The sequence below is a fragment of the Kitasatospora sp. NPDC015120 genome, from assembly GCF_043080305.1.
GTDB lineage: Bacteria > Actinomycetota > Actinomycetes > Streptomycetales > Streptomycetaceae > Kitasatospora.
The window spans coordinates 368,111-424,189 of the sequence record NZ_JBIBVJ010000004.1 but is presented as its reverse complement, the minus strand read 5'-3'; the positions used below and the strand labels follow the sequence as shown (position 1 = coordinate 424,189).

General features: G+C 75.9%; 49 protein-coding genes (2 of these 49 only partly in view). 23 read left to right on the top strand and 26 right to left on the bottom strand.

Annotated features, from left to right (window positions below):
- The 6 genes from ACF1AK_RS13590 to ACF1AK_RS13565 form a co-directional block, all read left to right on the top strand.
- A protein-coding gene (locus ACF1AK_RS13590) for an SRPBCC family protein (RefSeq protein ID WP_391498957.1) crosses the window boundary here: on the top strand, positions 1-407 show its 3' portion. 58 nt of this gene lie to the left of the window's left edge; the window shows 407 of its 465 coding nt (coding positions 59-465); the start codon falls outside the window, past its left edge; it ends in the stop codon at positions 405-407.
- 276 nt (positions 408-683) lie between these two features.
- Positions 684-2,039 carry an ergothioneine biosynthesis glutamate--cysteine ligase EgtA gene (gene egtA / locus ACF1AK_RS13585; RefSeq protein WP_391498956.1) on the top strand — a complete coding sequence of 452 codons (1,356 nt, stop codon included), beginning with the start codon at positions 684-686 and terminating at the stop codon, positions 2,037-2,039.
- The gene (gene egtB / locus ACF1AK_RS13580) at positions 2,036-3,460 is read left to right on the top strand and encodes an ergothioneine biosynthesis protein EgtB (protein WP_391498955.1); all 1,425 of its coding nucleotides are present in this window, start codon (positions 2,036-2,038) and stop codon (positions 3,458-3,460) included. Before egtA ends, egtB begins: the two co-directional genes overlap by 4 nt.
- A complete protein-coding gene (gene egtC, locus ACF1AK_RS13575) occupies positions 3,460-4,197 on the top strand; it encodes an ergothioneine biosynthesis protein EgtC (protein ID WP_391498954.1) in 738 nt (245 codons plus the stop codon). Before egtB ends, egtC begins: the two co-directional genes overlap by 1 nt.
- 65 nt (positions 4,198-4,262) lie before the next feature.
- Positions 4,263-5,282, top strand: a complete 1,020-nt coding sequence (gene egtD / locus ACF1AK_RS13570) for an L-histidine N(alpha)-methyltransferase (RefSeq protein WP_391498953.1) — start codon at positions 4,263-4,265, stop codon at positions 5,280-5,282.
- Positions 5,283-5,387: 105 nt separating this feature from the next.
- Complete coding sequence (locus ACF1AK_RS13565; RefSeq protein ID WP_391498952.1) at positions 5,388-6,653, top strand: nitric oxide synthase oxygenase; 1,266 nt, start codon at positions 5,388-5,390, stop codon at positions 6,651-6,653.
- Here the strand turns inward: ACF1AK_RS13565 and ACF1AK_RS13560 are convergent.
- A complete protein-coding gene (locus ACF1AK_RS13560) occupies positions 6,596-7,291 on the bottom strand; it encodes a TetR/AcrR family transcriptional regulator C-terminal domain-containing protein (protein ID WP_391498951.1) in 696 nt (231 codons plus the stop codon). The genes ACF1AK_RS13565 and ACF1AK_RS13560 overlap by 58 nt on opposite strands.
- A gap of 128 nt (positions 7,292-7,419) precedes the next feature.
- On the opposite strand from ACF1AK_RS13560, the gene ACF1AK_RS13555 reads away from it, so the two are divergent.
- The 4 genes from ACF1AK_RS13555 to ACF1AK_RS13540 all read left to right on the top strand — a co-directional run bounded on the left by ACF1AK_RS13555 (position 7,420) and on the right by ACF1AK_RS13540 (position 12,184).
- Complete coding sequence (locus ACF1AK_RS13555; protein ID WP_391498950.1) at positions 7,420-8,568, top strand: acyl-CoA dehydrogenase family protein; 1,149 nt, start codon at positions 7,420-7,422, stop codon at positions 8,566-8,568.
- A gap of 36 nt (positions 8,569-8,604) precedes the next feature.
- Positions 8,605-9,792, top strand: coding sequence for a thiolase family protein (locus ACF1AK_RS13550; RefSeq protein ID WP_391498949.1), 1,188 nt, complete (start codon positions 8,605-8,607; stop codon positions 9,790-9,792).
- 52 nt (positions 9,793-9,844) lie between these two features.
- The gene (gene fabG / locus ACF1AK_RS13545) at positions 9,845-10,603 is read left to right on the top strand and encodes a 3-oxoacyl-ACP reductase FabG (RefSeq protein ID WP_391498948.1); all 759 of its coding nucleotides are present in this window, start codon (positions 9,845-9,847) and stop codon (positions 10,601-10,603) included.
- Positions 10,604-10,807: 204 nt separating this feature from the next.
- Positions 10,808-12,184: a S8 family serine peptidase gene (locus tag ACF1AK_RS13540; RefSeq protein WP_391498947.1), complete on the top strand. Its 1,377-nt coding sequence runs from the start codon at positions 10,808-10,810 to the stop codon at positions 12,182-12,184.
- A gap of 51 nt (positions 12,185-12,235) precedes the next feature.
- Here ACF1AK_RS13540 and ACF1AK_RS13535 read toward each other — a convergent pair whose 3' ends face one another.
- Both ACF1AK_RS13535 and ACF1AK_RS13530 read right to left on the bottom strand, forming a co-directional pair.
- On the bottom strand, positions 12,236-12,418 hold the full coding sequence (locus ACF1AK_RS13535) for a DUF397 domain-containing protein (RefSeq protein ID WP_391498946.1): 183 nt from the start codon (positions 12,416-12,418) through the stop codon (positions 12,236-12,238).
- The gene (locus ACF1AK_RS13530; RefSeq protein ID WP_391498945.1) at positions 12,415-13,299 is read right to left on the bottom strand and encodes a Scr1 family TA system antitoxin-like transcriptional regulator; all 885 of its coding nucleotides are present in this window, start codon (positions 13,297-13,299) and stop codon (positions 12,415-12,417) included. Before ACF1AK_RS13530 ends, ACF1AK_RS13535 begins: the two co-directional genes overlap by 4 nt.
- 454 nt (positions 13,300-13,753) lie before the next feature.
- Between ACF1AK_RS13530 and ACF1AK_RS13525 the strand changes: the two genes are divergently transcribed.
- The 3 genes from ACF1AK_RS13525 (at position 13,754) to ACF1AK_RS13515 (ending at position 15,551) form a co-directional block, all read left to right on the top strand.
- Complete coding sequence (locus ACF1AK_RS13525; protein WP_391498944.1) at positions 13,754-14,143, top strand: hypothetical protein; 390 nt, start codon at positions 13,754-13,756, stop codon at positions 14,141-14,143.
- Positions 14,144-14,280: 137 nt separating this feature from the next.
- Positions 14,281-14,613 carry a glyoxalase superfamily protein gene (locus tag ACF1AK_RS13520; protein WP_391498943.1) on the top strand — a complete coding sequence of 111 codons (333 nt, stop codon included), beginning with the start codon at positions 14,281-14,283 and terminating at the stop codon, positions 14,611-14,613.
- Between the two features lie 476 nt (positions 14,614-15,089).
- Positions 15,090-15,551 carry a hypothetical protein gene (locus ACF1AK_RS13515; RefSeq protein ID WP_391498942.1) on the top strand — a complete coding sequence of 154 codons (462 nt, stop codon included), beginning with the start codon at positions 15,090-15,092 and terminating at the stop codon, positions 15,549-15,551.
- A gap of 196 nt (positions 15,552-15,747) precedes the next feature.
- Here ACF1AK_RS13515 and ACF1AK_RS13510 read toward each other — a convergent pair whose 3' ends face one another.
- From ACF1AK_RS13510 to ACF1AK_RS13445, 14 genes are all read right to left on the bottom strand, one after another.
- Positions 15,748-17,610 (bottom strand): hypothetical protein, encoded by a 1,863-nt coding sequence (locus tag ACF1AK_RS13510; protein ID WP_391498941.1) that lies wholly within the window; start codon positions 17,608-17,610, stop codon positions 15,748-15,750.
- 1,504 nt (positions 17,611-19,114) lie between these two features.
- Positions 19,115-23,053, bottom strand: a complete 3,939-nt coding sequence (locus tag ACF1AK_RS13505; RefSeq protein WP_391498940.1) for a LysM peptidoglycan-binding domain-containing protein — start codon at positions 23,051-23,053, stop codon at positions 19,115-19,117.
- On the bottom strand, positions 23,053-23,529 hold the full coding sequence (locus ACF1AK_RS13500; RefSeq protein ID WP_391498939.1) for a hypothetical protein: 477 nt from the start codon (positions 23,527-23,529) through the stop codon (positions 23,053-23,055). The genes ACF1AK_RS13505 and ACF1AK_RS13500 overlap by 1 nt, the downstream gene beginning before the upstream one ends.
- 158 nt (positions 23,530-23,687) lie before the next feature.
- The gene (locus tag ACF1AK_RS13495) at positions 23,688-24,176 is read right to left on the bottom strand and encodes a TadE/TadG family type IV pilus assembly protein (protein ID WP_391498938.1); all 489 of its coding nucleotides are present in this window, start codon (positions 24,174-24,176) and stop codon (positions 23,688-23,690) included.
- Between the two features lie 71 nt (positions 24,177-24,247).
- A complete protein-coding gene (locus ACF1AK_RS13490) occupies positions 24,248-24,625 on the bottom strand; it encodes a TadE/TadG family type IV pilus assembly protein (RefSeq protein ID WP_391498937.1) in 378 nt (125 codons plus the stop codon).
- 38 nt (positions 24,626-24,663) lie between these two features.
- The gene (locus ACF1AK_RS13485; RefSeq protein WP_391498936.1) at positions 24,664-24,945 is read right to left on the bottom strand and encodes a hypothetical protein; all 282 of its coding nucleotides are present in this window, start codon (positions 24,943-24,945) and stop codon (positions 24,664-24,666) included.
- A gap of 60 nt (positions 24,946-25,005) precedes the next feature.
- Positions 25,006-25,884: a hypothetical protein gene (locus tag ACF1AK_RS13480; protein ID WP_391498935.1), complete on the bottom strand. Its 879-nt coding sequence runs from the start codon at positions 25,882-25,884 to the stop codon at positions 25,006-25,008.
- Positions 25,881-26,909, bottom strand: a complete 1,029-nt coding sequence (locus ACF1AK_RS13475) for a type II secretion system F family protein (protein WP_391498934.1) — start codon at positions 26,907-26,909, stop codon at positions 25,881-25,883. The genes ACF1AK_RS13480 and ACF1AK_RS13475 overlap by 4 nt, the downstream gene beginning before the upstream one ends.
- On the bottom strand, positions 26,906-28,543 hold the full coding sequence (locus ACF1AK_RS13470; RefSeq protein ID WP_391498933.1) for a CpaF family protein: 1,638 nt from the start codon (positions 28,541-28,543) through the stop codon (positions 26,906-26,908). Before ACF1AK_RS13470 ends, ACF1AK_RS13475 begins: the two co-directional genes overlap by 4 nt.
- A complete protein-coding gene (locus ACF1AK_RS13465) occupies positions 28,533-29,897 on the bottom strand; it encodes a hypothetical protein (protein ID WP_391498932.1) in 1,365 nt (454 codons plus the stop codon). Before ACF1AK_RS13465 ends, ACF1AK_RS13470 begins: the two co-directional genes overlap by 11 nt.
- A 1-nt stretch (position 29,898) precedes the next feature.
- Positions 29,899-30,831, bottom strand: a complete 933-nt coding sequence (locus ACF1AK_RS13460) for an SAF domain-containing protein (protein ID WP_391498931.1) — start codon at positions 30,829-30,831, stop codon at positions 29,899-29,901.
- Between the two features lie 49 nt (positions 30,832-30,880).
- On the bottom strand, positions 30,881-31,819 hold the full coding sequence (locus tag ACF1AK_RS13455; RefSeq protein ID WP_391498930.1) for a hypothetical protein: 939 nt from the start codon (positions 31,817-31,819) through the stop codon (positions 30,881-30,883).
- Positions 31,813-32,382, bottom strand: coding sequence for a hypothetical protein (locus ACF1AK_RS13450; protein WP_391498929.1), 570 nt, complete (start codon positions 32,380-32,382; stop codon positions 31,813-31,815). The genes ACF1AK_RS13455 and ACF1AK_RS13450 overlap by 7 nt, the downstream gene beginning before the upstream one ends.
- A 192-nt stretch (positions 32,383-32,574) precedes the next feature.
- Positions 32,575-33,477, bottom strand: a complete 903-nt coding sequence (locus ACF1AK_RS13445) for a hypothetical protein (protein WP_391498928.1) — start codon at positions 33,475-33,477, stop codon at positions 32,575-32,577.
- A 366-nt stretch (positions 33,478-33,843) separates the two neighbouring features.
- Here ACF1AK_RS13445 and ACF1AK_RS13440 point away from each other — a divergent pair, with 366 nt between their 5' ends.
- From ACF1AK_RS13440 to ACF1AK_RS13430, 3 genes are all read left to right on the top strand, one after another.
- Entirely contained in the window at positions 33,844-34,275 is a 432-nt protein-coding gene (locus tag ACF1AK_RS13440; protein WP_391498927.1) for a pyridoxamine 5'-phosphate oxidase family protein, read from the top strand.
- A gap of 214 nt (positions 34,276-34,489) precedes the next feature.
- On the top strand, positions 34,490-34,942 hold the full coding sequence (locus ACF1AK_RS13435) for a MaoC family dehydratase (protein WP_391498926.1): 453 nt from the start codon (positions 34,490-34,492) through the stop codon (positions 34,940-34,942).
- 299 nt (positions 34,943-35,241) lie between these two features.
- The gene (locus ACF1AK_RS13430; protein WP_391499061.1) at positions 35,242-36,456 is read left to right on the top strand and encodes an MBL fold metallo-hydrolase; all 1,215 of its coding nucleotides are present in this window, start codon (positions 35,242-35,244) and stop codon (positions 36,454-36,456) included.
- Between the two features lie 5 nt (positions 36,457-36,461).
- Here ACF1AK_RS13430 and ACF1AK_RS13425 read toward each other — a convergent pair whose 3' ends face one another.
- The 4 genes from ACF1AK_RS13425 to ACF1AK_RS13410 all read right to left on the bottom strand — a co-directional run bounded on the left by ACF1AK_RS13425 (position 36,462) and on the right by ACF1AK_RS13410 (position 41,698).
- Positions 36,462-36,818 (bottom strand): hypothetical protein, encoded by a 357-nt coding sequence (locus ACF1AK_RS13425; protein WP_380297056.1) that lies wholly within the window; start codon positions 36,816-36,818, stop codon positions 36,462-36,464.
- Positions 36,819-36,874: 56 nt separating this feature from the next.
- Entirely contained in the window at positions 36,875-37,399 is a 525-nt protein-coding gene (locus tag ACF1AK_RS13420; RefSeq protein WP_391498925.1) for a TetR/AcrR family transcriptional regulator, read from the bottom strand.
- A gap of 145 nt (positions 37,400-37,544) precedes the next feature.
- Entirely contained in the window at positions 37,545-40,292 is a 2,748-nt protein-coding gene (locus tag ACF1AK_RS13415) for a DUF6493 family protein (RefSeq protein WP_391498924.1), read from the bottom strand.
- Positions 40,289-41,698 carry a winged helix-turn-helix transcriptional regulator gene (locus ACF1AK_RS13410; RefSeq protein ID WP_391498923.1) on the bottom strand — a complete coding sequence of 470 codons (1,410 nt, stop codon included), beginning with the start codon at positions 41,696-41,698 and terminating at the stop codon, positions 40,289-40,291. The genes ACF1AK_RS13415 and ACF1AK_RS13410 overlap by 4 nt, the downstream gene beginning before the upstream one ends.
- 147 nt (positions 41,699-41,845) lie before the next feature.
- Between ACF1AK_RS13410 and ACF1AK_RS13405 the strand changes: the two genes are divergently transcribed.
- Both ACF1AK_RS13405 and ACF1AK_RS13400 read left to right on the top strand, forming a co-directional pair.
- Positions 41,846-42,754 (top strand): acyl-CoA thioesterase, encoded by a 909-nt coding sequence (locus ACF1AK_RS13405; RefSeq protein WP_391498922.1) that lies wholly within the window; start codon positions 41,846-41,848, stop codon positions 42,752-42,754.
- A 149-nt stretch (positions 42,755-42,903) separates the two neighbouring features.
- A complete protein-coding gene (locus ACF1AK_RS13400; RefSeq protein ID WP_391498921.1) occupies positions 42,904-43,557 on the top strand; it encodes a TetR/AcrR family transcriptional regulator in 654 nt (217 codons plus the stop codon).
- Positions 43,558-43,585: 28 nt separating this feature from the next.
- On the opposite strand, the gene ACF1AK_RS13395 is transcribed toward ACF1AK_RS13400, so the two are convergent.
- Positions 43,586-44,935: a sulfite oxidase gene (locus ACF1AK_RS13395; RefSeq protein WP_391498920.1), complete on the bottom strand. Its 1,350-nt coding sequence runs from the start codon at positions 44,933-44,935 to the stop codon at positions 43,586-43,588.
- A gap of 365 nt (positions 44,936-45,300) precedes the next feature.
- Between ACF1AK_RS13395 and ACF1AK_RS13390 the strand changes: the two genes are divergently transcribed.
- From ACF1AK_RS13390 to ACF1AK_RS13375, 4 genes are all read left to right on the top strand, one after another.
- Positions 45,301-46,146 carry an alpha/beta fold hydrolase gene (locus ACF1AK_RS13390; RefSeq protein ID WP_391498919.1) on the top strand — a complete coding sequence of 282 codons (846 nt, stop codon included), beginning with the start codon at positions 45,301-45,303 and terminating at the stop codon, positions 46,144-46,146.
- An 80-nt stretch (positions 46,147-46,226) separates the two neighbouring features.
- Positions 46,227-46,601, top strand: coding sequence for a MerR family transcriptional regulator (locus ACF1AK_RS13385; RefSeq protein WP_391498918.1), 375 nt, complete (start codon positions 46,227-46,229; stop codon positions 46,599-46,601).
- A gap of 140 nt (positions 46,602-46,741) precedes the next feature.
- Complete coding sequence (locus ACF1AK_RS13380) at positions 46,742-48,385, top strand: BCCT family transporter (RefSeq protein WP_391498917.1); 1,644 nt, start codon at positions 46,742-46,744, stop codon at positions 48,383-48,385.
- Between the two features lie 149 nt (positions 48,386-48,534).
- Positions 48,535-48,720 carry a hypothetical protein gene (locus ACF1AK_RS13375; protein WP_391498916.1) on the top strand — a complete coding sequence of 62 codons (186 nt, stop codon included), beginning with the start codon at positions 48,535-48,537 and terminating at the stop codon, positions 48,718-48,720.
- A gap of 1,348 nt (positions 48,721-50,068) precedes the next feature.
- Here the strand turns inward: ACF1AK_RS13375 and ACF1AK_RS13370 are convergent.
- Positions 50,069-51,823 carry a DUF2398 family protein gene (locus ACF1AK_RS13370; RefSeq protein WP_391498915.1) on the bottom strand — a complete coding sequence of 585 codons (1,755 nt, stop codon included), beginning with the start codon at positions 51,821-51,823 and terminating at the stop codon, positions 50,069-50,071.
- A gap of 268 nt (positions 51,824-52,091) precedes the next feature.
- Between ACF1AK_RS13370 and ACF1AK_RS13365 the strand changes: the two genes are divergently transcribed.
- Positions 52,092-52,850, top strand: a complete 759-nt coding sequence (locus ACF1AK_RS13365) for a lysoplasmalogenase (RefSeq protein ID WP_391498914.1) — start codon at positions 52,092-52,094, stop codon at positions 52,848-52,850.
- Positions 52,851-52,959: 109 nt separating this feature from the next.
- Here the strand turns inward: ACF1AK_RS13365 and ACF1AK_RS13360 are convergent, their stop codons facing one another.
- The 3 genes from ACF1AK_RS13360 to ggt form a co-directional block, all read right to left on the bottom strand.
- Complete coding sequence (locus ACF1AK_RS13360; RefSeq protein ID WP_391498913.1) at positions 52,960-53,616, bottom strand: hypothetical protein; 657 nt, start codon at positions 53,614-53,616, stop codon at positions 52,960-52,962.
- Between the two features lie 179 nt (positions 53,617-53,795).
- Complete coding sequence (locus ACF1AK_RS13355) at positions 53,796-54,599, bottom strand: exodeoxyribonuclease III (protein WP_391498912.1); 804 nt, start codon at positions 54,597-54,599, stop codon at positions 53,796-53,798.
- Positions 54,600-54,778: 179 nt separating this feature from the next.
- Positions 54,779-56,079, bottom strand: the 3' portion of a protein-coding gene (gene ggt / locus ACF1AK_RS13350; RefSeq protein WP_391498911.1) for a gamma-glutamyltransferase. Its footprint extends 490 nt past the window's final position; only the last 1,301 of its 1,791 coding nucleotides appear in the window; the start codon falls outside the window, past its right edge — the gene reads right to left on this strand; it ends in the stop codon at positions 54,779-54,781.

Here is a 56,079-nt window from a genome sequence, read left to right as displayed (position 1 = left end):
AGGTGTTCGAGGCGCTCGCCGACGTGGCCGGCTACCCGCACTGGTGGCCGGAGGTCCGCGACGCCCGGCAGACCGGTCCCGACCGCGGCGAGGTGCTGGTCCGGGCGCTGCTCCCCTACCGGCTGGTCATCGGGCTCACCGCCGTCCGGCGCGATCCCGGCGCCGGGGTGCTGGAGGCCGCCATGCACGGGGACCTCACCGGCTGGTCGCGCTGGACGGTCACCGCGGACGGGGAGGGCGGGGCGCTGGCCCTGTTCGAGGAGGACACCCGCCCGGCCAGGCCGCTGCTGCGCCGCCTCGCACTGCCCGCCCGCCCGCTGTTCCGGGCCAACCACGCGGTGATGATGCGGCGCGGCCGGCGCGGCCTCGCGGCGCACCTGTCCGGGCGGGCGGCCGGGCGGGCCTGACCGGAGCCGGTGCGGTGGACGGAGGCCGGCGCCGCGTGCGGTGCGCGGAGCTCTGTGTGCGGTGCGCAGTGCGGTGCGCCCACCGTCCGGGCGGCCGGATCCATGCGCTCCGGCGGCCGGATTGCGACCCCGGCCGGCCCCGTTCACCCGTCCGCACCGTTCCCGCCTGCGACGGCCGGGCTTCACCGGATGTTTGTGCGGCGGCTCCGCATGGTCCGGGGCAGACTGGGCAAGGTAGTCCGGGCCGCACCCGTGTCCCGAGGATGGTGAAGTCCGGTGATACCCCTTCGACCGACCGACCCGACCGACCGGAAGGGCGCACAGCCGCACGCCGACGCGGTGAGCCCGCTCACCGAATCGGCCGCCCGCAGCCACATGGCGGGCGTCTGCTTCAAGATCGGCCCGCCCCGGCTGGTCGGCGTCGAGGTCGAGTCGTTCGTTCACGACGAACGATGTCCCGACCAGCCCGTCCCACCGGAACGGCTGAACGCCGCGCTGGACGCACTACCGCTCGGCGGCCCCGACGGGACTTCGCTCCCCTCCGGCTCCCGCCTCACCCTCGAACCCGGCGGCCAGGTCGAGCTCAGCTCCCCGCCCGCCGACAGCCTCACCGCCTGCGTCGCCGACACCCGGCGCGACCTCGGAGCCCTGCGGGCCGCCTTCGCCGCCCAGGGCCTGCGCCTGACCGGCACCGGCACCGACCCGCTGGCCCGCCCCCGCACGATGGTGCTGGACCATCCGCGCTACCTCGCGATGGAGCGCCACTTCGACGCGGCCGGCCCCTGGGGCCGGATCATGATGACCGGCACCGCCTCCCTCCAGGTCTGCCTGGACGCCGGGGCGGAGGACGGCCCGCACGCGCTGGAGCGCCGCTGGCTGCTCGCCCACCGGCTCGGCCCGGTGCTGGTCGCCGCCTTCGCCAACTCGCCGCTGCTGGACGGACGCCCCACCGGGCACCGCTCCACCCGGCAGACCGTCTGGTCCCGGATGGACCCCAGCCGCACGCTCGCCCCGGCGCCCGGCCGCGGCGACCCGCGCGAGGCCTGGGCCGACTACGTGCTGGACGCCGAGGTGCTCTGCGTACGCCGCCACGACGGCCTGCCCTGGACCGCGCCCGCCGGGCTGACCTTCGGCGACTGGCTGCGCGGCGGCGGCGAGCGCCCGCCCACCCTGGCCGACCTCGACTACCACCGCACCACCCTGTTCCCGCCGGTGCGCCCGCACGGCCACCTGGAACTGCGGATGATCGACGCCCAGCCGGGTGACGGCTGGGTCGTGCCGACCGCCCTGGTCACCGCGCTGCTGGACGACCCGCTCGCCGGCGACGCCGCACTCGCCGCGCTGGAACCGCTGCAGCCGCCCCGGGACGACCCCCGCCCGCCGCGCAGCGACCTCTGGCGCCGGGCCGCCGCCCTGGCCACCGCCGACCCCGGACTGCGCCGCGCCGCCCTCGCCTGCTTCGCCGCCGCCGACGCCGCGCTGGGCCGGCTGCCCGGCGCCGAACGGCTGCGCGCCACCGTCGCCGCCTACGCCGAGCGCTACCCCGCGCGCGGCCGCTGCCCGGCCGACGACCAGCTGGACGCCCTGCGCGCCGGCACCCGACGCACTCCCCCGGAGGAGGCCGCACCATGATCGACGACGCCCGCCAGGCCGGGGGCACTCCCCCGTCGAACCGCTCCTTGCCGGACGCCCCGGCCCCCGCCGCCCCGACGCCGGAGGCCTTGCGCGAGACGATCGCCGTCGAGCTGCTGGCCGCCCGCGCCCGCACCGCCGCGCTCACCGACTGCGTCGAGGAGCACGACCTCACCGCCCAGCACTCCCCGCTGATGTCCCCGCTGGTCTGGGACCTCGCGCACATCGGCAACCAGGAGGAGCTCTGGCTGCTGCGCAACGTCGGCGGCCGCGACCCGATGCATCCGGAGATCGACCCGCTCTACGACGCCTTCGAGCACCCCCGCGCCGAGCGGCCGAGCCTGCCGCTGCTGCCGCCCGCCGAGGCGCGCGCGTACGCGGGCGAGGTCCGCGGCCGGGTGCTCGACCTGCTCGCCGGCAGCCCGCTGGAGGGCCCGCCGCTGCTGGCCGCCGGGTTCGCCTTCGGCATGATCGCCCAGCACGAGCAGCAGCACGACGAGACCATGCTGATCACCCATCAGCTCCGCAAGGGCGAACCGGCGCTGGCCGCTCCCCCGCCGCCGCCCGCGCCGGCGGACGCCGCCACGCTGCCCGCCGAGGTGCTGATCCCGGCCGGCCCGTTCACCATGGGCACCGACACCGAGCCGTGGGCGCTGGACAACGAGCGCCCCGCCCACCGCGTCGACCTGCCCGCCTACCGGCTGGACACCACCCCGGTCACCAACGCCGCCTACCTGCGGTTCATCGCGGACGGCGGCTACGACGAGCCGCACTGGTGGACGCCCGAGGGCTGGGCGCACCGCAGGAACGCCGGGCTGACCGCGCCGCTGTTCTGGCAGCACGTGGACGGCCAGTGGCTGCGCCGCCGCTTCGGCGTGCTGGAGCCGGTGCCGCTCGACGAGCCGGTGCTGCACGTCAGCTGGTACGAGGCCGACGCCTACGCCCGCTGGGCCGGGCGGCGGCTGCCCACCGAGGCCGAGTGGGAGAAGGCCGCCCGGTACGACCCGGCCACCGGCCGCTCCCGGCGCTACCCGTGGGGCGACGGCGCGCCCGGGCCCGAGCACGCCAACCTGGGTCAGCGGCATCTGCGCCCGGCCCCGGCCGGCAGCTACCCCGAGGGCCGGTCCCCGCACGGGGTGCGGCAGTTGATGGGCGATGTGTGGGAGTGGACGGCCAGCGACTTCCGCCCCTACCCGGGCTTCCGGGCCTGGCCGTACCGGGAGTACTCGGAGGTGTTCTTCGGGCCGGAGCACAAGGTGCTGCGCGGCGGCTGCTTCGCGGTGGCGCCGGTCGCCTGCCGGGGCACCTTCCGCAACTGGGACTACCCGGTGCGCCGGCAGATCTTCGCTGGGTTCCGCACCGCCGCCGACGTCGATCCCGGCGCCGGCGGGCGGCCCCCCGCCGGCGCGGAGGCGGGCTGATGTGCCGCCACCTCGCCTACCTGGGCGGACCGGTCGCGCCCCGGGCCCTGCTGGTGGAGCCGGCCTCCGGGCTCTACCGGCAGTCCTGGGCGCCGCGCCTGCAGCAGTACGGCACGGTCAACGCGGACGGCTTCGGCCTCGGCTGGTACGCGGACGGCGACGAGGTGCCGGCCCGCTACCGCCGGGCCGGCCCGGTCTGGGCGGACGCCTCGTTCGCCGATCTCGCCCGGGTCCTGCGCACCCGGGCGCTGCTGGCGGCGGTCCGCTCGGCCACCGAGGGCTGCGCGGCGGGCGAGGAGGCGGCCGCGCCGTTCGCCGCCGGGCGCTGGCTGTTCAGCCACAACGGGGCGCTGGCCGGCTGGCCGGAGCGGACCGGCGCGCTCGCCGCGCTGCTGCCGCCGCAGGAGCTGCTGACCCTGGAGTCGCGCACCGACTCGGCCCTGCTCTGGGCGCTCGCGCTGCACCGGCTGCGCGCGGGCGCCGGGCTCGGCGAGGCGCTGGCCGACACCGTCGCGGAGACGGTCGCGCACACCACCGGGCGGATCAACCTGCTGCTCACCGACGGCCGGGAGATCGCCGCCACCACCTGGGGCGACACCCTGCACCACCGGACGGTGCCCGGACTCGGCGTGCTGGTCGCCTCCGAGCCCTCCGACGACCATCCCGACTGGACGGTCGTACCGGACCGGTCGCTGCTGCTGGCCGGCCCGGACGGGGTGACCGTCAAGCCGCTCTGAACGCGGCCCCGCGGCCCACCGCGGGCTCATGTCTCTTCATTTCCTGAACAGAGGACCCACCTGTCATGAGCACCTTCGATCTCACCCGGCTGCTGCCCGCCGACCACTTCAGCACCGCGCTGCGGCACGACGTCGAGACCGGGCTGACCGCCGAACCCAAGACGCTGCCGCCCAAGTGGTTCTACGACGCGCGGGGCAGCGAGCTGTTCGAGGAGATCACCCGGCTGCCGGAGTACTACCCGACCCGGGCCGAGCGGGCGATCCTCACCGCCCGGGCCGGCGAGATCGCCGCCGTCACCCGGGCCCGCACCCTGGTGGAGCTGGGCTCCGGTTCCTCCGAGAAGACCCGGCTGCTGCTGGACGCGCTGCGTGACCTCGGCACGCTGGAGGCGTACGTGCCGGTCGACGTCAGCGAGAGCGCGCTGACGGCGGCCGGCGAGGCGCTCGTCGCCGAGTACCCGGGCCTCGCGGTGCACGGCGTGCTGGCCGACTTCACCGCCGGGCCCGAGCTGCCGCCGACCGGGGGCCCGCGCCTGGTCGCCTTCCTCGGCGGCACCCTCGGCAACCTGCTGCCGGCCGAGCGGGCCGCGTTCCTGGGCGGCCTGCGCGCCGCGCTCGACCCGGGCGACTTCCTGCTGCTCGGCACCGACCTGGTGAAGGACCCGGCGGTGCTGGTCGCCGCCTACGACGACGCGGCCGGGGTGACCGCGGAGTTCAACCGGAACGTGCTCAACGTGCTCAACCGCGAGCTGGGCGCCGACTTCGACCCGGACGCCTTCGCGCACGTCGCGCTCTGGGACGCCGAGCGGGAGTGGATCGAGATGCGGCTGCGCTCGCTGGCCTCGCAGACCGTGAAGATCCCGGCGCTGGACCTGCCGGTGCACTTCGCCGAGGGCGAGGAGCTGCGCACCGAGGTGTCGGCGAAGTTCCGCCGGGAGCGGATCGCCGAGGAGCTGTCGGCGGCCGGCCTGCGGCCGGCGGCCTGGTGGACGGACGAGGAGGGCCGGTTCGGGCTCTCGCTGGCCCAGCCGGTCGCCCAGTCGCCCGCCCGGCCGGTCAACCGATCCGGCGGGGGCGCTTCCTAGGCCCGTCGGCCCCGCACCCTAGCGCCAAAGCGCCGGGGGCGGGGCCGAATCGTTCACTCCCTGCGGCGGCGCGCACCCCTCCGGTATCCCTTTGCGGCAGGAGGGATGTCCTTGATCTTCGACCGGCTTCGCACCCGTAGCTCGCGCCGATCCGCCGCCACCGGGCCCGGCGGCGCCTGCCCCTACTCGCACGCCCACGTCCACGGCCACCTGGTGCCCGAGGAGTCACCGGAGCCTGCTCCTGATCAGCCCGGCACCGGGCCGCACACGCTCAACGGCCCCCGGCCCTTCACCGATCCCCGGCAGGCCGCCGATTTCATCCGGCAGTTCCACGCCGAGCACCCCGCCGCCGGTGATCCGCAGCCCCGGATACGCACCGTCCTCGACGAGATCGACCGCACCGGCACCTACCAGCACACCCCCGCCGAACTCGCCCACGGCGCCAAGCTCGCCTGGCGCAACGCCGCCCGCTGCATCGGCCGGCTGTACTGGCGCAGCCTGGTGGTGCGCGACCTGCGCCACCTCTCCTCGGCCGACGACATCGCCGCCGAGTGCTTCGCCCACCTGCGCACCGCCACCAACGGCGGCCGGATCCGCCCGGTGATCTCGGTGTTCGCCCCCGACCGGCCCGGCCGTCCGGCCGCCCGGGTCCTCAACCAGCAACTGATCCGCTATGCCGGTCACCCCGGCCCGGACGGCCGGTGGACCGGCGACCCGGCCGGCGGGCAGCTCGCCGCCCGGGCCCGCGACCTCGGCTGGAAGGCCGGCGGGGAACCGTTCGAGGTGCTGCCACTGCTCGTCCAGGAACGGCCCGGCGAGCCGCCCGCCTGGTACGAGCTGCCCGAGGACACCACGCTGGAGGTCCGGCTCTCCCACCCCGCGCACCCGTGGTTCGCCGAGCTCGGCCTGCGCTGGTACGCGGTCCCGGCGATCAGTGACCTGACCCTGGAGATCGGCGGCGTGCGCTACCCCACCGCGCCGTTCAATGGCTGGTACATGGGCACCGAGATCGGCGCCCGCAACCTGGCCGACGCCGACCGCTACGACATGCTGGCCACCGTCGCCGGCCGGCTCGGCCTGGACACCTCCAGCGAGCGCACCCTCTGGCGGGACCGGGCGCTGGTGGAGCTGAACGTCGCGGTGCTGCACTCCTTCGAGCAGGCCGGGGTGACCATGGCCGACCACCACACCGAGTCCGAGCGGTTCCTGCGGCACATCGCGCAGGAGAAGCGGGCCGGCCGGCCGACGCCCGCCGACTGGAGCTGGATCGTGCCGCCGGTCTCGGGCGGGCTGACCCCCGTCTACCACCGGTACTACGACCCGGTGGACCCCGCGCTGCGCCCGGCGTTCGTGGCCCGCGAGCCCTGGTGAGCCTGCTGCCGCAACCGCTCGAAGCGCAGTTCCAGGCCGTCGAGGAGCGCGTCGAGGCCGGTCTCGAAGGCGCCCTCGTCGACGGCCGTCCGGTGCTCGGCGAGCCGGTGGGCCTCGCCGAGGTGCGGGTAGTCGGCCGCGTCGTAGACCCCGGCGTCCTCCGGGAAACCGGCCGCGAACGAGGCCAGCGCCGAGCCGGTGACGAAGTAGCGCATCAGCGCGCCGATCCTGGTCGCCTGCCCGCGCGGCCAGCCGGCCTCGACCAGGTGGCCGAAGACGGCGTCGGCCAGCCGCAGCGCGTTCGGCCGGCGGCCGGGGCCCTGGGCGAGCACCGGGACGATGTTGGGATGGGCGGCGAGCGCGGCCCGGTAGGAGCGGGCCCAGTCGCGCAGCGCCTGCGGCCAGGGCGCGCCGGCGGCGAACATCGACAGGTCGACCTCGCCCATCACGCCGTCCACCACCGCGTCCAGCAACGCGTCCTTGGTGGCGAAGTGGTTGTAGAGGGACGGCCCGCTCACCGAGAGCTCGGCGGCCAGCCGGCGGGTGGAGAGCGCGGTCAGCCCCTCCTCGTCGACCAGTCGCAGCGCGGCGGCGACGATGCGCTCGCGGTTGAGCAGGGGGGTGCGCGGGCGGGCCATCGGGCGCGGCTCCTCCGGTCGGGTGGGGATCTGGAGCGATTCTGGCAGGTGCCCCTTCCCAGCGCGGCCGGCCGGAGCTACAGTCCCCTCGTAAAACTTGCAGCGCTAGTTTACCTGGGGGCGCCCCGATGGACCTGGCACTCTCCGCGGAACAGGCCGCCGTCCGCGAGCTCGCGGCCGCCTTCACCGACCGCGAGATCGTGCCGCACGCCGCCGCGTGGGACCGCGCCGAGTCGGTCGACCGCGCGATCGTCCGCAAGCTGGGCGAGGTCGGCTTCCTCGGCCTGACCGTCCCCGAGGAGTACGGCGGCAGCGGCGGCGACCACCTCGCGTACTGCCTGGTCCTGGAGGAGCTGGGCCGGGGCGACTCCGCCGTGCGCGGCATCGTCTCGGTCTCGCTCGGCCTGGTCGCCAAGTCCGTCAACGCCTTCGGCACCGAGGAGCAGAAGCGGCACTGGCTGCCCCGGCTCACCTCCGGCGAGGCGCTCGGCTGCTTCGCCCTCACCGAACCCGGCACCGGCTCCGACGCCGCCAACCTCACCACCCGCGCCGTGCGCGACGGCGACGGCTGGCTGCTCAGCGGCGGCAAGACCTTCATCACCAACGGCACCTGGGCCGATGTCGCCCTCGTCTTCGCCCGCACCGGCGGACCGGGCCACCGGGGCATCACCGCCTTCCTGGTGCCCACCGGCCTGCCCGGCTTCACCCGCACCGAGATCCACGGCAAGCTCGGCCTGCGCGGCCAGGCCACCGCCGAGCTCGCCCTCGACGACGTCCGGGTGCCCGACGACGCCCGGCTCGGCGAGGTCGGCAAGGGCTTCACCGTCGCCATGGCCGCCCTCGCCAAGGGGCGGATGTCCGTCGCCGCCGGCTGCGTCGGCATCGCCCGGGCCTGCCTGGACGCCGCCGTCCGGTACGCCGGCGAGCGCGAGCAGTTCGGCGCGCCGATCGCCTCGCACCAGCTGGTGCAGCAGCTGCTCGCCGGGATCGCCGTGGACGTCGAGGCTGCCCGGCTGCTCACCTGGAAGGTCGCCGACCACATCGAACGCGGCCTGCCGTTCGCCACCGAGTCCTCCGTCGCCAAGCTGTTCGCGAGCGAGGCGGCGGTGCGGGCCGCCAACAACGCCCTCCAGGTGTTCGGCGGGTACGGCTTCATCGACGAGTACCCCGTCGGCAAGTACCTGCGCGACGCCCGGGTGATGACCCTCTACGAGGGCACCAGCCAGATCCACCAGCTGCTGATCGGGCGCGCGCTCACCGGCGTCAGCGCCTTCTGACCCACCGTCCCCCTTCACCACGAGGAGCCCGACGTCGTGCGTCCTGTCTACTTCGCCGCCGCCCGCCGCACACCCATCGGCCGGCTGCGCGGAGCGCTCGCCACGGTCCGCCCCGACGACCTCTCGGCCACCGTGCTGCGCGCCCTGCTCGCCGGACTGCCCACCCTCGACCCGGCCCGGATCGACGACGTCTACTGGGGCGCCGCCAACCAGGCCGGCGAGGACAACCGCAACGCCGCCCGGATGGCCGTCCTGCTCGCCGGACTGCCCGACAGCGTCCCCGGCGCCACCGTCAACCGGCTCTGCGCCTCCGGCCTGGAGGCGGTCACCATGGCCGCCCGGGCGATCGGCTCGGGCGAGGCGGACGTCGTGCTGGCCGGCGGCTGCGAGTCGATGACCCGCGCCCCCTTCGTCCTCCCCCGCCCCGACGAGGCGCTGCCGCACCGGATCGAGACCCACGACACCCGGCTCGGCTGGCGGCTCACCCACCCCCGGATGGCCGAACTGCACGGCGTGCTCTCCATGGGCGAGACCGCCGAGGAGGTGGCCGGCCGCTACGGCATCACCCGCGAGCAGCAGGACGCCTTCGCGCTGCGCAGCCACCGGCGGGCCGCCGCCGCCCGCAAGGACGGCCACTTCGACGCCGAGCTGGTCCCGGTCGAGCGGGCCGACGGGGTGACCGTCACCGCGGACGAGTCGATCCGCGAGGACACCAGCCTGGAGAAGCTGGGCCGCCTCAAGCCCGCCTTCCGCCCCGGCGGCACGGTGACGGCGGGCAACGCCTCGCCGATGAACGACGGCGCGGCCGGGCTCGTCCTGGTCAGCGAGGAGGCGCTGCACGCGTTCGGCCTGGAGCCGCTCGGCCGGTACGTGGCCGGCGCCTCGGCGGGCGTCCACCCGGACGTGATGGGCATCGGACCGGTGCCGGCCACCCGCAAGGCGCTCGCCCGGGCCGGCTGGTCGCTGGACCGGGTCGAGGAGGCCGAGCTGAACGAGGCCTTCGCCGCCCAGGTGCTGGCCTCCGTCGACCAGCTGGGGATCGACCCGGAGCTGGTCAATCCGACCGGCGGCGCGATCGCGCTCGGCCACCCGCTCGGCGGGTCCGGCGCCCGGATCCTCACCACCCTGCTGCACCGGATGCGCCGCACCGGCGGGCGCCGGGGCCTGGCCACCATGTGCGTGGGCGTCGGCCAGGGCACGGCGGTGCTGGTGGAGTCCGTCTGACGGGCCGCTCCGGCCCCGTCCGTTTTCCCACTCATGTGTCGAAGGAGCAGCAGTGACCCGATTCGCGGGCAAGGTCGCCGTCGTGACCGGCGGGGCGCAGGGCATCGGCGCGGCGACCGCGCGCCGGCTGGCCGAGGAGGGCGCGGCGGTGGCCGTCGTCGACCTCTCGGCCGAGCGGGCCGCCGGGACGGCCGGGGAGATCACCGCCAAGGGCGGCACGGCCCGGGCGTACGGCTGCGACGTGGCCGACTACGACGCCGTGGAGGAGGTGTTCGCCCGGATCGCCGAGGACCTCGGCGGTCTCCACATCCTGGTCAACAACGCCGGGATCACCCGGGACAACCTGTTCTTCAAGATGCCCAGGGCCGACTGGGACGCGGTGCTGACGGTCAATCTGACCAGCGCCTACAACTGCAGCCACGTGGCGCAGAAGTACATGGTGGCGCAGAGGTGGGGCAAGATCGTCTCGCTCAGCTCGCGCTCGGCGCTCGGCAACCGCGGCCAGGCGAACTACGCCGCCGCCAAGGCCGGGATCCAGGGCCTGACGGCGACCCTCGCCATCGAGCTCGGCCCGTTCAACATCAATGTGAACGCGGTCGCCCCCGGCTACATCGCCACCGCGATGACCGCCGCGACGGCCGCCCGGGTCGGCGCCACGGCCGAGGACCACCAGGTCGAGGTGGCCGCCCGCACGCCGCTGCGGCGGGTCGGGCAGCCGGAGGAGATCGCCTCGGTGGTCGCCTTCCTGGCGAGCGAGGACGCCTCGTACGTCAGCGGCCAGACGCTGTACGTCAACGGCGGAGCGCGCTGACACGTCGGGGATCCCTGACGGTCGGTCAGCAGACCGTCCCAGGTGGTGGGTTACCTTCACCTGGGACGGTCTTGACCTTTTTCGGTGGCCGGAGACGACCATGCCGACAGCATGAAATGACTATGGCATGATCATGCGGCGCTCGATGGGATGGCCGGACCGACCCGTCCGATCCCGGCCGGGCCCAGCGTCCCTAGGAGTCCCATGGGCAGCCCTCGCACCCTCCGCCGCGCCCTGGCCCTGCTCGCCGTCGCGGCCACCGCGCTCGCGGCCGGCACCGTCTCCACCGTCTCCACGGGTTCCGGCGGCGCCGGCACCACCGCCGCGCCGAGTGCCGCCGGCGTGCACGTCCGCCCCGCCTCGGCCGGCCGGGTGAGCGCCGTCGGCCGCACGGCGCCCCTGTCCACCTCGCAGTGCCTGGCCGAACTCGGCCTGCACTGCTACTCCCCGCTCCAGTACCGCGAGGCCTACAACCTCAACGCCCTCTACCGGGAGGGCGTCACCGGCAAGGGCCGCACCATCGTCATCGTCGACTCCTTCGGCTCCCCCACCATCCAGCACGACCTGGAGGTCTTCGACCGGCAGTGGGGCCTGCCGGACACCCGGGTCGAGGTGGTCAAGTGGGGTGACGTCCCGCCGTTCGACCCCGCCAACCCCGATCACACCGGCTGGGCCGGCGAGGCCACCCTCGACGTCGAGTACGCCCATGCCGTGGCACCGGACGCCCACATCATCCTGGTCGAGACCGGGGTCGCCGAGACCGAGGGCACCACCGGCCTGCCCGAGATGATGGACGCCGAGCGGGCCCTCATCCGCTCCGGCCGGGCCGACGTCATCTCGCAGAGCTTCGGCGCCACCGAGAACACCTTCCCCGGCTTCGACCAGGGCGACTTCCGCGCGCTGACCGACCTGCGCTACGCCTTCAAGGAGGCCGCCGCGCACGACGTCACCGTGCTCGCCTCCTCCGGCGACGCCGGCGCGACCGACTACCAGGAGAACGGCACCGACCTCTACCCGTACCGGGTCAGCTCCTGGCCGTCCTCCGACCCGCTGGTCACCTCCATCGGCGGTACCCAGCTCACCCTGGACGACGCCGGGAAGCGCACCGCGCCGGACAAGGTCTGGCACGACGCCTACGGCGCGGGCGGCGGCGGGGTCTCCGGCGTGTTCGAGCGACCGCTCTACCAGACGGGCGTCGCCCAGGTCACCGGCAACCACCGCGGCACCCCGGACATCAGCATGAGCGCGGCCGTCGACGGCGGCGCGTGGACGTACGAGTCCTACGACCCGGCCCGGGTGGGATGGCACCTCACCGGCGGCACCAGCGAGGCGGCGCCGGTCTTCTCCGGCGTGGTCGCCCTCGCCGACCAGCTCGCCGGCCGCCGCCTCGGCCAGCTCAACCGGCGCCTCTACGGCCTCGACCTGCTGCCCGGGCAGTGGAGCGGCCTGGTCGACGTGACCACCGGCGACAACTCGTGGGGCGGCGTCACGGGGTACCAGGCCACCCGGGGCTACGACCTCGCGAGCGGCCTCGGCACCATCGACGCCCACCGCTTCGTCCACGCCCTCGCCGGACGGTAGAGCAGAAGGCGGCCGCCCCCTGCGAGGGGGCGGCCGCCTTCCGTAATGCCGTCAGATCGCCTGTGCGAACTCCACGAAGGACCGCCAGGCGGCCGGGGAGAAGGCGAGGTGGGGGCCGGAGTTGTCCTTGGAATCACGCACCAACACCGACTCCGCCGCCTCGGCAACCTCGATGCAGTTGCCGCCCTCACCGCCACTGTGGCTGCTCTTGAACCACACCAGATCGCCGCTCATCGCTCTCCCAGCATCTTCTCGATCAAGGACAGGGAATCCTGCGGAGAGTGCGCCTGCGCCCTGAGGGTGCCGTACCGCACGTTCAGGAGGCGGACCTCCTCCGCATCCACGATGAGCCTACCGTTCATCTGGACTTCCATGTAGCCGGTCTGCGGGCGCCCCTTCGGGGTGATCAGGGTGAACGAACCGTCCATACCGGCGTTCTCGGCCCGGTCCATCGGCATGATCTGAAGCGTCACACCACGGGTGTTCGCGACCTCCAGGAACCGCGCCAGCTGCCCTCTGTGCACCTCCGGACCGCCGAGCCGCCGATGCAGGACACCCTCGTCGATTACCCAGCTGAAGACTGCACGGGGCCACCGGGCGAGAATCTCCTGCCGCGCCATCCGGGCCGCCACCCGGATCTCGACCAACTCCTCCGCCAGCAACGGCTGCCGCATGCGGAACACCGCCCGGGCGTAGTCCTCCGTCTGGAGCAGTCCCGGCGCCAGGTAGGAGCCCCACTCGTGGAGTTCGATGGCCGAGGTCTCCAGGCTGGCGTAGTTCCGGAACCACTCCGGGTGCCGCACTCGCGCCCTGGCCTTCGCCCGCTCGATGTCCTGCGCGATGACGAGCAGCAGCCCGCCGGCGTCCAGCACCCTTTCCGCCGCCTCCAGCAACTCCCGCTGCGGCGTCCGCTTCCCCTGCTCCACCGCGCCGATCAGGCTCTCGGTGTAGCCGACTTCCTTGGCGAACTCCTTCTGCGTCAACCCCGCCCGCTCGCGCAGCAGCTTGATCTGCCGACCGATCGCTCGCAGGAAATCCGACAACCCCGACAGGTCCTCGTCCAACTGCGGACGCGTCACGTCGCTGCTCTCGCCGCCACCCTGAACCTCATCCATTCCGGCCTCCCCTGTTCTCCACCACGCCGCACTGTCCGCACACGGGCAGGCACGCACCGTGCCCGCCGGATGCATCGTCAGCGTAGTCCGGGAGAAAGCCTGTTCCCCACGGTCCCGCAACTCCCCATGACCCACCTGGGCCGCCCTCCGCCTCCGAGGGCCGCCGTCCCGCCAGCCCCAGGGCGCCGTCCCGCCAGCCCAACTCCCGTGGCCCGTATGCTCTTCCACTCACACCACCCGGATTCGAGGAGCTGAGCGGCACACCCGGGCACGGGTTCGAGCCACACCTCGCGCACACTCCCACGCGCCGGGCGTGCACCACCGCGCCCCGCAACCGGGTTCCACACCCTCGGTGGAGACCGGGTCGTCGCCAGGCTGTATGATCGACCGTACGCGAACGGCCCTGGAGTCCGCGTGCGCCATGGGCTCCACGGCCAGGACAAGGGGGCGGTGCGTGGTGGATCCGTTGGGGCTTGGCGTCGTGTCGTGGTGGTGGCTCGCGATCCTGGCGACGGCGGCGTTCTGGGCGATCCTGGTGCCGGGAATGCCCACCCGCACACACCGGATCAGCACCGCGTTGGCACCACTGGCGATGGCACTCTTCGGGGTTGGCAGCTACCACGCGAAGCACATGGAAGCGGCCGCGGTGCTCGCCATGTATTCGTTCGCCGTGGCGTCCATCCCGGTGGGCATGATCGGCCACCGCCGTGAACTGGCACGGCGATTGACGGAGGCGCAGGAGAAGGGCGAGCCGGAGGACGAGGCGGCTCCGCCCGCCATGCTCGCGCAACTCCTCGCGTCGCTCGTCGTCTTCGGCGGCCTGGCGCTGTGGGTGACTCGATAGCCCGGTCCGTCCACGGTTCACCTGCCCGCGACAACCGGCGACAACCCTCCGCAGCCGACTCGCCCAGGAGCCGGACCGCAGGGGATCCAGCACTCATCAGGCAACGTTCGCCCTGGGTGGCCTGCGACGATGGCTCCATGGACGAGGAAGTCATTCCCATTCTTCGCGTCGAGAACGCTGCGGCGGCGGTGGCGTGGTACGAGCGGCTGGGCTTCGCCAAGCAGTGGGAGCACCGCTTCGAACCGGGGCTTCCCGCGTTCGTCGAGGTCGCCCGAGGCGGGGTGCGGTTGTTCTTGTCGGAGCACAAGGGCGACGCCCGCCCCGACACATTGGTCTACTTCCGCGTGCGTGATGTCGATGCCATCGCCTCCGAGTTCGATGTGCAGGCGAAAGACGTTCCGTGGGCGCGTGAGATCGAGCTTCGCGACCCTGACGGCAACCGGCTTCGGATCGGCACGCCGACGGAATGACGCTCGCCCGCAGCGCGCGGCAGGGAAGCTGTGCCGGCGGCTGAGCGAGTACGCGTCCGCGAGATCGATGACGACGAGGGGCAGCGCCTGCTGCGGATCATCCGTCGGCGCAGCAGTTCGGTGGTGACCTGGCGGCGGACCCGGACGGTGCTGCCGGTCAGCCCAGCGCCTGCCCCCCACCCGCCGCCCGGCAGGCCGCGAGGAGTGGGAAGTCGGACCGGCCGACTTCCCACTCCGTCGGTCGGTCGCCGTCGCGGCGAGGAAGGCCGCCTCGCCGTGCTTGAGGCGCAGGGCGCGTAGGGCCTGCCGCCGCGGGGGCTTCCCCCGTTCAGGTGGTTTGCCGTCTCGTCTCGCATCTTCAGGGCTGCTGCGGCGTTGCCCGGCTGTCCGGCCGATCTGCGGTCCGGCCCACTTGTCGCCGCAGGAGGCTGTCGACCGGAGTCGGCCGCGGCGATCACCAGGCGAAGGAGCCACCCATGGAAACCTTGTCCTCCGGCGTCTACCGCATCGTCAGCTGGCCCGGCGCCCTGGGCCCCGAGGCGCGCGTCCTCACCGCCGGGGAGGACGGTGTGACCGTGACGGCTCCGGGGGCTGCGCCGGAACGAGAGCAGGAGTTCTCGGTGGAGGTCAAGCCCGATGGTCTCTGCGCCATCCAGATTCCCGCCCGCCTGTTCCCCTCCCGCTCCCTGAGCTACCGGGAGGCGGAGAGCGGTGCGAGGGTGATCCTGGGGCCGGTGAGTGACTTCCCCACCCGCGAGTGGCGGATCACCCCGGCTCCGCAGCGCCCGCTGCCGGCACCCTTCCGCATCGATGTTCCCGATCACGATCTGATGATGACGATCTCGCCGAAGAAGATCTTCCCGCCCGAGATCGCGCTGGCGCCGTCCGACTGGGACCTCCAGAACTGCTGGGCGTTCCTGCCCGTCGAGACGGATTAGCCGCGTGACACCCGGGTGAGGACACCGCCCCCGTACGCAGGGCGTTCAGCGTCGGGGGCACCGGCAGACGCTGGAGCCGTCCACCGGCATGACGATGAAGAAGTCGGCCTCCGCTGTGTCCGTCGGCGGCAGGGGCTCACCCGTCCGCAGGGAGCGCTCGGCCTGGCGGCGCCGCCCTGCCACCGGGCCACGGCCTTCAGGCGGGGTCGGGACGGTCGGCGGCGAGGGCGGCGAGGTGGCGTTCGGCGGCGCGGAGCTTGCGGCCGTCCGGGCCCGGGAGGTGGGCGCGCAGTTCGATGATCTCCGGGGCGATCCGGAGCGCCTCCGTGCGGTCCGCGATCGCCCGCCAGCAGGCCTCGGCGTTGGTCGCGGCGTGCTGGGTCTCCGGGTGCTCGGCGCCCTGGGTGCGGAGCAGCGAGAGGGCGACCTCACGGTAGAGGTCGGCCGCCTCGGCCGGCCGCCCGGCGAGGCGGGAGACGTGGGCGCGGACCTGACGGACCTGCAGCACCGGGGCGGAGACCGGGCCGTGCTCGGCGATCGCCTCCAGTTCGAGGGCGAAGGCGAGGTCGGTGGCGGCCGCGTGGTCGCCCGCGTCGGCGCTGCGGACGATCCGGCCGATCACCTCGCGGTAGTCGGCGCGGGGCTCCGAGTGCTCGGGCTCGGGCGCGGCCTCGGGCGCGGGTGTGGCCTCGGGCGCGGGCTCGGGTGCGGCCTCCGGCTCGGGTGCGGCCTCCGGCTCCGGCTCGGGCGTGGTCTCCTCGGGCTCGGGGGCCGGGGGCTGCCAGGCGCCGGGCTTCACCAGGTCGACCGGGTGCGGCGGGAGCGGCGGGGTGGGCGGCACCCCGGGCTTCAGCAGGCTCACCGGCCCCTCGGGCACCGGCGCCGCTGCGACCGGGGCCGCGGCGGCGGGGGCGGCCGGCTTGTCCAGAGTGACGACCGGCCGGGGCACCGCGTCCTGCGGAGCGGCCTCCCCCGGGACGGCGTCGCGCGGCGGCTCGCCCCACGGCCGGTCGTCCGGCCAGACGGCGTCCTCCAGGGCCTCCGCCGGACGGGGCAGCACGGCGGCCGGGGCGTCGGCGAAGGGGCCTTCACCGCGCCGGGCGGTGTTGCGGAACACCGGGCGGTCCGGCGCGTGCGTGCTGAGCACGATCACGTCCGGGCGGAGCACCGAGTACACCTGCTGGCGCAGCTGTTCGGGGGCGAGCACCGCCTCGGCGCCCGGACGGCCGCCGTGCAGGGCCTCGATCAGCGCGCGGGTGAACGTGCCGATCTGCTCCGGATCGGGGCTGATCACGGCCCACAGCGGCAGGCCGTCCCCGAGCGGCGAGACGGTGCCCTGGGCGCCCTGGAGCAGCGGCCAGGCGTTCTGGTCGGCGCTCAGGTCGGCGATCACCAGGGTCTGCCAGTCCGCCGGGCGGTGCCGCAGTTCGGCGGCGATCGCCTGCCAGGCGAGGCCGTCCTGACGGATGCTGCCGGCCTTGGAGTCCCGCAGGGTGAGGTGGAGTTGGCCGCCGCGCTTGTCCGCGAGGAGGTGGCCGCCGAGGTGCACGAGCAGCGGCCCGGGGTGGCGGGCGGCGGCCCGCAGATGGGCGAGGACGGTGTGCGGGTCGCTGGCGCCGGGCAGGTGGACGGCGTCGACGGCGTCGGCGGCGAGCAGCACCTGCGGGGAGACGGCGGCGAGCATCGCGGAGAGCACCGGCGCCTGCGCCGGGCCGCCGCGTCCCCAGGTGCGGCGGCCGGAGGTGCCGTAGCCGCCCTCGACGACCAGGATCCGGCCGCGCGGCCCGCCGCCCAGGCCGCCGAAGACGGGCAACCCGTGCGCGGGCGTGGCGCCGGGGGCAGCGAACGGTGCCGGGCTGGGCATGCCGGTGACGGTCCATCCGGTGGACGGTGCGGGCGGACCGGGCACCGGCCCGGGGGCGGGTGGCGGCTCGTACAGGGCGGCGGGGCCGGGCGGGGGCTCCTCGTAGGCGTTGCGCGCCGACGGCGGTACGGCGTCCCGGGGCCCGGCGTCCGGTACGGGCTCGGGGCCTCCGGGAACCGCCCTCGTCTCCGCCATCTCCAGGTCACCGCCCCGCCCCGCCGCCCAGCGGCGTTCTGCTGCCTCGTACCCCGTGTGGTGCCTCTCACCACACCGTGTGCGCCACCCTACGAGATCGCGCCACACCCGATCCAGGCCGGGTCTGCGTTGCCCCCGACCTCCCCGCCCCCAGCACAGGAAGTCGGCGCCGCCGACTTCCCAATCCCCCACCCCCAGAACCACAGCCAGCACACCCAACCCCCGAGCCGAAACGTTTCACCACCAGCCCCACAAACCCAGAAAGCCGACCACACCGACCTCCCACCCCCGCACAACCACCACACCACAGCAACCCAGGACCAAACAGAAACGTTTCACCACCAGCCCCGCAACCACAGAAAGTCGGCCACACCGACTTCCCACTCCAACCCAACGCAGCCACAAAAGAGCGAGGCGGGAAGCCCCCTGGCAAGCGCCCCCCACGGGGCGGCCGGGCACAGGAAGTCGGGCCGGCCGACTTCTCACTCCACCCCTCGGCCGCGCTGCGGACAGAATCGGATTCCGCAGCGTAGGAGTGGGAAGTCGATGAGGCCGACTTCCCACTCCGGCACCGGTCAAGCGGACGGTTCCGGCCCGGTCGCGGCTGCTGCGGATGGGCGTTGGCCCTTCCGAGGGGCACCTGGCCGAATCATGGGCGCAGGAAGTCGACCAGGCCGACTTCCTGCGCCACGCAGCCAAGACGCCGAATCAGTTCAGCACCAAGCAGAAACGTTTCTTCAGCGGCCCGGCGAGCACAGGAAGTCGATCGGGCCGACTTCCTGCTCCGCGCCGGACGGGGATGAGGGGCCAGCGGAGCGCGAGGTTCGGGGCGCCGGGCTGTGGGCAGGCAGGACGCCGCCGCCCGGGAGGCGGCAACCGGGATGGTGGCGCAGGAAGTCGGACGGGCCGACTTCCTGCTCCGCGCAGCCAGGACCCCGGACTGGTTCGACACCAAACAGGAACGTTTCTTCAGCGGCCCGGCGAGCACAGGAAGTCGATCGGGCCGACTTTCTGCTCCGCGCCGGATGCGGATGGCGGGCCAGCGGGGGGCGAGGTTCGGGTGCTGGGGCGCCGCCGTCTGGGCGGGCGGGCGGCGGCGACCTGGGGCGGTGGAGCAGGAAGTCGATGGGGCCGACTTCCTGCGCTACGCAGCCAGGACCCCGGACCGGTTCGACACCAAGCAGAAACGTTTCTTCAGCGGCTCGGCGAGCGCAGGAAGTCGGATGGGCCGACTTCCTGCTCCGCACCGGATGCGAATGGGGGGCCAGCGGGGGGCGGGGTTCGGGGCGCTGAGGTGCCGCTGCCTGGGCGGGCGGGCGGCGGCAATGGGGGCGGTGGAGCAGGAAGTCGATGGGGCCGACTTTTGGCGCTGCGTCGGATGGGGATGGGGGGCCAGCGGGGGGCGGGGTTCGGGGCGCTGGGGTGCCGCCGCCCTGGCGGGCGGGCGGCGGCGACCGGGGGTGGTGGCGCAGGAAGTCGATGGGGTCGACTTCCTGGTGGGGGGTCAGGAGCCGGCGAGGAGGTCGCGGAGGAGGGCTACGGTGTCGGCGTCGAGGTCGCGGCCGGTGCGGCGGCTGAGGGCGTCCAGGCGGTTGACGGCGCGCAGGAGCTGGTCGCGGGCGCCGGCGGAGGCGTAGGCGTAGAACAGGTCGCGGTGGAGCAGTTCGACGTCCGGGGCGACGGCGAGGCCGCGGAAGACGGCGGCTTCGGCGCTGCGGTGGTCGCCGTACTGGAGGCGGCGGGCGGCGAGTTCGTGGGCGGTGTCGACGATCGCGGCGATCATGTCCTGCCGTTCGCTCTCGGCCCAGCCGTAGGAGGCGGGCGGGGCCTCGGCGAACGGGGCGCCGCGGACCAGGGCGAGGGCGTGGGCGAGGGCCGCGTCGGCGGTGGCGCTGGTGCTGCGCATGCCGCGCCGGTAGAGGCTGCGGAACTCGTCCCAGTCGCAGGTGACGGCGGGGGCGAAGGTGTAGCCCTCGGCCGTGTCGGTGGCCAGGAAGGGCCGGCCGTCCGGCGCGGTGCCCAGCCAGGCGGCCAGGTCGGCGAGCTTGCCGGGCAGCGGGCTGCGGCCGTCGGCGGTGGTGGGATGCGGGTCGAGGTGGGCCGCGCCGGGGTGCAGGTCGTGGTCCAGGGCGGTGTGGTCGGCGCCGGGGCGCAGGGCCAGGTAGGCGGCGAGTTCGGTGAGCCGGACGACCGCGCCGGGCTCGGCCGTGCCGCCGGTGCCGGAGACGTCGACCGGGCCGAGCAGCCGGATCCGGGGGGTGGCCCGGGTGGCGTGCGCCTCCGGGGAGCGGAGGATGGCGAGCAGGTCGTCGCTGTCGCTGCGGCCGGAGGCGGTGCGGGCGACCGGGGCGGTGGCGGCCGGGCCCGGCTCCGGGCGGGCGGGGACGCGCGGGTCGGCGGCCGTGGGCGCCGGGGCCGGGTCGTGCGTCGGCGCCGGTTCGGGCACCGGCTCGGGCTGCGGGGCGGGGGCCGGCTCGGGTGCGGGGACGGCGGCCGGGACGGGCGCGGCGTCGAGGGCGGGCGTCGGGTCCGGGACCACCGGGGCGACCGGGGCCACCGGGGCCACCGGGGCCACCGGCTGGACGGGGGCGACGGGCTCGACGGCGCCCGGCAGGCCGAGGTTCTGCGTGGTCTCGTCCCCGTCGAAGCCCTCCGGCACGGCCGGAACCACGGTCGGGACCGCGGCCGGAACCACGACCGGGACCGGGAACGCGGCCGCCGGCCCGGTCGGCACGGCGGAGCCGCCGGCCTGGCGGCCGAGCCCGTTGATCAGGTGCCGCGGGGCGGGCAGCGCCGCCGGCCCGGCGCCGGCGAACGGGCTGGCGCCGGTGCCGATCACCCGGGCCAGCAGGCGCGGCCCGGCCGCCCCCGGGCCGTCGTCGGAGTCCCCGTCCGGGTCGTCCCCGTCGTCCGGCCCGCCGAGGGCGGCGTCCAGCGCGGCGAGCGAGAAGCCCGCCGGGCCGTCCGAGCCCGGGCCGCTCGCGGCGCCGACGGCCGCGAGCACCGGCACCGGCAGGTCGGCCGGCTCCAGCTCCTCGCCGTCCAGGGTCCAGGCGGGGGCGGGGTGCTGGGTGGCGTCGTCGGCGGTCCGCAGCAGCTCGGTCACCTGCTCGTACTGACCGGTGGTCAGGCGCTGGAGCTCCAGGGTGACGTGCAGGCCGGGGATGGTGGCCTGGCCGGTGGCCGGCAGGGTCCAGCGGGCGACCGGACCGGTGCCGCGCTCGGGCGCCCGGGTGACCACGGCGACGCAGGTGCGGGGGCGGGCGTCGAGCAGCCGGCCCAGCTCGGCCGGGACCTCCCCGCCGGGCTGGTGGGCGCAGAGCACGATCTCGGGGACCCACGACTCGTCGGCCAGGCCGCGGCTGCGGGCGTCCCGGGGGCTGGCGGCCTCGGCGGCCACCAGCGTCGCGCGGGCCTTGGCGGTGCGCGGGCCGAGGGCGGCGAGCGCGCCCTCCAGGGTGGTGTGGCGGTGGATCCGCTCGGCGGCCGGGCCGCTGATCGGCACCTCCTCGGCGAGGTCGACCAGGTGCAGGTGGAGGCGGTCGGCGAGCGGGCTGTGGGCGAGTTCGAGGGCGAGGGTGCGCAGCACGTCGCGGGCGTCGTCCGGGTGGCCGGAGAGGTGCAGCAGCCGGACGGTCTCCAGGTCGGCGAGGACGACCGAGCCGTCGGCGGCCGAGCCGAGGGTGACCAGCGCCGGGTAGGGGGCGGCGGTCTTGCGGGCCTGGGACGGCGACAGGAGGCCGTCGGAGTCGGCGGCGCACCACCAGATGTCGGGCGTGTGGGCGGCGCGGAACGGCGCGATGGGGGCGGCGGCCCCGGAGAGGTGGAGCTCGACCGTGCGGCCGGGGGTGATCCGGGCGGCGACGATCGCGGGCAGCCGCTTGCCGCCGCGCACGGTGTTGCGGGCCATGCTGCGCAGGGCGCGGTCGAGCAGATCGAGCCCGGCGTCGTCCTGGCGGGCCTTCAGCTCGGCCTCGAAGGCGGCGGCGGGGGCGGCCGGCAGGGCGATGCGGTGCCGGGGGCGGCGGGCGCGCAGCTGGCCGCCGCGCTTGCGGGCGACGGCGCCGACCATGATCGCGGCGAGCAGCACTCCGACGGTGGACGCGGCGAGGGCGACGGTGTAGTCGTCGTCCGGGGCCTGCTCGGCGTGCGCGGCGGGCGCCTGGGCGTCACTGTGCGCGGCGGGCGCGGACGGCTGGGCGGGCGCCGGGGTCTGCGCGGGCGCGGACGGCTGCGCGGGGGCGGGAGTCTCGGCGGCGGGCGCCGGGGGCGCCTGGGTGTTCGGCGCGGGCGCCTGCTCGGGAGCGGGAGCGGGCACGGGAGCGGGCGCGGGCGCGGGAACCGGATCGGGGGCGGGAGCCGGAGCGGGCGCGGCCGCCCCGGGCAGGGTGAGCACCATGCCCGGCGCGACGACGTCCGGATCGGTGAGCCGCTCGCCGTCCGGCGCCTGGGCGCCCTTGTTGGCCTCGAACAGCTGGGGCCAGGCCTCGGCGTCCCCCATCGTCCGCTCGGCGATGGCCGAGAGGCTGTCGCCCTCCTTGACCGTGACGGTGCCGCCGCCCTGGGCCGTACCGGCCTGCGGCGTCGTGGCCGGCGCGGGCGCCGGGGCCTGGGCGGGCGCCTTCGCGTCGTCGGGCTTGGCGTCGCCCGGCATCAGCAGGTTCCAGCCGGGCTGGATCGGCCGGTCCGCGTCGAAGCGGGTGCCCGAATCGTCCATCGCCCGGCCGTCGTTGAGCTTGGCGATCTCCACCCACCGCTCGCCGGACCCCAGTTGGCGCTCGGCGATGGACCAGAGGCTGTCGGCGGGCCGGCTGTCGCGCACCGTGTAGGAGGCCTGCGGTTCGGCGGCGGGGGTGAGGGAGGGCGCGGCCTGCGCGGCCGTCAACGCGGCCCGCTGCGCGCCGGCCGCCACCTGGGCGGTCGCGGCGGTGGCCGTCTGGGGGTGCTCGGCGGTGGCGGCGAAGGCTCCGCCGGCCACCGGCAGCAGGGCGATGACGGCACCGACCAGGCCGGCCGCGGCCCGCTGGCTCCAGCCGAAGGCGGGGATCCGCCGGGCGACCCGGCCGCGCAGCTGCGCGGGGATCTCCAGCAGCACGGAGAGCGCGAAGCAGGCCCAGCCGATCCAGCCGACCACCACCAACAGCCACAGGAACAGCCGCCCGTCATCGGGGCTGGTCAGCAGCGCGCCGAGGCCGTCGGGGGCGAGTTCGCCCATGTCGAGCACCGCCCGGGTGCCGTACAGCAGCAGCGCGGGCACGCCGGCGAGCAGGCCGAGCAGGGTGATCAGGGCCGCGAGCGCGGAGAGCACGGCTCCGCCCCGGCCGCCGCCCGCCCGGCGGGGCGGCTTCGGTGCCGGCCGTCGGCCGGACGCGGGGGTGGTGGTGGGCACACCCCGGGCCGGACGCCCGGCACGGGTCTGGTCCTTGACGCGTGGCGCGGCCATCAGTCGGTCTCCGCTTCCTTGACTCCGTGGACGAGGGTGGCGCTCCCCTGGCCCGTGACCTTCCGCTTCGCGAGATCGCCCAGCAGGACGGGGCGGAACTCGGCCTCCACCGTGATCCGGACGGTGGCGCCGTCGTCCAGGAACTCCACCGTGCGGGCGCTCAGGCCGTACAGCCTGAGGTAGCTGTTGGCCGCCTCCTCGACGTACGCCCGCTTCACCTTGTAGCCCTGGCCCTGCAGCAGGGCGGCCTCGTCGAGCTGCTGACCGCCCACCCGGGCGGCCTCCTGGGCGTAGCCGTCGACCCGCTCCGCCAGCCGCAGCTTGCCGCCGGCGTCGATGACCAGCGCGATGACCAGCACCACGTAGCCCGCGCACATGGCGACGAAGATCGACAGCGCACCCCGGTCGGTGCGCCCGCCGAAGGGTCCGCCGAGCCGGGCGCGGCGGAACCGCCGCACCGCGCGTCCGCGTGCCATGGCGTTCCCTCCCCACCGGTCCGTCCGCCCTCCCCCGGGCGCCCTCCGCATGCGTCTCCCCCGCCCGACGGCTCCCCAATCCCCGTCCGGCCCGCTCGTCCTCACAACACCGTCACCACCCGCACCATGACCTGACACATCATCATCCCGCACACCGCTCACTGACCGCGGTAGCGGTCGACCACCGAGACGAACCGCCCGGTGAGGGTCTTCGAGAGCGGCACGCTCGGCCCGCCCACCAGATCGCCCAGGCCGACCTCGCACCGCACCGTCACCTCGACGGTCGCCAACGTCACCCCGTGGCTCACCAGTTCGCCGTGCCGGACGTCCACCTTGCTGCTGCGGCAGTGCACGCCCTGTTGCCGCAGCGCGTGCTCCGCCGCGGCCTTCGCCGCGCCGTCCATGCCGTCGACGCTGCGCGCCAGCGAGGCCGTCCGGGCCGCGGAGCGGGCCGCCGCCTCCACCGTGCCGCCGGCGGTCTGCACCCGGCCCGCCGCAACCGCGACCAGGATCAGGGCCACCACGGCGGGCGCGACGATCGCGGCCTCGATCGCGGCGCTGCCGCCGTCGCGCCCGCGCGCCGCCCGGCCGGACGGGCGCACGGCGATGCGGCGCGCCCACCCGGCCGGACGCCCGTCCGAACGCACGCCTGAACGCCCGGTCGCACGCCGGACCGCCCACCCGGCCGCCCGTGCGGGCCGCGACCGCCGCATGACGCTCACGGGGCCACCACCACCGGCGGAACGAACCGCTCGCGCGGGGCCTCGGCGAACTGGGTGACGGTCGGCGGCGTGATGAACGGCACGATGACCGGCGCCTTCACCTCCACGGTGACCCGGATCAGCACCGGCGAACTGCCGTCGGTGACGACCCGGTGGTCCGTGTTCCCCTGCCGGTCGAGGAAGTCGCCGGCCTGCCGGCGCGCCGCCTCGTTCTTCTGCTCGTCGCTCCGGTTCCCCTGCATCCGCCCCGCGTCCACGCCCTCGCGGGCAGCGCTCAGCGCGAGTTGGCGGTGGTACCACCACATCCCGGTCTGGGCGACGGCCAGGATCAGGATCAGGACGACCGGGAAGACGATGGCCAGGCTCAGGCTCATCGACCCCCGGTCGCCGCGGCGGAGGCGAGGACGGCGGGTCACGGGGTGGCCGCACCCCCGCCGGGGTAGGCCGGGTCCTGGTCGACCTTCTTGACGACCTTGTCCTTCAGGCTGACCAGGGCGACCGTCACCAGGCCGGCGATGAACACCAGCGCGATGACGGCGAGCGCGAGTTCGATGCTGATGGCGCCCTTGTCGCCGCGCGCCCGGGCGGCCTTGACCCGGCCCATCCGGAAGTGGAACAGCAGCAGGGCGAACTGGATCGGCAGCAGCATGGTGCCCGCCAATCGTCCGGCCAGCGACTTGAGCTGAGCGTTCATCAGGTGCTCCCAGGAGGTGTGGTGTGGTGACGGAGGCGCTGACCTCCGTGACGTGGCGGTTCAGTTGAGCATCTTGTAGAGCGCGGGGAAAATGATCAAGACGGTCATCAGCATGGTCAGCGCGGAGCCCGGCGCGACCATCCGCTCGCTGTCGGCGTTGGCCCGGGCGAGGTCCTCGGCCATCAACTCCCCGCGCAGGCCCTTGGCCCGGGCCCGCAGGGTGTCGTAGACGGCCGCTCCGTCGGTGCCGGAGATCCGCATGATGTCGGCCAGGTCCTGGAGCGGGGTGAGGCCCAACTCCACGGCCAGCGCGTCCAGTCCGGCCCACGGCGGCAGCCGGTCGGTGGCCGCCCGGTCCAGCGCGTCGCGGATCCGGCGGAACACCGCGCCGCGCCCGACCGCCGCGGCCCGGCGCAGCGCCTCGGCCGGGCCGAGGTCGGCGGCCCGTTCCATCGCGACCAGTTCCAGGTAGGCGGCGATGCCGTGCAGGTACTCGACCCGCGCCTCCTTGGCCTCGCCGCGCACGATCCCGTCCGGGACGAACCAGAGCAGCCCGGCCAGCAACGGCCCGACCACCAGCGGCAGGGCGAACGGCAGGTCGATGTCGAGCAGCAGCGCCGCCACCACCAGGTACGGCGGCAGCACCAGTCCGAGCAGGGCGAACAGCAGCTTGTGCGCCATGAACCGGGCCGGGGTGCGGCCGATCAGGGCGAGTTCCCGCTCGGGGACGCGCACCCCGCGCAGGGTGACGGAGCGCTCGCCGATCCGGTCGAACCAGCGCGGCCGCTCGTCCGGGTCGGGGGTGCGGTCGGCCGGGGTGCGGTGCAGCCGGTCCAGCGCCTGGCCCAGGTCGGGCGGCGCGGGCCGGAGTTCGGCGATCAGCATGGCGACGCCGCCGGCCGCCACGGCGCCGGCCAGCACGGACCAGGGGGAGATCATCGGACCTCCCCGAGCAGTCGCGCGCCGCCGTCGGCCCCGGCCGCGGAGCCGGGGTCCGGCCCGCCGCCCGCACCGTCCGCGCCCTCCGCGGCGCCCTGCCCGCGCCGGCGCCGCAGCGCCCGGCCGGGACGGCTGCGCCGGTCCATCTCCAGCAGCCGGGGCACCGGCGGGTACGAGGCCAGTGCGCGCATCCAGGCGATCACGCCGACGAACAGCGCGCAGACCACGCCGAGCACGACCTGTCCGAGCACCGTGCCGTACGGGCGGGTGTACTCGGTGTTGAACGAGCCCACCACCACGACGAGCAGGATGATGCCGACCAGCCAGCGGATGGTGGTGCGGTGCTTGGCCCGATCGGCCTCGATGGTGCGCCGCTGGCGGACCTCCTCGCGCACCGACTCCGCCATGTCGGACAGCGCCCGGGCCAGGCCGGGACCGCTGTCCCCCGCCCGCAGCAGCAGCGCGGCGAGCACCTTGTCGGCGGTGGCGTCGGCCATGCTGTCGGCGAACAGCCGCAGCGCCTCCTCCGGCCGCCAGCGGGCCTGCAGCCGGGCGGCCAGCTCGCCGACCTCGGCCTCGATCGGCGCGGGCGCGGTGCGCCGGCTGGTCACGATGGCCTGGTTGAGGCCGACGCCGAGCAGCAGCACGTCGGCGATCCGCTGGGTCCACTCGGACAGCGCCTCCAGCCGCTCGATCCGGTCGGTGTCGGAGCGGGTGGCGTCGAACAGCCAGGGCAGGCCGAACACCGCCAGCGGCACCAGCAGCACGCTCAGCGGGATGCCGGTGAACAGCCAGCCGAGCGGCGCCCCGATCAGCGCCAGCGGCAGCTGGATCCGGCGCAGCCGGGCGACCCGGTGCGAGGCGGTGCCGGGCGCGCCGTACCAGAAGACGTGCAGCCGGGAGGCCAGCGGATTGGGCTCGGGCGTCTCCTGCTCCTCGGCCGGCTCGCTGCCGCGCGCCCAGACCACCAGGACGACCAGGCCCGCCGCGACGGCCAGGCCGCAGAGCACGAAGAGCGGCATCATCGGGCCCCACCGCCGATCCGGAGCTGGAGCGGTGCGGCCCAGCTGCCGTACCGGGAGCCGAGCAGCGCGGCGTCGAAGCCGGCCCGGCGCAGGTCGTCCAGGCACTGCGGCGGGGTGTGCGGGACGGCGCGCGGCTCGCCGAGGTCGGGGCGCGGCCCGAAGACGGTGTTCAGCGCGGGCCGGCCGCTCTCGCCGAGGCCGGTGACCTCCAGCACGTGCGAGACGAAGCGGTGCCGGCGGCCGCCGACGGCGGTCTCGTCGACCATCGCCACGTGCACGATGAGGTCGACCGCGTTGGCGGTGAGCCGGTAGGCGAGCGCGTCGGTCATGTGCGAGCCGTACTCCAGGCAGAGTTCCGCGATCCGGTCGACGACCATGTGCGGCCCGCGCGCGTGCAGGGTGCACATCGAGCCGCCCTCGCCGTTGGTCATGACGCGCAGCATCGGGACGACCTCGCCGGAGCGGACCTCGCCGACGATGATCCGCGAGAGGGTCATCCGCAGCGCGGCCGGGATGAGGTCGCCGATGGTCAGTTCGCCCGCCGAACGCCCGTCCACCCGCTCGCCGTTGCCCTCGCGGGCCTCCATCGGGACGACCTGGCGCAGATGGCCGAGGGTGTGCAGCCAGAGCTCGAACTCCGACTCCAGGGTGCCGATCCGCTCGTCCGGCGGGATCTCGGCGGCCATCGCGCGCAGCAGGCTGGTCTTGCCGACGCCCTGGGTGCCGGTGATCATCACGTTCTTCCGGGCCCGGATGGCCGAGGCCAGGAAGGCGGCGAGGGTGGTGTCCAGGGTGCCGAGCCGGACCATCTCGGGCAGCGTCGCCGAGGCCACCCGGTGCCGGCGGATCGCCACGTACGGGCGGGGGGTGACCTCGGTGAGCGCCTGGAGGCGCATGCCGCCCTCCAGGCGCAGGGCGAGGGTGGGGCTGGCGGTGGACAGGGTGCGCTCGCCGCCGCCGTGCTGGCGGGCGAGGTCCTGGAGCAGCTCGACGAGTTCGGCGTCGCTGTCGGCGACCGGCGGGACCTGGCGCAGCGGCTGGTGGACCCGGGAGACCCAGACGTCGTCGCAGCCGTTGATCAGGATGTTCTCGATCTCCGGGTCGTCGAGGTAGGGCTGCAGCCGACCGGCCCGGAACAGCAGGTCGAAGACGGCCTCGGCGAGCGCGCGGTCCTGGTCCCGGGTGGGCGGGATGCCGTGGGTCTGCGCGTAGGCGTCGGACCAGCGGGCGACGGCCTCCTCGATCAGCGCGCGGCCGCGCTGGCGGCGGGTGGCGCGGTCGGGCTCGGTGCCGGAGCCCGCGGTCAGCCGGGTGATCTGCTGATGCAGCTCGGCGGCGACCTGGCGCTTGAGCTCGCGCGCGACCTGCGGGTCGACGGCCGGGCGGGTGCCGGCGCCGCGCAGGTCGAGCGAGGGCAGCTGGGAGGGGACGGCGGTGGGCGCGGCGCCGGGTGCCGTGGGCGCGGCGGGCGCAGCCGGGGGCTGGGCCTGCGGCGGGGCCGCGTGCGGCTGCGGCCGGCCGGCCGGGGCGACCCGGCCGGGCGCCACCGGGTGGACCGGACCGGGCAGCGGCGTCGTCCAGGGCAGCGCGGCCGGGTCGGCCGCGGGCTGCTGGTGCAGCGGGCTACCGCGCACGGAGCACCTCCCCGTCGACGGGCTCGTGGTGGGGCCGGGTGCCGGGGGACGGCTGCCCGGGGTACGGCTCTCCGGGGTACGGCTCTCCGGGGTACGGCTGCCCGGCGTGGGTCTGCGCGGGGTCGGCCGGTCCGGGGTACGGCTGGGCGTTCGGGTACGGCTGCGCCTGCTCCGGCGCGCCCGGGTACGAGGGGCCGCCGTGCCCGGGGAACGGCGCGGGGGCGGCCGGCTGCGGCGCCAGCCCGGCGAGCGGTGCCACCGGGCCGGTGGTGATCACCGGCGGCACCGGGCCGTACGGCTGCTGCGGGGTCTGCTGCGGCAGGTGGGGCTGGGCCTGCTGGGCCTGCGGGTACGACGGGGTGGGCGCCGGCTGCGGCGGCTCGACGCCCTGCCCGGGCTGGGCCGGGCGGGCGTAGTCGTACCCGGCGGCGCCGGCCCCGGGCGCGGCCTGGGCGGCCGGTGCGGTCTGAGCGGCCGGGGCCTGCGTGGTGGGCGCTCCCGCTGCTCCCGCTGCCCCCGCAGCTCCCGCCGGCCCCGCCGCGAGCTGCGCGGGCTGCGCCGGGGCGGGCGCGAGCCGCTGCCGCCGCCGGCGGACCGTCAGCTGGATCTCGTCCGCCGCCGAACGCGCCGTCCGCATCAGCTCCGAACGGACGAACCGCCGATCGGTGACGTCCCCGCCGTCCGAGAGCACCCGGGCGGTGCGCTGCGCGTGCGGCAGCACCCCGAGCACCGGCAGCCCGAACTCGCGGGAGACCTCCGCCCCCGAGTACGGCCCCTCGGCGATCAGCAGCAGACCGAGCGCGTCCGCGCCGGTGCCCGCCGTCGCGAGGTCCTCGGCGAGCGCGGTCAGCCGGGGCCGGACGGCGCTCAGCCCGCGCAGGGTGGTGCGCACCGTGGCGGCCACCACGTCGGCGCGCCGGGCCAGCACCGCGCTGGTGCCGCTCGCGCCGGAGCGGCCGAGGTCGAGGATCACGTCGTAGCCCTGCGGTTCCAGCGCGCGCAGCACCTCCACCAGCGGCTCCCAGGTGTAGGCGAGGCCCGGGGCCTGGACGGGGTCGGTGAGGCCGGGCAGCAGCAGGCGTTCGGCGGTGCCCTCGGGGGAGATGTCGATCAGCTGCTCCCAGAGGGCCTGGGCGAGCAGCCCGCGCCGGTCGGCCACGGCGAGGTTGCGCAGCCCGTAGACCGCCTCGACCCGGCCCTCCAGGGCGCCGGCCAGCACGGCGCCGCCGTCCGGGTCGCACTCGACGAGCAGGACGCGGCGGCCGGGCTGCAGCGGCCAGGCCAGCAGCAGCGCCAGCGCCGTCGTGGTCGCGCCGGGTGCCCCCGGAGCGCCGACCACCGCGATGACGGCCATGTCAGTTCCCACCCGCCCCGACCGGGGCACCGGACGCCGCCGGGCGGCCCGCGGCCGGGGTCCCGGCGGCGGCGCCCGCCGCACCTGCGGCGGGCGCGCCGGAGGCAGGAGCACCGGAGGCAGCGGCACCGGAGGCAGCGGCACCCGTGGCCGGCGCCCCGCTCGGGGCGGGAGCCCCGGCGGAGGGCGTGCCGGCGGCGGGCGTGCCGGCCGCGGGCGTGCCGGCCGCGGCGCGCGGCGCCACCACCACCTGGATCCGCCCGGTGGCGACCCAGGCGGCGAGCTTGCCCGCGTCCGCCTGGTCGACGACGGCGTCGAAGACCTGGCTGCCGTCGGTGTCCACCCGGCCGACCGTGTAGACGGTGGCGGCGAGCGTCTCGGCCCGCGCGCCGTCGGGGGTGTAGACGACGATCACCGGCTGGCCCGGCTGGAGCCGGGTGGCCGGCAGCTGGGTGCGCCGGGCCGAGACACCGACCAGCAGCTGCCCGGGGTTGAGGACGAGCGACTGCGCGAGGTCGGACTTGGTGAGCAGCCCGCCCTTGTGCAGGTCGGTGGTGGCCCGCATCCCGACCGCCTTGGCCCGGTCGCCGGCGTCCAGCGGCTTGAGCGCCGGGTCGCTGGCGATCCGGACGACCACCAGGTCGGACTCGGCCAGCACCTGCCCCCACGGCACGTCCCGGGCGAGCGCCAGCACCGCGACCCGCTGGCCGGTGCTGTTGTACAGCACCGCCCCACCGAGCCCGCCCGCGGCTATCAGGGCCACCGCCATCGCCAGCACGGCGGGGCGCCGGCGCCGCGCGCCGAGCGTCCGCCCGGGCGTGCGGGGCGCCCCGCGCCGCTGCTCCGGCGCGACCGCGGGGGCGGTCGCGGCGGGGGCCGCGGTCGCCGTGGCGGTCGCGCCGGGGCCGGGCGTGGCAACTGTACGGTTCTCCACCGGGGTTCGGCCTTCCTCGCGTTCGTTCGTTCGTCGGGGTTGCTGTGCGCTAGTTGAGGACCTGGACCTCGGCGACCCGGAACTCGACGTCCGCGGCGACCCGCACCTCGATCGGGTCGACCTTCGTCCCGTCGGACACGGTCACGTCGTTCATCCACACGACGTTGACCTTGCCGGTGAACCGGCCGTCCTTCTTGGTGCCGGAGCCGCTCTTGAAGACGTGGCCGCAGGTGGGTGACGGGCCGGCTCCGTACGTGGGGTCGTACGGGGTCCCGGCCGCGGCGGCGCCCTTGCAGGTCACGGTGGTCCCGTCACCGAGGTCCCACGTCACCGAGGCCACCCGGGGGGTGACCGTCACCGTCAGACCGCCCTCGGTGAGCGGCTTCGTCGGCGGCGCCTTGGCGTCCGCCAGCCAGAGCCAGACGTTCCCGCCCACCACCGGGTCGTTCTTGGGGGCGACCCCGAGCTCCGGGGGCACGAAGTGCAGCTTGTCCTCGACGTACCGGGCGGCCATCTGCGCCGGGTTCGGCGGCGGCGGGACGGGCGCCTGGGCGAGGACCGTGTCCTCCTTCCCGGTCAGTGAGCCGTCGGAGCTGCGGCAGTTCACCGTGTAGAGGTCCCCGTCCGCGGGGGTCTTCCCCTTCCAGCGCGGATCGCTCGCCGGCGGCTGGGGGTTGAGGCGCATGTAGTAGCAGCCGTCCACGGCGCTGAACCAGCCCAGCGCGGGGTCGTTGCACGCGAGCTGCATGCCGTTCCACTCGCAGATCTGCGGCCCCGAGGAACCGCCGCCGTTCCCGCCGCCGCCACTGCCCGTACCGGGCGTGGGCGTGCTGCCCGGATGGCCCGCGCCCGTGCAGATGGTGGCGACCTCGCAATGGGTGGCACCACCCGTCGGGGTGGGGTCCGCTGCCGCGGAGCCCATGGGTGCCACGAGCAATCCGGCGAACAACGGCGTGCCGATCACCCATCGCCGTACCGGTTTCAGCATGTGCGTCCCACCTCCCGCTTGAACTCGTTGACCAGCCAGCGCGTTTGGAACTGCCGCAGGGACACGGTCGCCACGTACCGGCCGAGCCGGTCGGGCGGATCCTTCACCGCGTGCGTGACGGCGTCGGCCTGGTGCCAGCCGGACACGTCCAGGCAGTCCTCGATCACGGCGGTGTTCGGATCGGCCGTCAGATCGACGGACTTCACCACCGCGGAGGTCCGCGGCTCGCCCGTCATCACCAGTTTGGCGTCCTGCAGCCGCTTGAGACTGACCAGCGCATCGGTCAGCGCCTGCCCGGAGGCGAAGGTACGGAAACGGGAGCCGTCCGAATCGGTCTTCCCGTACTCCTCCGCCTGCGCCTGCCACCAGTCCTGATAGGTGCTCAGGGCCAACCTCGCGGCCGCGCCTTCAGGCCCGTCGGTCGGCGCATTCCCGACGTTTGCCGAACCACCCGAAGGAGGGACCGCGGTCACCCCCGCCACCGTGGGCGCGCTCGTCCCCAGCCGATCGGTGGAACCGCCGGACCCGCCGCTCGCGCAGCCGGCCAGCAACAACGCCAGCACCAGCCCTCCGACCCCAACCGCCCCAGGGCGCAACACATTTCCGCGCTGCCGCATCGCCCCACCTCGTCGCAGCCGACCCCGGGTGTGGACCGGGGCCGCCAGAAGAATTCCGCCGTCCCGCCGGTGTTCCCCCGCGGGCATCGATTCTTCGCCAAACCGGCCCTTCACGGCAACACCCGGGGGCTCCTGACCTTACGCGGAAGGCGGATCCGTCGGGGCACTTTCCCGCCACAGCACGGCCAACAGTTCCTCGGAAAGCGACAATCCGACCAATGCCCCCCGAACCGCCGCCCGATTGCGCATCAGAAGGCGCCCGCCCTCCGGCGGGACGAGCAGGCGCACACCCGGCGCGTCGGGCTGGTTCGACGGCGCACCTGCGCCGCTCGCCTCGTGCGGGGCGCCACCGTCGAGCAGCGCGCCGACGGCCGGCTGCAGTTCGTGCGGTCCCACCGCCGCGGGCGCGCCCGGGACGCCCCGGCCCAGCACGGTGGTGAGCGCCTGGCTGAACGAGCCGGGGCCGCCCGGCAGGACGGCGTCCCGGCCGCGCCGGCCCGGGGTGTAGCGGCCGGGCGCGTGGCGGCCGATCCGGCCCCAGAGCGGGACGCGCGAATAGCTGAGCAGTTCACCCGCGCCGTCCTCGCCGCCGCCGCGCTCCAGCACCGCCCAGGTGTCCTTGTCGGCGACCGCGTCGACCAGCAGCAGCGCCTCCTCCTGGTCGCCGTGCACCATGGCGCTGACCACCCAGTCCCAGGCCAGCCCGCGCCGGTAGGCGTTGTCGGCGGTGGAGCCCGCCGTCACCAGGGCGAGCCGGCGCCCGCGCGGGTCGGCCACCAACTGGCCCACCAGGCAGACCAGCAGCCAGCGGCCCGGACGGGCGGCCGCCTCCCGGACGGCGGTGAGCATGGTGTTGGCGTCCGCGCCCGGCTCGACGACGGTGACCCGGCTGGCGCCCGCGCCGGCGTCGAAGCACATCCCCGGCAGGACCTCGGCCAGCAACCGGGCGCCCTCGGCCGCCTGCGCGGACCCGCCGAAGGCGCGGTCCGGCCCGCCGTCCGCCCCGATGACCACCAGATCGACCCCACGTGTCACCCGCACCGCCCCCTCCTGCCCGGCCCCGGACTCCCAGGGCCGCCGAACCGTTACGCCGTCCGCTCCGGCCCGCCGCGCAGGCCCTCCGCCGTCTCCGGCGGCGCCGTCCGGCTCCCGGCACGCCCGGCGCGCCCCGGTGCCACCGCCGGGCAGGCTACCGCCCCGTGCCGTCACCGTCGGGCCCCCGGCCGCGTTCCGGGGCCGGATTCCCGCACCCGGACGCCTCCGCCACGCCCGCCCGGCGGGCTTCCTCCGCCGTCCGTGCGCACCGCCGGCGCCCCTCCCGCGGCGCCGGAGGACGGCCGCAAGACCCTGTCGCCCAGGGACCATGGGCCCTGTCGGCCCGTGCGCGGGAGGGGGACCATCGGACCCATGGACCGTGACGACCCACTGGAGGAACTCGGCGCGGACACGTGCCTGCGCCTGCTCAGCACCGTGCCCGTCGGACGCGTGGTGTACACCGAGCACGCGCTGCCGGCCGTCCTGCCCGTCTCCTTCGAGGTCGCGCCGGACGGGCGCCTGCTGCTGGCCGTGCGCCGGGGCAGTGCAACCGCGCGCGGGTTGGACGGCACCGTCGTCGCCTTCCAGGCCGACCAGCTGGACCCGGTCACCCGCACCGGCTGGAGCGTGCTGGTGCACGGCCGGGCGGACGTCCTGCGCGACCCGGAGCAGGTCCGCCGCGCGCTGCGCTCGGGCCTGCGGCCGTGGGTGGGCGACCCGGACCCGATGGTCGTCTCCCTGGTGCCCGAACTGATCAGCGGCCGCCGGCTGACCGCGGCCGGCCGGCCCGTCCCGCACTGCTGAGGCCCGGTCCCCGCGCGCGGGGACCGGTGACGGCCGCGCGCCCCGGCGGGGGCCGTACCCGGGGCCCGGCGACGGCCGCGGCCGGCCGGCCACCGCCCCGGTGGTCCCCGGTCACGGGAACCCCCTGACAGGTGACCGGCGAGTAGGCATACTCGGCGGGGTTCGCAGCAGCACCGCGCACCGCCGACCGTCCCGCCTGCCCCAGGAGCGCCCCGTGACGACCTTCGCCTCCCTCGCCGAGCTGACCGCCGCCGTCGGCACCGAACTGGGCACCAGTCAGTGGCACACCGTCGACCAGGCCCGGATCGACCTGTTCGCCGAGGCGACCGGCGACCACCAGTGGATCCACGTCGACCCGCAGCGGGCGAAGGAGAGCCAGTTCGGCTCGACCATCGCGCACGGCTACCTCACGATGTCGATGATCCCGGTGCTGGCCAAGGAGTGCTACGGCGTCGAGGGCGTGCGGATGGCCCTCAACTACGGCTCGGAGAAGGTCCGCTTCCCCGCCCCGCTGCCGGTGGGCACGGCGATCCGGGCGAAGGCCGAGCTGGTCTCCGCCACCGAGGTCCCGGGGGGCGTGCAGGCGGTGGTCCGGTTCACCATCACCAGCGCGGAGAGCGCCAAGCCGCACTGCGTCGCCGAGACGATCACCCGTTTCTACGCCTGATCACGGGGGAAGGCCCCTGGTCGGCGGACGGCGGCCGCCGCTCGCCGGGTCCGGAAGGCCGAGCACGAGTAGTCTCCGACGAGACGGTCGTCGTACCGGGTCGGCGCTCCGGCCGGCGGTAGGCGGCCCCGGCATGCCAGCTCTCCTTCGCCGCCCCTGGAGGTGCCGTGCCCCGCCCAGCCGCCCCGTGGTACTCCCGCGCCCTCGGCCTCTCCTCGGCCCTGTCCTCGGCCCTGTCCTCGGCCCTGGCCTCCGCCGCGTCCGCCGCCGCGTCCGCCGCCCTCGGCACACCGCCCGGCCTGGCCGGACTGCCCCGGGCGGCCTGGCACCGGGTCCGCACGGACGCCTTCGGCGCCGAGCCGCGCGGCGAACGGCTGGCCCGGATCCACCGCTCCCGCCAGTTCACCGGCGGCGCCTTCCGCAACCCCGTGCCGACCCGCCGGCTGGTCTCCGCGCGCAGCCCGCTGGAGATCGCCCGCGCCCAGCTGGCGGCCGACCGCGCCCGGCGCACGCCGGCCGCCGCCGTACCGCTGCACCGGCTGCTCCCGGCCGACCTCGCCGCGCCGCCCGCCTCCGGGCTGCGGCTCACCTGGCTCGGCCACGCCACCGTGCTCGCCGAGATCGGCGGCCGCCGGGTGCTGTTCGACCCGGTCTGGGGCGAGCGCTGCTCACCGTTCTCCTGGACCGGCCCCAAGCGGCTCCACCCGGTGCCGCTGCCGCTCGCCGAACTCGGTCCGGTCGACGTGGTCGTCGTCTCCCACGACCACTACGACCACCTCGACATGGCCACGATCCGGGCGCTGACCGGCAGCGGCGCGGTCTTCGCGGTACCGCTCGGCGTCGGGGCGCACCTGGAGCACTGGGGGGTGCCGGCCGGCCGGATCGTCGAACTCGACTGGTGGGAGTCGGCCGAGGTGGCGGGCCTGACGCTGACCGCCACCCCCGCCCGCCACTACTGCAGCCGCGGCCCGCGCACCAGCCCGCTGTTCCTCTGGGCGTCCTGGGTGGTGGCCGGCGGCGGGCGCACGGTGTTCCACAGCGGGGACACCGGCTACTTCGCCGGCTTCGCCGAGATCGGCCGCCGGCTCGGCCCCTTCGACGCGACGATGATGCAGGTCGGCGCGTACAGCGACTTCTGGCCGGACGTCCACATGACGCCCGAGGAGGGCGTGCGGGCCCATCTGGACCTGCGCGGCGACCTGCTGCTGCCCATCCACTGGTGCACCTTCAACCTCGCCCCGCACCCGTGGGAGGAGCCCGCCGAACGGGTGGCCGCCGCCGCGCGGGCGCACGGCGCCCGGCTGGCGGTGCCCCGGCCCGGCAAGCCCTTCGAGCCGGCCGGGGCGCCCGCGCTGCGGCGCTGGTGGCGGGCGGTGGCCGCACCGCCCCGGGACGGCGCGCCGCTGGTGGTGCCGGACGGCGCGGCCGGTCAGGACGACGCGGACGACCGGGCCGCCGCCGACGGGTCGCGCCCCCGGGCGGCGGCCGGGGGCGGCGACGGCGTGCCGGTCTGAGGCGCTCAGGCGGGCCGCTTGGCGTGCTCGACGAGGTCGACGGTGGCGCGCGGGTCGTCGACCTCCACGATCAGCCGGCTGTAGCGCTCGTCGGCGAGCTCGATCACCACGGCCTTGGCGGGGTTCTTGACGTCCCAGAACACCCACTCGCCGCCCGAGCGGAAGGTCCCGGCGGTGATCACTCCCGGGAAGTGCGTGCCGCCGACCTTGATCCCCTTGGGCTCCCGGAGGATCCCGGGGTCGACGGTCGCGCCCCGGACGTTGCCGAGCGGGATCTCGATCCGGCTGCGGACCGCCCAGAGCCGGTCGAGGCCCTCGATCTCGACGACGAGGGTCTGGTCGGTGATGCTGACACGGGCCATGGAACTGTTTCCTCCCACTGGTGGATGATGTGCGGTGGAGCGGTGCTGACCGGGCGTCAGCCGAGGCGTTCGGCGAAGGCGAGCACGGCGTCGGCCGGCGGGCCGTCAAGGCCGGCGCGGGCGCGCAGCCGCAGGCCGAGGACGGTCGCGGCGAGCACCCCGGCGCCGTCGGCCCCGGCGCCGGTCACCTGCGCGACCGCGCCGTCCAGCGCGGCCATCCCCTCGGCGACCAGCGCCCCGGCCTCCGGGTCGCTCCCGGCCCGCTCCACGGCGGCCGACAGCAGCAACCCGGCCGCCGGGCCGCCGTCGAACGCGGCCACCGCCTGGGCCAGCAGCGCGGCGAGCCCCTCGGCCTCCCGGAGTGCCGCCGCGAGCGGCAGCACCTCCTCGTCGAGGTGGCGGCGCAGCGCGGCGAGGTAGAGCCCGCGTTTGCTCCCGAACACCTTGTAGAGGCTCCCCCGGTGCACACCGAGCCCGGTGACGAGATCGTCCACCGAGGTCCCCTCGTACCCGCGCACGGCGAACAACTCCGCCGCCGTGCGCACTGCCTGCTCCTCGTCGAAGGCGCGTGGTCTTCCCATGGGCAGGACTCTAGGAGTTGAAGAACGATCAGTCAAGAACGACCGTTCTCAAACCCCCGCCGCCACTCCGTGCGAAGCGCGAGGTGCGGAACCCGAGGCGCGGAAACCCGGGGCGCGGAACCCGGGCCGGGGTCAGGGGCCGGGATCAGGGGGTGGCGAGGAGGGCGTGGAGGGCGCGGGCCTCCTTGACGAGACGGCCGGTGCCGGAGCGGGCGGCGACGGCGGCGAGTCCGGGGACCGGGCCGCGGGCGGCGCTGCGCCGGGCGGTGTCGTTGGCGAGGGCGAGGAGGTCCGCGGTGCCGCGCGGGGACTCGCCGGTGAGCAGGGACGGGAGGGCGGCGGACAGCACGGACCAGACGGTGGCGTGGGCGCCGGTGTCGGCGGCGCTGGTCAGGGACCGGACGAGGCGGTTGGGCTTCACGGTGCCGAGCGCCACCAGCTCGCCCAGCTCCCGGCCGAGCAGGGCGCCGTCGAGGTCACCGCGGGCGGCGAGCACGAGCAGGGCGTCCACGGCGGCGGCGCGGTCCTCGGGGTGGCGGGCGCCCAGGCCGTAGGCGAGGGCGAGGTGGAGGGCGAGCCCGGCCGGGCCGCCGGCCTCGGCGAGCACGACCAGCATCCGGGCCGTGCCGCGCCGCTCGCGGTCGGCGCAGTCGGCGAACCGGTCCAGCCAGCGGGCGGCCAGCTCCTCGCGGTGGTGCGGGAGCATCGCGGCCCAGTGCACGGTGGGCTCCCGGAGCCAGTCGTCCGACCGGCGGACCCGGGCCACGCTGGGCTCGGTGCTCTCCAGCAGCACCCGGAAGTCGGCGGCCAGCCGCTCGTGCGCCGGGCCGGCCGGCCCGCCGGTGCCGCGCTGGGTGACCGCGATCCGCTTGAGGTCCTCCCACCAGCGCTCCCAGTAGCGCCGCTTGCTCTCGTAGCCGGCGCCGGGGGCGAAGAGCACCCGCTCCGAGCCCTGGGCCGGCAGGCCGCCCTCGTGCAGCCAGGCCGCCGCCCACCGGCCGGCCGCCGAGGTGAGCCGGCCGGCCGCCGCCCGGACCGCCGGGTCCGCCGTCGGGGCGACCCGCAGCAGCGCGGCGCTCAGGTCGGCCGGACCGGCCGCCGCGCCGAGCGCCTCGTAACGGGCGAGGCGCTCGACCAGCGTGCTCGCGGCGATCGCGCCGGTCGCGTCGGTCGGCGTGGCCAGCAGGAACGGCGGGGTGTCGGTGGTGACCCGCTCGGCGGCCTCGCAGATCCGGGCGGCCAGCACATTGCCGTACTCGGTGTTGTGGGTGCCGCGCAGCGGGTTGCGGCCCTTGCGGAAGACGGCGCCGGGCCGGTGCGGCTCGGCCTTCCCGGCGACCACGGCGGCCAGGTACAGCACCTCGCCCGGGCCGCAGTCCCGCCAGCGGCCGGCCTCCTGCCACGGGTTGCTCCGCAGCACCGGCTCCAGCGCCTGCGCCAGCGCCGCCCGGCCGCGGCGGGCGTGCCGGACCAGGCCGTCCAGGACCCGTTCGAAGACCGCGACGCCGGGCTGCGCGGAGGCCAGCAGTACGGCGAGTTCCTCGGCGACCTCCGCCGTGGTGGCGAGCGGTTCGCCGAGCGGGGCGGGCACCGGGACCGGCGGCAGCAGTTCGTCCCAGGCGGTGTCGTCCCCGCCCGAGCCGGCCACGGGTGCGCCGAACAGCTCCCCGGCCCGGGCGTGGTGGGCGGGGTTGAGCGCCTCGGCGGCGAGCAGCAGCTCCGGCAGCACGGCCTCCCCGGCGGCCTTGAGCCGGCGGGCGACCACGTTGAGCGCGCGCTCCTGGACAGCGCCGTCGGGGTGGCCGAAGGCCCCGGCGGCGGCCAGCACCACCGCGCCCGACCGCTCGGGCGAGCGCCGGGCGGCCTGCTCCAGCCAGGCGAGCTGGGCCCGCACCAGCTTCTTCTCACTGCGGAACAGCACCACGGCCGAGGCCTCGACGACCACCTCCGGCTCGGTCAGCCCGGCCTCGTCCAGCCCGGCGAGCACCTGCTGGGCGTGGCCGGCCACCGCCGACTGGCCGTCGAGCAGCGCCAGCAGGTCGCGCACCCGGGCCGCGTACTGCGCCGGGGCGGGCGCGAGCGCGAGCAGCACGGCGAGGAACGCGCGCTGGTCGGCGGCCTTGCCGCCGCGCACCAGCCGGCCGAGGCAGAGGTCGATCAGCTCCTCGTGCCCGATGGGCCCGGATGCGGCGAGTCCGGCGATCGCCTCCGGCCAGTTGTCACCCGAACGGGTGGTGTAGGTGGCGTTCAGCGGCCAGGCGACATCGTCCAGTTCGAACACCCGGGGCAGCAGCACCGGGGTGAAGGTGTCCGTCCGCAGCCGCTCCAGCAGGGTGGCGGCGGTGCCCCGCCGGCCGTTCTCCGCCCCGGCGGCCGAGCGCAGCCACTCGGTGACGAAGTCGTCGGAGGCCGGGACCGTGCAACCGGTGCGCCGCACCACCCGCTCGATCAGCGGGTAGAGGTCCCAGCTCCAGCCGGAACCGCGCCTGGCGGCGAGCCGGGCGACCACCTCGGTCTGCCACTCCACCGGCTGGGCCTCGACGACGTCGGCCAGGGCGGGGTGGCGGGCCCAGGAGCGTCCGGAGAAGTCCCGGGCGCCGATCCAGGTGGCGGCGCCCGCCGCGCCGAGGTGGCAGCCGGCGCCGGCCACCAGCAGCGCGCCCATCCGCCGGTTGGCCTCCTGGGACCAGTCGCCGCGGGTGGTCCGGCGCAGTTCCTTGAGCTCCGGGACGCAGGCGCGCCGCTCGGCCGGGCCGAGGGCGGCCAGCAGCCCCGGCAGCTGTCCGGTCTCGCCCTCGCGGACCGCCGCCAGCAGGGCCTTCATCGCGTCCGTCAGGGCCAGCACCGGCCGCGCCTTCCCGGCCTTCGCGCTCTTCACGGTTCCGGTGTTCATCGCGCCGCCTCCTGTGCCGGTCCGGCCGCCGTGCCCTGCGCCCGCGCCTCGCGGACCATGCCGACCGCGAGCACGTGCTTGCACGGCCCGCGCCCGCCCCGGTACTTCGCCCACCACAGGCAGGTGCAGCCGACCGCGCCGGCCGCGTCCGTGCGCACCCGCTGGACGTGGTCGTCCACCGTGACGACCGCCGTCCCGCCGCCGTCCTCCAGCCGCACCGCCCCGGCCGCGACCAGCGCGCGGGCCGCCTTCAGCCGTGGATTGGCCGCCTCCGCGCGCCCCGCGTCGTACGGGAGCTGACGGTGGAAGTACGCGGCCTCCGCCGCGTCGTAGCCGATCTGCCCGGCCGTGCCGAGCCGGGTGAGCGCGGCCCGCACCCGGGCCGGGGTGAGCCCGGACTGCTCGGCCAGCTCGGCGATCTCGATCCGCGGCTCCCAGGCGAGCAGCGCCGACACCAGGTCGGCGTCCTGCTCGGCGGTGCCGGTGGCGAGCGCGCCGAGCACCCCGCCCTCGCCGCTGAAGCCCCGGGAGGCGTCCGGCGAGAGGGTGAGGGTCAGCCGCATCCCGGGCAGCTCGACCTCCCAGGCGGAGGCCGCCGGGCCGGCCGCGGTGACCGGCGGGCCGTAGACCCGCAGCGCCCGCGCGTGCCGCAGCACCCGCTGCAGGGCGGACAGCCGCTCGGGCCCGGGCAGGCAGACCGCGCCGGGCACCGGCCGGGTGGTGGGCCGCAGCGTGCGCCCGGCGGGGACGACCCACTGGGCGGTCCGCGCCCCGGCCCGGCCCCCGCCGCGCGGCAGCGAGCGCAGGAAGCGGACCGCCTCGGCGGCGGACAGCTCGGCGCGCAGGTCGAAGCCGGCGGCGGTGACCTGGGTCTCGGCGAACCCGCGCAGCCAGCGCTCGGGCAGCGGGACCTTCTTCTCGACGACCGGGCCGTCGAAGGTGGTGACCTCCAGGGCGTCCGGGCCGACGGCGAGGTGCAGCGGCTCGGCGGGGCCGATCCGGGTGAGCGCCTCGCGCAGCGGGTTGTTGACGTCGACGTTGGTGGTGCCGTGGCCGATCTCGTCGCCGTCCAGGCCCGCGGCGAGCACGTCGAGCCGGGCGTAGACGCCGCAGCAGCCGGAGAAGGACTCGAAGCGCAGCCGGTCGCCGTTGGCGGTGACCACCGGGTCGAGCGAGGCGCGCAGCTGGGGCTGGTAGTAGCGGGCGGCGGCGACGTCGGCGACGGCGAGCAGCGCGGCGGCGGCCGGCGCGGGCTCGGCCAGGAAGCCCGCGAAGAAGCGCGGGTGGGCGGCCGCCCCGAGCGGGGTGGCGCCGCCGGAGGTCTCCAGGGCGAGGCTCCGGCCGGCCTCGCCGCCGAGGACGGCGGACGGGCGCAGATAGGCGTACGCGTGTGCGGATTGCGACATGCCGAGCACGTTAGGTCGGGGCACTGACAGCAGGCCCCCGGCCACCCGCCCGCCTTCGAATTCTGGAACACGTTCTAGCAAGCGTGTTCGCCCTCCGGGTTACCCAGGTCACACCGGAGCCCGGCCCGGGTCTGCCAGTATGGGCCTGTGACAGAGCTGACCGAACAGGACAGGCGGGCCACCGGCACGGTCGGCCCGTTCGCCGAGCTGCTGCGGATCGAGCACCTCGACGAGAACACGTTCCGCGGCCACTGCCACGCCGGTGCGCCGATGCGCGCGTTCGGCGGGCACGTCGCCGCGCAGGCCCTGCTGGCGGCCGGGCGGACGGTCGGCGCGGACCGCTCGGTGCACTCGCTGCACGGCTACTTCCTGACGCCGGGCGACCCGGGCCGCCCCATCGAGTACCGGGTCGACCGGGTCCGCCAGGGCACCTCCTACGCCACCCGGCGGGTGACCGCCGTCCAGCGGGGCGAGGACGTCTTCAGCCTCTCCGCCTCCTTCAAGCGCCCCGAGCCCGCCGCCGACCGGCACCGGGAGGTGCCGCGGCTGCCCGGCCCCGAGGAACTGCCGGACGCCCTCTCGCTCTGGGACGACGCGGCCCGCGCCGCGCTGGCCGACAGCGGCTTCGGCGACCTGGAGCTGCGCTTCGTCCCCGCGGACGCGCCGGAGGTGCCGCCGGCCGTCCCGGGCATGCCCCAGCAGTTCGTCTGGCTGCGCACCGGCTCGCCGCTGCCTCCCGACGACCCGCTGCTGCACGTCTGCGCGCTCACCTACCTGTCGGACCTCACGCTCGCCTCGACGGCCGGGCTGCACGTCCAGCCGAACTTCTTCCAGCGCACCGAGGCGCCCCGGCTGCTGATGGCCTCGCTGGACCACGCGATGTGGTTCCACCGGCCCTTCCGGGCCGACGAGTGGCTGCTGTTCGCGCAGCGCAGCCCGTCCTCCTCGGACGGCCGCGGCCTGGCGCTGGGCGAGTTCTACGACCGCTCGGGCCGGCTGGTGGCCTCCGCCGTCCAGGAGGCGCTGATCCGCGAACGGCTGGCCAGCCCGCGCTGAGGCGTGCCCCGGCCACCTCGTGCGCACCCGTCCGGCCCCGTCCGCCCGACCGCCGCCGCCCCCGTCACCACCCGGTGGCCGGGGGGCGAACGGCGGGAGGCCGGACGGCGTCATATTCCTGAGCGGCCCCGCCCCGTATCATGGTGCGGGTGACCAAGGTTGACCTGTCACCACGACCGGTGGAGGCGATGTCTCCGCGTCAGCTCGAACGCCGCGAAAGCCTGATCGCGTCCGCGCTCGCCCTGGTGAACGAGATCGGCGTCGAGCGGCTGCAGATGAAGCAGGTCTGCGAGCGCTCCGGAGTCGCCCTGGGGACGGCGTACCGCTACTTCTCCTCCAAGGACCACCTGCTGGCGGCGGCGATCGCCGAGTGGCACCGGCTGCTGCTGGCCGACCTGGTGGCGGAGCTGCGCGGACCGCGCGCCGGCCTGGGCGCCACCGACCGGGTGGCGCGGTTCGTGCGCGGCGGCATGCGGGCCTACCAGCGCCAGCCCGAGCTGGCCAGACTGCGGGTCGCCGTCGCCGCCTCCACGGACCCCTTCGCCAGCGAGGCGCTGCAGGGCATGGCCCGGGCCGACAGCACCGCGCTCCAGGCGGTGATGGCCGACGAAGTGCCGGCCGCCGCGAGCGACCTCGTGCGGCACATCGTCGGCCACGCCTGGCAGGGCGAACTGACCGCCTGGGTGACCGGGCGCACCACGCTCGGCGACGCCCGCCGGCGGCTGGAGGACGTGGTGCGGCTGGTGCTGACCCCGTACGAGACCGCCTACCCGGCCCCGTACGAGGTCCCGTCCAACGCCTGACGGCGGGGCGGGCGCGACCGCCCCGCGCTCAGACCGCGGTCACGGGGTGGACCACCACCGCGTCGAAGAGGTAGCCCTCGCGGTTGAACACCGCCACCTCGGGCTGGGTCCTGCCCCGGCGGTCGGTCGCCCGCGCCCGCAGCTCGTACGGGCCGGGCCGCTCCGGGCGCCAGTCGAAGCTCCAGCGCGTCCAGTCGCCGTACCGCGGCTCGTCGCGCAGCTCGGCGGGGCGCCACCGCCGACCGCCGTCGACCGACACCTCGACCCGGCGGACCGGCGCCGCGCCCGACCACGAGCGGCCGTGCAGCCGGTGCGCGCGGCCGGCCGGCAGGACGGCGTCCCGGGCCAGCTCGAAGGCGCTCTTCACCACCTGGGTGGTGAGCGGCGCACTGCCGCCGGGCGGGTAGTCGGGGCCGAACAGGCGGTAGGAGTCGGTGTTCCACGGCGAGGACAGCGGCCGGTCCGCGACCTCGACGGTGCCGACCCACTTGATCGAGGCGATCCCGACCCACCCCGGCACCACCACCCGCACCGGTGCGCCGTGATCGGGCGTCAGCGGCTCGCCGTTCATCTCGTAGGCGAGCAGCACGTCGTCCAGCGCCTTGGCGACCGGCAGCGGGCGGCGGACCCGGCCCAGACTCACACCGCCGACGACCGGCTCCGGATCGAGGCCCGCCGGCATCACGTCCACCGCCTGCGGCGTCAGGCCCGCCCGGCGCAGCACCTCCGCCAGCCGCACCCCGCGCCAGCGGGCCGAGCCGATCCCGCCGAGCGTCCACGGTGTGCCGGGCACGCTCTGGTGCTGCTGACCGGTGAAGAAGCTGCGGCCGTTGCCCGCGCACTCGATCAGCGCGGTGGTGGTGTGGGCGGGCAGGGCGCGCAGGTCCGCGAGCGAGAACTCGACCGGGCGCTCGGCGGTCGGGGCACCGCGCAGGCCGGTGCCGAAGAGCCGGAGCCGCCAGGTGCCCGCGTCGATCAGCGGGGTGCTGGTGTGGTTGCGGACGAAGAACCGCTCCACCGGGACGTGCCGCCCCACCGGTGTGCCGTCCGGGCCGGCGCGCAGCGCGTCGAAGCGCATCTCGGCGTTGGTCCCGCGCGGCACGAACCACTCGGCGGGCAGCGGTTTGACGATCCCGGGCACCGGCCCGGCGGCGGGGAGGACCGGGGCTGCCGGGGTGGCGGGCGCGGCGGGGGCTGGTGCGGCGGGGACGGGTGCGGCGGGGGCGGCGGACGCGCGCTGCGTGCCGGTCAGGGCGCCGACGGCCGGGGCGGCAGCACCGGCGGCGGCGAGCAGACGCAGCAGCTCACGGCGTTCGAGGCCCCGGCGGCGGCCGCCCGGCCGCTCGTGGACGGTTTCCGAGGGGATGTCGGCGGACATCGGCACACTCCCGTTCGAGTCAGGGTGGTGGGTCCTGGGTCATCCGTGCGGTCACGCCGCGGACGGACGGCGGCGGCGAAGAGCTCAGCGGCAGCAGCGGCGGCCGTGGTGGCCGTGGTGGCGCAGACAGCGACAACACCGGCCGCGACGGGAGAGGACGGGCGCACCACCGGCGCCGGCGACGGCCGCGGGCCGCCCGGCGGGTATCGCGGCGCGCGCTCCCCCGGTCACGGGTCGGATCCTAGGGCCACCGCGAACCCCGCGTCAGGCGAACCGGGACTTGACCCTCACACCGGTGTCAACTCCTACCGTGCGGAGCGGGCCGGCCGACCGCCGGTCCCCGACCACCCCGCAGGAGCGCCGTCATGACCACCACGCCCGTCCTCACGCCCGCCCCCGCCGCCGCCGCGCCGCTCGCCCGCACCGTCCGCGGCAGCGGCCCCGGGCTGCTGCTCGCCCACGGTGCGGGCGGCAGCGCCCACGACAACTGGGGCCCGCTGCTCGACGACCTCGCCGCCCACCGCACCGTCATCGCCCCCGACTACCCGGGCTCCGGGGACAGCCCCGACGAACCCGGCACGCCGCACTCGCTCGACGAACTGGCCGACCGCCTGGTGGCCGCCGCCGACGAGGCCGGGCGGCCCGGCTTCGACCTCGCCGGCTACTCGCTCGGCGCCGCCGTCGCCGTCCGCATCGCCACCCGCCACCCCGGCCGGGTCCGCTCGCTGCTGCTGCTCGCCGGGGTGGCCGGCGGCTCGCAGCGCCTCCGGCTGCTCGCCGGCCAGGCCGTCGCCCTCACCGGGCACCCCGCGCTGTGGGCCGACCACAGCCTGGCCACCGCCTTCGGCCGCACCTGGGTGGACGCCCTGCCCCCCGAGCAGTTCGCCGGGCTGCGGGCCGCCCTGGCCGCCACGCCGGTCCCGGCGGGCTTCCGCTGGCAGTTCGAGCTCGCCGCCCGCGCGGACGTGCGTGCCGAACTGGCGCGGATCACCGTGCCCACCCTGGTCGTCTCCACCACCGAGGACGGCCTGGTCACGCCGGAGCAGCACCGCGCCCTGGCGCAGGGCATCCCCGGCGCGCGGCTGGCCGAGCTGTCGGCCGGCCACCTGCCGATGGTGGAGCGGCTGCCCGAGCTGCGGGACCTGATGGTGGGCTTCCTGACGGGCGCCGACGCCTCCCGGCCGGCCGTCTCCCGGACGGCCGCCGCCTAGCGCGGGTTCGGCGGCCGTCCGGGGCCGGTCCGGCCCCGCGGGACGGGAACACCCCGCCGGGCGGGGACGTTCGTCCGGGCATGCGCATCGGAGAACTCGCCCGTCTGACCGGGGTGTCCACCCGCCTGCTGCGGTACTACGAGGAACAGGGCCTGCTCGAACCCACCCGCTCGGCCGGCGGCTACCGCGAGTACGACCAGGGCGACACCGTCCGCGTCCGCCAGATCCGCAGCCTGCTCGCGGCGGGCCTCTCCACCCGGGTGATCGCCCAGATCCTCCCCTGCGCAACCGGCCCGGTCCCCGCCCTGGAGGCCTGCCCCGACCTGCTCGGCACCCTCCGCGGCGAACTGGCCGAGCTCGACGCCCGCATCGACGAGCTGACCCGCAGCCGGCGCGCCCTGGCCGGCTACCTGGACGCCGCCGTGCCCTCGTCCCGCCCGTACGCGGCCGCCTGACGCCCGCCCAGGTCGCGCCTTCCCGGCGCGCCCTGCCCTCTCTCCCGGCAAGAACTGGACATAGTACGACATGTATCACGATTCCGATCATGTCGTCGACGCCCGCCGTCGGACCGCCAGGACGCCGCGAGAGGTACCCCATGACCAGTCAGCCGCCCGAGCCGCCGGACGAACCCGCCGCCACCCTCCCCCTCGACCGGGTCGTGTTCGGAGTCGGCGCGGTCGCGGTGCTCGGGGTCGTGGCCTGGGGCGTCTTCGCCGAGGACTCCCTCGGCCGGACCTCCAGCACCGCCCTCGGCTGGGTGCTGCACAACTTCGGCTGGCTCTTCGTCGCCGCCGCCGACGTCTTCCTCGTCCTCACCGTCGTGCTCGCCTTCAGCCGGTTCGGCCGGATCCGGCTCGGACGCGACGACGACGAACCGGAGTTCTCCACCACCGCCTGGGTCGCCATGATGTTCAGCGCCGGCATGGGCATCGGCCTGATGTTCTACGGCGTCGGCGAACCGCTCCAGCTGTTCGCCGCCCCGCAGCCCGGCTCCGGCCTCGAACCCGAGTCCGCGGCCGCCGCCCGGCAGGCACTGGAGTTCTCGCTCTTCCACTGGACCCTGCACCCCTGGGCGATCTACGCCGTCGGCGGCCTCGCGCTCGCCTACACCACCTTCCGCAAGGGCCGCGGCAACCGGATCTCCGCCGCGTTCGTCCCGCTGATCGGCGAACACGGCGCCAACGGCTGGAAGGGCCGGGCGATCGACCTGCTCGCCGTGTTCGCGACCGTCTTCGGCTCCGCCACCAGCCTCGGCCTCGGCGCCCTCCAGGTGGCCGACGGCCTCGGCTACGTCTCCGACGTCAACAACAGCGAGCGTACCCAGCTGGTCATCATCGGCGCGCTGACCGCCGCCTTCGTGCTCTCCGCCTTCTCCGGCGTGCACCGGGGCGTCAAGTGGCTCTCCACCGCCAACGTGGTGCTGGCCTCGCTGATCATGGTCTTCGTCTTCCTCGTCGGCCCGACCGTCTTCGTGCTGGACGCCATCCCCTCGACCGTCGGCGGCTACCTCTCCAACCTGACCGTCATGTCCACCCAGACCGGCGCCTTCACCGACGAGGACTGGCTCGGCACCTGGACCATCTTCTACTGGGCGTGGTGGCTCTCCTGGGCGCCGTTCGTCGGCACCTTCATCGCCCGGATCTCGCGCGGCCGCACCGTGCGGCAGTTCCTCATCGGCGTGCTGCTGGTGCCCAGCGGGGCCACCGTCATCTGGTTCTGCGTGATGGGCGGCACCGCGATCCGGCTGGACACCACCGGCGCCGCCGACCTCGTCGCCACCATCCCGCAGGGCGCCGAGGCCTCGCTCTTCGAGATGCTGCGCGCCCTCCCGGGCGGCACGGTGACCAGCGTGGTCGCGGTGCTGCTGGTGATGACCTTCTTCATCACCAGCGCCGACTCCGCCTCGCTGGTGCTCGGCTCGCTCTCCAGCCGCGGTTCGCTGCACCCGCGCACCTGGCTGGTGGTGGTCTGGGGCGTGCTGATGGGCGGCGTCGCCGCCGCACTGCTGCTGGCGGGCGGGCTCACCGCGCTGCAGAACGCCACCATCCTGGTCGCGCTGCCGTTCGTCGCGGTGATGCTGATGCTGTGCGTCGCCCTGGTGAAGGAACTGCGCGCCGACCCGTCCGCCGGGCCCTCCCGCTTCCACCCCGCGCACGGCCTGCGGGACGCCGTCCGGGTCGCCGTCGGCGAGGCCCTGGCCGATGTCCGCCGGGGCAACCGGCGTCCTCCGAACGGGTGAAACCCCCGCCCTCCGGGGACCGCCCGACGGCCCTCCCCGGAGGGCGTGACCTGCGGCGTTGCACATATCGCCCAAGCCGACGCCGATCCCCCATCCGGACTTCACCCGCACGTAGCGACCGTTCACACCGGCCTGGAAACCTCCGTGCCATGAACGCCAACCCTCCGGCGACCCTCCAGGATCCGCGCTTCCCCCTGCCCCAGCGCCACCGCCGCCTCCTGGCCAGCGCCGCCGTCCTCGCCTCCATCGCCCTGGGCACCCTGGGCGTCGGCGCCACCGTCGAAACCGTCCAGCACGGCACCATGGCCACCACCGCGGCCACCGTGCGGAGGTAGCCGCGGGGGGCACCCGGCAGTGACGCCGAGGGCCTGGCCGAAACCGCGAGCGTGCGGCAGGCGCACGCCGTCGAGGCCGGGACCACGGCGCCGGGACGCCGAGGAGGGCGCCCACCCTCCGGCCCCCGCCTGCGGGCGGCGCGGCTGGGACCACCGGCGGCCATCGGGCCAGGGGCAAGCCCCACAGCGGAGTGTGCGCGGGTTGGCCGGCCCAGGGGCAGCGGGGCGGAGCCAGAACGACGGCGACCCACCCGGCACCACCCGCCGAAGCCAGGAACAAGGCCCCAACGGGCTGCGGGCCCGCCCCGAGGGCAGCGGAGACGGAGCCAAGGCGACGGCGGCGGAGCAAGCGCCCTCCACCACCAACCAGAACCATGGGCAAGCCCCACAGCGGACTCCTCGCCCACTCGCGCCAAGCAGTCCGGCCGGAACGAGGGCGGCGAAACAGGCACGACCCACCTCCAGCAGAGGCCAGGGGCGGGGCCGGCAGCGGCTCCCGGCCCGCCCGGGACCGGCAGGTAGGTAGGCCAGCCCAGGGGCGAGCGGGGGTGGGGCCGATACGACGGCGGCGCGCCAAGCACCGCCCACCACCAGGGCCCGAGGCAGGGCCCGCAGCGAGCCCCGGGGCGAGCGGGTCGGCCGGCCCAGGAGGTAGCGAGGGCGGAGCCCGACGCAGCAGGCACCATCAAGGGCAAGCCCCGCAACGGACTCCAGACCAGCCCAACATCAAGCAGCCCGGCCGGCCAGGCACCCCACCACCAGCCAGGGCCAGAGGCGAGGCTCGCAGCGGGCCCCCGGACGAGCGGTTGGGCCGGCCCACGGGGCAGCGAGAGGCGACCGGACAAGCCCCGCAACGGTCTCCAGACCAGCCCAATGCCAAGCAGCCCGGCCAAGACGACGGCAGCGCGGCCAGGCACCGCCCGCCACCCGCAAGGGCTTAAAGGCAGGCCCCCCAGCGCGCCGGCCGGCCGCGCGTCGGCGGGCTCGGCGGCGGGCTGCCAGTCGACGCGGTAGCGCCAGGCGTCGAGCTCCCGGCCGGACAGGTCGGGGAGCACGGCCGGCCGCACCCGGCCCCAGGCCGGGACCCGCTGCCAGTCGACCTCGGCGCCGCGGGTGTAGGCCTCCGCGAGGGAGGTCAGGAAGCGCCCGGGGCCGCCGTCGTTCCGGCGCAGCGTGCCCAGCGCGCTCGCGTCGGCGCCGGCCTGCTCGACGGTCGCCTCGATCGCCGAGGTGCCCCCCGGACGAGCGGTTGGCCGGCCCGTGGGGCCGCGCGGGTGGGAGCCGACGCGGCAGGCACCGCCGGCAGCGGCCGGGGCGGGGCCCGCGGCCGGCTTCGGGCGGGGCCGGGTCAGGCGGGTTGGCCGGCGCGGGGGGCGGGTCGGGAGTGGCGGCCGGTGCCGGGGGTGGGGAGGAGGTCGGGGGCCGGGGCGTAGCGGGCGGCGGGGGCGCGCAGGAGCCAGCCGGAGGGGCGGGTGGCGATCAGGCCCATGCGGTGGAGCAGGTCGAGGGCGTCGCGGCGCAGGGCGGTGCGGTCGGCGAGGTAGTCGCGGCGCCAGCCGGCCGGGAGGCCGTACTCGTCGGCGATGTCCCCCAGCACGCCGTCTATCAGCGCGTCCGGGACGGGCACGTCGGCGCCGGTGGTCTCGCCGGGCAGCGGGCGGACCTCCTCGACCAGGCGCTCGACCAGCAGCAGCGCCGCCTGGGCGGCCGTTCCGCCGCCGGACAGGGCGAGGTCGGTGAGCTCCTCCGCCGGGTCGAGGAGCGCGACGCCCTCGGCCCGGTGCTCGGCCTCCAGGCCGAGGAAGTCGGCGAGCGCGGCGGGGCCGGAGTGCCGGTGGTCGCGCAGCCAGGCGCGCTGGTCCTCGGGCAGGTCGGCGGCCAGGACGGCCGGGCTCTCGGCGAGGCGGCGGCGGACGGCGGTGCCGGGTTCGGCCTCGGCGGCGCGGCGGACGAGGTCGGCGGCGCCGTCGGCGAGCGCGGGCGGGCCGGCCGGGACGGCGCGGGCGAGCTCCCGGTCGACCGTCAGGACGGCGGAGGCGTCCGCGAGGTCGGCGGGGACGTCGGTGAGCACCTGCCAGTCGGCGAGCACGGCGAACGCCATGGCGAGGTCGGCGGGGTCGGCGGGTGCGGGCTCGGCGGCGTTCATCGCGGTCAGCAGCGCGCCGAGCGGGAGCTGTTCGGGCGCGTCGACGAGCAGCGACAGGGCGAGGGCGAGCCTGGCGTAGCCGCCGGGAGTGAACGGGGCGCCGGTGGCGGGGTGTTCGAGGCGGCGGACGGCGCCGGGCCCGGGGCCGGCCTTGTGCAGCCGGGCGTGCCAGGGGCCGACGACCAGCGGGTAGCCGAGCAGGGTGTCGAAGCGTTCGGTGAGCCAGTCGCGGTGACGGCGGATCAGCGGGAAGCCGTCGGCGTGCGGCCCGGAGGCGGTGACCAGCGGGTGGGCGAGGAGCAGCCGGGCGGCGATCCGGCGTTCGGCGGCGGTCGTGGCGCCGGAACGGTCCTGCGGTACGACGGCGGCGGCGGAGCGGGAGTGTTCGGGCCTGCGGTGCCGGCCGGGCGTGCCGGGCTTGGCGCCCGAGAGGACGACGGGCAGGGCGGCGGCGTCACGGCGGGCGCGGCGCAGGCCCGGGGCGGTGCGCGGTTCGCGGGTGCGCAGCGGCGCGGGGGTGTGCGCGGTGGGGCCGTGCCACCAGCTGACCTCGGGGCCGGACGGCGCGGCGGGGGCGCCGAAGTGACGGGCCGGGTAGAGGCCGAAGGAGGCCGCGCAGAGGTCGTCGGCGGCGCCGGGGCCGGCCTCGGCGAACCAGCGCGCGAGCCGGAGCAGCCCCGGGTCGGGCGAGAGGCCGGACGGCGGTTCGGAGCAGGACTCGGAGCAGGACTCGGACCGGGATCCGGACCGGGATCCGGACGAGGGTTGGGACGGGAGGCCGGGCGAGGGTTCCTGCGGGGCGTCAGCTCCGGCCGCGGTGGCGGGCCCGGGGCCGCGAGCGGGTTCGCGTACGGCGAGGACGGCGCCGGTGGTGCTGCGCCCCGCCCCGCCCGTGCGTCCGTCCGACGTGCCACCGGCTGTCCGCGCGGCGCCGGTCGCGTACTCCTGCTGCTCCATGTCGGGGACCAGACTAGACGCTGGACGCGGCCCCCGCTGGCAGCCGCCCGGGGCGCGGCGACATCCGGCCGGACCGGCGGCCGGACATCCGGGCGGGCGGCCGGACGGTGAGCGGGCGCCGGCCCGGCGGCACGTCACCCCGGGCGCCCGCCGGGGCCTACGCACCGGTAACAATCTCTTCCGTGCCACCGCCCCGGTCCCCTATCGTGCCCGCACGGGCCGTCCGCCCCACCACCCTCTCCCCCACCCACCCGGAGGACACCGCCCCATGAGCATCCGTACGACCACCCGCGCCGTTCTCGGCGGCCGGCTGCGCTCGGCCTCCGGCCTGCTCGCCGGCTTCGCCGCCACCTCGGCGGCCCATCTGGGGGCGCTGCTGACCGACGTTCCGGCGCTGCGGCACGCCACCAAGCCGGCGTTGATGCCGCTGCTGGCCGCGCACAGCGTCGTCAGCGCCACCGCGGCCGGGCGGCGGGCGCCGAAGCTGCTGGCGCCGGCCCTGCTGGCCAGCGCGGGCGGGGACGTGCTGCTCCAGCTCGGCTCGGACCCCGCGTTCCTGGCCGGAATGGGCTCGTTCGCGGCGGCGCACGTCTGCTACGTGACGATGTTCGTCGGCCAGGGCGCGCTGACGGAGCGGCGCCGCACGCTGCTGGTCGCGGCCGCGTACGCGGCGGCCTGGGCCTCGATGGTGGGCCTGCTCTGGCCGGATCTCGGGGACCTGCGGATCCCGGTGGCCGGGTACAGCCTGCTGCTCGCCTCGACGGCGGTGACCTCGGCCGGGCTGGGGGTGCGGACCGGGCTGGGCGGGGCGCTGTTCCTGCTCTCGGACACGCTGATCGCCACCAAGCTGGCGCACTGGCGGGAGCTGCCGGGCCACGATTTCTGGATCATGGCGACGTACATCCTGGCCCAGTACCTGCTGGCGACCGGTGCCCTGCGGGCCGCCGGGGCCGAGGAGGTCACGGAGGCGCAGGACGGGAGGAAGCCGCACGACGCCTCGGCGGTCCCGGCCGACAGCACGGCCTGACCTCCGGAGCACCCGGCCCCCGGCGCACCCGGCCGGCCACCCGCCCGGCCCGCCGACCGCACGGAGGTGCCGCCGGACGACGAACCGTCCGGCGGCACCCTCCCCCGGCTCAGGCGGACCCGGTGCCCGCGCGCCGCCGCAGCAGCCAGAAACCGCCGACGCCGCCCACGACCAGCAGCGCGCCACCCGCCAGCTCCGCGGGGTTCGCCGCGATCGAGCCGCCGAGACCGGTCCTCACCGCGCCGTGCGGGGCGACCTGCTGGCTGCCGGCACCGGACTGCCCGAGGGAGCCCGCCCACTCCCCGGCCGCCTCGCTCCACCCGCCGATGCCGGAGGGCGCGGAACCCGCGGCACCGGCCCCCGCACCGGCGCCTGCACCGGCCCCCGCGCCCACGCCCGTGGACACCGAGACCGTGGTCACCGTGACGCTGGTGGCGAAGGCGGCACCGTCCGGGCAGGTCCCGTCGACCTTGTTGTCGCCCCCGTACTTGCCGGCCAGCCGGGCGGAGCCGGTGTGCTTGCCGTCCGAGCCGAGCGTCAGGGTGGCGGGGCCGCCCTCGAAGGCCGGCGAGTTGGCGGTGATCGTCTTGGCGGTGGGCTTGTCGGACTTCTCACAGGCGACCGTGACCGTCACGGTCTGGCCCGGTGCGGCCTGGGACGGGCTGACCGAGGCGGCGCCGTCCTTGGCCAGCGCGAGGGGGGCCGTCAGGCCGGTCAGCAGCGTCGCGCCGATCAGGGCGGCGGCGGCCGTACGCGTGGGGCGCATACCGGAACCTCCGGGATTCTCTCGGGCGCGGCCGGGGACTCCTACGTCCACGTGATCGAACAACCACACCCGGTCACCCACCGACGGTAGGCACCCGCCGCCCGCCCGGCCACCGCTCTGGCCCGTTCGGGCGAGCCGCCGCCACCCTGCGTCACCGCCCGCCGCCGGCGGGCCGGCGCTCAGAGGTCCAGGTCGACGACGACCGGCGCGTGGTCCGAGGTGCCCTTGCCCTTGCGCGCCTCACGATCGACATAGCTGTCGGTGACGGCGTCCACGAAGGGCTTGTTGGCGTAGGTGAGGTCGATCCGCATGCCCCGGTTCTTCGGGAAGGCCAGCTGGCGGTAGTCCCAGTAGGTGTAGGGGCGGTCGTACTTCAGCGGGCGCGGCACCACGTCGTGCAGCCCGGCCGCGTCGAGGGCGGCGAGGGCGGCCCGCTCGGCGGGGGTGACGTGGGTGAGGCCCTCGAAGGCCGCCACGTCGAAGACGTCCTCGTCGCTCGGCGCGATGTTGAAGTCGCCGAGGACGGCGAACGGGCGCTCGCCGGCCGCGTCCTCCAGCGAGGCGCGGCGCAGCGCCTCCAGCCACTCCAGCTTGTAGCGGTAGTGGGCGTGGTCGACCTCGCGGCCGTTGGGCACGTAGACCGACCAGACCCGGACCGGGCCGCAGGTGGCGGCGATGGCGCGCGGCTCGACGTCGGGCAGCAGGGCGTCGTCGGCGAGGTAGCCCGGCTGCTCGGGCAGGTCGCGGACGACGTCGTCGAGACCAATCCGGGAGACGATCGCCACGCCGTTCCACCGGCCGGTGCCGTGCGCGGCGGTCTCGTAGCCGAGCTCGCGCACCGGCTCGTAGGGGAAGGCGTCGGCGGCGCACTTGAGCTCCTGGAGGCAGAGCACGTCGGGCTTGGCGCTCTCCAGCCATTCGAGGAGCTTGGGCAGCCGCGCGGTGACGGAGTTGATGTTCCAGGTGGCGATGCGGACGGTCACGGCGGGCGGCCTTCCCGGTGGCGGTTCAGGTACGGGTGCGGGGTGGGCGCCCCGGCGGCCGCAGTGGCCCCGGTGGACGCCCACCCCGAATCTACCGAACGGCACCGACAGTCCGGCCCGGCCTCATGGCCCGGGCCTCAGGACACCGGCCCCGCGGCACCGGCCCCGCGGCTCCCGCCTCACGGCGCGGGCCGCACCACCGCCGCCGAGCCGCCGCCGCGGCGCACCGGTTCGGCCGCGGCGACCCAGCGGCCGTCCGGCAGCCGTTCGACCCCGGTCGCGGCGCCGATCTCCGGCGTGGCGGCGAACACGTGGCCGAGCGCCTCCAGCCCGGTCCGCTCGGGCAGCGCCAGGAAGGCCGGCTCGGCCTGGGTGGCGGCGGTGTTGCGCTGGCTGGCACGCGGCGCGGTGATCGCCTGCTCCAGGCTCAGGCCCCGGTCGAGGCGGCCGAGCAGCACCTGGAGGGTGGTGGTGATGATGGTGGCGCCGCCGGGCGAGCCGGCGGCCAGCAGGGGCTCGCCGTCGCGCAGCACGATGGTCGGCGAGAGCGAGGAGCGCGGCCGCTTGCCGGGGCCGGGCAGGTTGGGGTCGGGCACCCCGGGGAAGAGCGGGGTGAAGTTGAAGTCGGTCAGCTCGTTGTTGAGCAGGAAGCCGCGGCCGGGGACGGTGATGCCGCTGCCGCCGGTCTGCTCCAGGGTGAGGGTGTAGGAGACGACGTTGCCCCAGCGGTCGGCGACCGTGAGGTGGCTGGTGCTCAGGCCCTCGTAGGGCTCGGCGGCGGGCGCCGGGGCGGCGTCCGGGCAGCCGGCCGGGTGGCGCGGGTCACCGGGGGCGACCGGGCTGGTGAGCGCGCGGTCGGGCCGGATCAGGCAGGCGCGGGAGGCCGCGTACCGGGCGGAGAGCAGTTCCTTCGTCGGCACGTCGTTGAACGCCGGGTCGCCGACCCAGCGGTTGCGGTCGGCGAAGGAGAGCCGCGAGGCCTCCAGGAAGTGGTGGTAGTACTGCGTGGCGTCGTAGTCGGCGACCTCGCCGTCCTCCAGGATGCCGAGCGCCTCGCCGACGGTGGTGCCGCCGGAGCTGGAGGGGGCGATCGAGTAGAGGTCGTAGTCCCGGTAGGCGACGTGGGTGGGCTGCTGGCGGCGGACCCGGTAGGCGGCCAGGTCGGCGGCGTCCACCTGCCCGGGGCGGGCGTTGCGGCCGGAGGCGGGGTCGACCGGCGGATGCTGGACGGTGCGGACGATGTCCTCGCCGATCGCGCCCCGGTAGAGCGCCGCCGTGCCCTCCTTGCCGAGCTGGCGGTAGGTGGCGGCGAGGTCGGGGTTGCGGAAGGTGGAGCCGACGGCCGGGAGCGCGCCGCCGGGCAGGAAGAGCCGGGCGGTGTCCGGGAAGTCCTTGAACCGGGCCTGGTTGAGCGCGGTCTGGTCCTGGAAGGTCTGGTCGACGGTGAAGCCCTGCTCGGCGATCCGCTGGGCGGGCTTGA

Coding starts and splice junctions, on each gene's coding strand:
- ACF1AK_RS13560 (WP_391498951.1), bottom strand. CDS start 7,291: ATGGCCCGCCCGCGCACCCCCCTGCTCAACCGCGAGCGCATCGTCGCC.
- ACF1AK_RS13455 (WP_391498930.1), bottom strand. CDS start 31,819: ATGCTGAAACCGGTACGGCGATGGGTGATCGGCACGCCGTTGTTCGCC.
- ACF1AK_RS13365 (WP_391498914.1), top strand. CDS start 52,092: ATGAGCATCCGTACGACCACCCGCGCCGTTCTCGGCGGCCGGCTGCGC.
- ACF1AK_RS13535 (WP_391498946.1), bottom strand. CDS start 12,418: ATGAGCGGCGATCTGGTGTGGTTCAAGAGCAGCCACAGTGGCGGTGAG.
- ACF1AK_RS13555 (WP_391498950.1), top strand. CDS start 7,420: ATGGACCTGGCACTCTCCGCGGAACAGGCCGCCGTCCGCGAGCTCGCG.
- ACF1AK_RS13485 (WP_391498936.1), bottom strand. CDS start 24,945: ATGAACGCTCAGCTCAAGTCGCTGGCCGGACGATTGGCGGGCACCATG.
- ACF1AK_RS13375 (WP_391498916.1), top strand. CDS start 48,535: ATGAACGCCAACCCTCCGGCGACCCTCCAGGATCCGCGCTTCCCCCTG.
- ACF1AK_RS13370 (WP_391498915.1), bottom strand. CDS start 51,823: ATGGAGCAGCAGGAGTACGCGACCGGCGCCGCGCGGACAGCCGGTGGC.
- ACF1AK_RS13465 (WP_391498932.1), bottom strand. CDS start 29,897: ATGGCCGTCATCGCGGTGGTCGGCGCTCCGGGGGCACCCGGCGCGACC.
- ACF1AK_RS13480 (WP_391498935.1), bottom strand. CDS start 25,884: ATGATCTCCCCCTGGTCCGTGCTGGCCGGCGCCGTGGCGGCCGGCGGC.
- ACF1AK_RS13385 (WP_391498918.1), top strand. CDS start 46,227: ATGCGCATCGGAGAACTCGCCCGTCTGACCGGGGTGTCCACCCGCCTG.
- ACF1AK_RS13505 (WP_391498940.1), bottom strand. CDS start 23,053: ATGGCCGCGCCACGCGTCAAGGACCAGACCCGTGCCGGGCGTCCGGCC.
- ACF1AK_RS13500 (WP_391498939.1), bottom strand. CDS start 23,529: ATGGCACGCGGACGCGCGGTGCGGCGGTTCCGCCGCGCCCGGCTCGGC.
- ACF1AK_RS13515 (WP_391498942.1), top strand. CDS start 15,090: ATGGAAACCTTGTCCTCCGGCGTCTACCGCATCGTCAGCTGGCCCGGC.
- ACF1AK_RS13410 (WP_391498923.1), bottom strand. CDS start 41,698: ATGTCGCAATCCGCACACGCGTACGCCTATCTGCGCCCGTCCGCCGTC.
- ACF1AK_RS13530 (WP_391498945.1), bottom strand. CDS start 13,299: ATGGATGAGGTTCAGGGTGGCGGCGAGAGCAGCGACGTGACGCGTCCG.
- ACF1AK_RS13565 (WP_391498952.1), top strand. CDS start 5,388: ATGTCCTTGATCTTCGACCGGCTTCGCACCCGTAGCTCGCGCCGATCC.
- ACF1AK_RS13360 (WP_391498913.1), bottom strand. CDS start 53,616: ATGCGCCCCACGCGTACGGCCGCCGCCGCCCTGATCGGCGCGACGCTG.
- ACF1AK_RS13540 (WP_391498947.1), top strand. CDS start 10,808: ATGGGCAGCCCTCGCACCCTCCGCCGCGCCCTGGCCCTGCTCGCCGTC.
- ACF1AK_RS13425 (WP_380297056.1), bottom strand. CDS start 36,818: ATGGCCCGTGTCAGCATCACCGACCAGACCCTCGTCGTCGAGATCGAG.
- ACF1AK_RS13440 (WP_391498927.1), top strand. CDS start 33,844: ATGGACCGTGACGACCCACTGGAGGAACTCGGCGCGGACACGTGCCTG.
- egtD (WP_391498953.1), top strand. CDS start 4,263: ATGAGCACCTTCGATCTCACCCGGCTGCTGCCCGCCGACCACTTCAGC.
- ACF1AK_RS13475 (WP_391498934.1), bottom strand. CDS start 26,909: ATGATGCCGCTCTTCGTGCTCTGCGGCCTGGCCGTCGCGGCGGGCCTG.
- egtB (WP_391498955.1), top strand. CDS start 2,036: ATGATCGACGACGCCCGCCAGGCCGGGGGCACTCCCCCGTCGAACCGC.
- ACF1AK_RS13520 (WP_391498943.1), top strand. CDS start 14,281: ATGGACGAGGAAGTCATTCCCATTCTTCGCGTCGAGAACGCTGCGGCG.
- ACF1AK_RS13420 (WP_391498925.1), bottom strand. CDS start 37,399: ATGGGAAGACCACGCGCCTTCGACGAGGAGCAGGCAGTGCGCACGGCG.
- ACF1AK_RS13380 (WP_391498917.1), top strand. CDS start 46,742: ATGACCAGTCAGCCGCCCGAGCCGCCGGACGAACCCGCCGCCACCCTC.
- ACF1AK_RS13510 (WP_391498941.1), bottom strand. CDS start 17,610: ATGGCGGAGACGAGGGCGGTTCCCGGAGGCCCCGAGCCCGTACCGGAC.
- ACF1AK_RS13390 (WP_391498919.1), top strand. CDS start 45,301: ATGACCACCACGCCCGTCCTCACGCCCGCCCCCGCCGCCGCCGCGCCG.
- ACF1AK_RS13395 (WP_391498920.1), bottom strand. CDS start 44,935: ATGTCCGCCGACATCCCCTCGGAAACCGTCCACGAGCGGCCGGGCGGC.
- egtC (WP_391498954.1), top strand. CDS start 3,460: ATGTGCCGCCACCTCGCCTACCTGGGCGGACCGGTCGCGCCCCGGGCC.
- ACF1AK_RS13415 (WP_391498924.1), bottom strand. CDS start 40,292: ATGAACACCGGAACCGTGAAGAGCGCGAAGGCCGGGAAGGCGCGGCCG.
- ACF1AK_RS13490 (WP_391498937.1), bottom strand. CDS start 24,625: ATGAGCCTGAGCCTGGCCATCGTCTTCCCGGTCGTCCTGATCCTGATC.